Here is a 54,616-nt window from a genome sequence, read left to right as displayed (position 1 = left end):
GCGGAGGGCGCGCGCCGACGCCGGCTGGTCCGCTGGCGCGACCTCGATCCGCGCACCCAGACCGAGTTCGTCGGCGACGACAAGAGGCGCGTCCCCGTCACGCCGATCCGCTTCGTCGCGGGCTGCCGCAAGGGCCACCTCCAGGACATCGACTGGGGATACGCCGTTCATGCGGGAAGCACCGAGCGCTGCGCGCAGCCGCTGTGGCTTGAGGAGCGCGGCACGTCGGGCGATCCGCGCTCGACCCGCGTGGTCTGCGCGTGCGGAGCGTCGCTGTCGCTCCACGACGCCCAGGCGCCGGGCCGGTTCGGCAAGTGCCGCGGGCGGCGACCGTGGCTCCATACCGACGAGCCGGGCGGGTGCGAGGAGCCGCTCAAGTTCCTGACCCGCACCGCGACCAACGCCTATTTCCCGCAGGTGCTGACCGTGATCTCGCTCCCCGCGGGCGAGGACGAGCTGACTCGCCGGGTGATCGACCATCTCGACGGACTCTCCTGGGTGGAGAGCGAGTCCGATGTCGCGGCCGCGCGGCGCTCGAACCCCGCCGCCCGCGCGGCGCTGGACGGCTGGAGCGACCCCGAAATCTTCGCCCGCGTCCGCGCCGTCCGCGCGACCGGCGCTCAAGCGCTCGACAAGGCCCCTAAGGCCGCTGAGTTCGATCTGCTCGCCCCGGGGCTCGCCGAGATCGGTTCCGATGCGCCCGACGCGCGGCTCCACGCGCAGACCCTGGCGCGCGCCGATTGGGACGGCGACCGCCCCCGCCTCGCCCCGATCGCCGCGGCGGTCGCAGTCCACCGGCTGCGCGAAGTCTCCTGCCTCTACGGGTTCACCCGCTTCGAGGCCGCGCCCGCCGCGATCGACGGCGACCTCGAGGAGCTGACGATCGCGGTCGAGGGCGCGGCGCTCGCGACCGAGCTCGAATGGCTGCCGGCGATCGAGCAACTGGGCGAGGGCGTGTTCCTCAAGTTCGATCCCGAGGCCATCCACGCCTGGCACGCCCGGCCGGCGGTCTACGCAAGGATCGACGCGCTGGTGCGGGGGTGGGACCGCTGGCGCGCCGGCGCCTCCTACGCCGACCGGCTGCGCCCGCCGACCTTCACCTATTGCGCGATCCACTCGTTCAGCCATGCGCTGATGAACGAGATCGCGCTCGACTGCGGCTATCCGGCGAGCGCGCTCAAGGAGCGGCTGTACGCGATGGTCGACGAGGGCGGCGAACGCTTCGGCCTCCTGATCTACACTGCCTCGACCGGCGCGCAGGGGACGCTTGGCGGGCTGATCGCGGTGCTGCCGCGGCTCGGCTCGATCATCGAGCGTGCGCTCGACGCGCTCGAACTCTGCTCCGGCGACCCGGTGTGCGCCGAGCATGATCCCGATCAGCACGCCGACGAACGCGCGCTCTCGGGCGCGGCGTGCCACTCCTGCCTGCTGATCGCCGAGACGAGCTGCGAGGCGCGCAACCTCTATCTCGACCGCGCGCTGGTCGCCCCGACGGTGTCGACGCCGGGGGCGGCGCTGTTCGGCCCTTGACCGTTCGTCTCGAGCGAAGTCGAGGGACATGGCCGGGCTGGTGCCACGACTTCGCTCGGCACGAACGGAGAATGGTTGCATCCCCGCCCCGGCGGCCCGACATACCTCCCATGCACGACGGGTCGCACGTCACCGCCGTCCTGGGGCCGACCAACACCGGCAAGACCCATCTCGCGATCGAGCGGATGTGCGCGCATTCGAGCGGTGTGATCGGCTTCCCGCTGCGCCTGCTCGCGCGCGAGGTGTACGAGCGGGTGTGCACGCTCAAGGGCCGCGACCGGGTCGCGCTTGTCACCGGCGAGGAGCGCATCGTCCCCAAGGACGCGCGCTGGTTCCTGTGCACCGCCGAATCGATGCCGCTCGACCGCGACTTCGCCTTCGCCGCGCTCGACGAGGCGCAGCTCGGCGCGGATGCCGAGCGCGGGCACGTCTTCACCGATCGGCTGCTCCGCGCGCGCGGGCGCGAGGAGACGATGATCCTCGGCTCGGCTGCGCTCAAGCCGATGGTCCGCGCGCTGGTGAAGGGCGCGGAGATCGTCGAGCGGCCGCGCTTCTCGACGCTGCGTTATTCGGGCGCGAAGAAGATCAGCCGGCTGCCGCGCCGCTCCGCGATCGTCGCCTTCTCGGCGGAGGAGGTCTACGCCGTCGCCGAGATGCTGCGGCGGCTGCGCGGCGGCGCGGCGGTCGTGATGGGCTCGCTCAGCCCGGCCACGCGCAATGCGCAGGTCGCGATGTTCCAGGCGGGCGAGGTCGACTATCTGGTCGCGACCGACGCGATCGGGATGGGGCTGAACCTCGACGTCGGCCATGTCGCCTTTGCCGGCTTGCACAAGTTCGATGGACGCAGGCGGCGGCGGCTGACCGTCGCCGAGATGGCGCAGATCGCGGGTCGCGCCGGGCGACACCAGCGCGACGGCACCTTCGGCGGCGTGGTCGAGGAAGGGCCGGAGGCGTTCCTCCCCGAAGAGGTGCTGGCGATCGAGGAGCATCGCTTTCCCCGGCTCGACTGGCTCTACTGGCGCGAGGGCCAACCCGACCTGTCGAGCGTCGATGCGCTGATCGGATCGCTCTCAGCGAGGCCCGACCACGAGGTCCTGCGTCCCGCGCCCGAGGCGATCGACCTGGGGGTGCTCCGCCGCCTCGCCGAAGATCCGGAGGTCCGGCGGCGGGCGAAGGGGCAGGTCGCGCGGCTGTGGGCGGCGTGCGGCATCCCGGATTTCGCCAAGGTCGGCCTCGATCCGCACGCGCGCTTCGTCGCGCGCGTGTTCGCCTATCTGGGCGACGGCCACCTGCCGCATCGCTGGTTCGCGGACGAGGTCGCGCGGCTCGACCGTCCGGATGGTGATGTCGAGACCCTCGCCAACCGGCTCGCCCACATCCGCACCTGGGCCTATATCGCGCAGCGCCCCGACTGGCTCGCGGAGCCGCGGCGCTGGGCCGAGCGGACCAAGCAGGTCGAGGACCGGCTGTCCGACGCGCTCCACACCGCGCTGACCCAGCGCTTCGTCGACCGGCGGACCAGCGTGCTGATGAAGGGGATCGGGGCGGGCGCCGGCGCGCTTCCGGTCGTGATCGGTGCCGAGGGCGAGGTGACGATCGACACCCATGCGATCGGGCGGCTCGAGGGGTTCCGCTTCGTGGTCGCCCCCGACGCGACCTCCGCCGACAAGCGCCTGTTGCTCGCGACCGCGGAGAAGCGGCTCACCGCGGAGCGCGCGCGCCGGGGCGAGGCGCTGGCGGCGGCCGAGGACGCCGCGCTCACGTTCGATGGCGGCGCGATCGTCTGGGCCGGCCATCCGGTTGCGACGCTCGCCGCCGGGCCGCTGGTCGCGCGGCCGCGCGTGGCGCTCGACGCGGCGCTCGTTTGCCTCGATCGTCCGCTTCGCGACCGCGTGACCGCGCGGCTGGAGCGCTGGCTCGCCGATGCGCTGGTCAACGCCACCCCTGCGCTGGTCCGCATCGCCGAGCTCGCGACCGATCCCGCCGCCTCCTCCGCGCTGCGCAGCGTCGCCCGCGCGCTCGACGCGGAGGCCGGGGTGCTCGCGCGGCTGTCCGTCCGGATCGGAGTCGAGGCGCTCTCGGCGGAGGATCGGCACCGACTCCGCCGCGCAGGCGTGACGATCGGCGCGCTCGACCTGTTCGCGCCGGCGCTGCTGCGACCGCGCGCCTGGGATTGGCGGGCGGCGCTGCTGGCGGCGACCGGGCGCATGCTGGCGCGCCCGCGCGAGGGTGCGACCGTGCTCCGCCGCGGCGACACGGGAGCGGAGGTCGCAGCGGGGTTCCGCCCGCTCGCCGGCCAGGCGGTGCGCGTCGACCTGCTCGAGCGGCTCGCCCGCGCCGCGCACGACGCGCGCGGCGGGCGCCGCCCGTTCACCCCCGACGCCGCGCTCGCCACCTCGATCGGGCTGCTGCCCGAGACGATCGCGCGGCTGATGGCCGAACTTGGCTTTCGCCCGGCGCGCGTCGCCCAGGGCGAACCGCCCGCCTGGGCATGGCGCGGACGCCCGCCGGCGCGGCGGGAGCCTCCCCCGCCCGACAACGCCTTCGCCGCGCTCGGGGCGCTCGTCTCGCGTGGGTGAGACGATGCGGCTCGATCGCTTCTTGTGGTGGGCGCGGATCGTGAAGACGCGGGCGTTCGCGCAAGGGCTGGCCGCGGCGGGGCATCTACGGGTCGACGGCCGCGCCGTCGACCGTGCCGCCGCCCCGGTCCGGATCGGCAATATCCTGACGTTCACGACGCACCGGGGCGAGGTCCGCGTGATCCGCGTCGAGGCGCTGCCGACGCGCCGCGGTCCGCCTGCCGAGGCGCAGGCCTGCTACCAGGAGCTGACCGCGAACGACTCGCAGGAGGGCCGAGACGATTGACGCTCGGAATCGAGCGGCATAGCGAACGTCCCCGACACGCCCGACCGGAGTTTCCAAGGCAATGACCTACGTCGTCACCGACGCCTGCATCAAGTGCAAGTACATGGACTGCGTCGAGGTCTGCCCGGTCGATTGCTTCTACGAAGGCGAGACGATGCTCGTCATCAACCCCAGCGAATGCATCGACTGCGGCGTGTGCGAGCCCGAATGCCCGGCCGAGGCGATCCTGCCCGATACCGAGAGCGGGCTCGAGCAGTGGCTGGAGCTCAACGCGACCTTCGGCAGCCAGTGGCCCAACGTCACCCGCAAGGCGAACCAGACCCCCGCAGACGCCGACGAGCACAAGGGCGAAGAGGGCAAGTTCGACAAGTATTTCTCGCCCGAGCCCGGCGCGGGCGACTGATCCCGACGTGGTGACGCGGCGCGAGGTCCTCGCCGGAGCCGCAGCAGGCGCGGCGCTGGCGGCGGCGCCGGGCTGGGCGCGTGGCCTCGCGACGATCCCGAAGCCGGACCGCGAGGCGATGATCCCCGTCGCGGGCGGCCGCATCTACGTCCGTGTGAACGGCGACCTCGCGGGTCCGCGCCCGCCGCTGGTCGCGATCCACGGCGGGCCGGGCGGCACCCACAATTCGCTGGTCGAGTTGCTCGCGCTGACCGACCAGCGTGCCGTCATCCTCTACGACCAACTCGACTGCGGGAAATCGGAGCGGCCCGACGACCCGCGCAACTGGACGGTCGCGCGCTTCACCGACGAGCTGGAGGCGATCCGGGCTGCGCTGGACGTGCCGCGCTGGCAGGTCTGTGGCCATAGCTGGGGCGGAACGCTCGCGCTCGAATATGGAGCGCGCCGGCCGGCCGCGCTCGCCGGGCTGGTGCTGGCGAGCCCGCTGATCTCGACCCGGAGTTGGATCGCGGATGCCAACGCGCTCCGTGCCGAACTGCCGCGCGACGCGCAGGCGCAACTGAAGGTCTGCGATCGGCGGCCGCTTCGGCCCGAGGCGTGCGAGGCCGCCTCCGCCCCTTTCTACGCCGCGTTCAACGGACGCGAGCCGCCGACTGCCGCGACGCGCGCTTACGAGCGGGCCGCGGGCCGGTGGAATCCCACCCTCTACCGCACGATGTGGGGAGCGAGCGAGTTCGTCGCGACGGGCACGCTGCGCCGTTACGACGGCGAGCCGCTGCTCGCACGTCTCGACGGGCGGCGTACCATGCTGATGGTCGGCCAATATGACGAGGCGCGACCCGTCACCGCGGCGATGTTCGCGCGCCGGGTCCCCGGTTGCGAGTTCGCGGTCATCCCCGGCGCGGCCCACGCCACCGTCACCGACCGGCCCGAGGAGACCGTCGCGACCTTGCGCGCCTTCCTCGCCCGCCAGGACCCGCCCAGCCGCTGAGCGGCAGCAGCGCTGACTTATTGGGCTGGCGACATTGTGACGAAAATGCTATATGGGTCCGCGACGGTCGCGCTTCCTCCGCGATCGCTCGAAGCGATTCGAACCACCATCCTGCGCGCCGGCTTTGCGTCCGCCCGTCTTGCGGTCGCGCTCCCCGGCGCATCAAGAGAAAGGCCCCTTCATGGCTGCCAAGGCGCTGCATTTCGATGTCGGTGATTATGTCGTCTATCCGAAGCACGGGGTGGGCCGCGTCGTGGAACTGCAGAAACAGGAAATCGGCGGGATGCAGCTCGAACTCTACGTGCTGCGGTTCGAGAAGGAGAAGATGACGCTCCGGGTGCCGACCAACAAGGCCGAGTCGGTCGGGATGCGCAAGCTGTCGTCCGACAAGACGATGCGCGAGGCGATGGAGACGCTGAAGGGCAAGCCCAAGGTCAAGCGCACCATGTGGTCCAGGCGCGCGCAGGAATATGAGGCGAAGATCAACTCCGGCGATCTGGTGTCGATCGCCGAGGTGGTCCGCGACCTGTTCCGCGCCGAGGACCAGCCCGAGCAGAGCTATTCGGAGCGCCAGATCTTCGAAGGGGCGACCAGCCGCCTCGCACGCGAACTCGCCGCCATGGAGCAGCTCGACGAGCCCGCGGCTCAGCTGAAGATCCTCGACATTCTCCGCGCCGCCGCCGCGATCTACAACAAGGACAAGGTCCAGGCGTAACCCGGTCCTCTCCCGTTCGCGGGGGAGGCGGTGTTTACAGACGTAATCGTCTTGAGTATCGAGGCTCTTCCCATAGGAGAGTCTCGATGCGCCGCCCCTTGCTCACCCTCGTTCCGCTGGCGCTGGTCGCCGCCCCCGCCCTTGCCGCCGACACCGATCGCGGCCCCGGCATTTTGCCGCAATCGCGGGGCGGCGTCATGGTCTATGCGGCGGGTGGCTTCGACGAGGTCGGCCTCGGCACCGGCGCGACGGTCGCGGTCCGGGTCGGCCCCGCCTGGTCGGTCCAGGCGACCGGTCCGGTGGCCGCGTTCCAGAACCTGCGCATCACCCGCGAGGGGCGTTCGCTCGAGATCGCCCGCCGCTTCCGCGATCGTCGCGGCGATCCCTCGCTCGAGCGGCAACTCCGGATTGCCGTGACGATGCCGCGGATCGCCGCGGCGGCGGTCGGCGGCAGCGGTCAGATGATGGTCGACCGCATTGCCGGCGACCGGTTCGAGGCCGCGGTCGGCGGTTCGGGCAATCTCGTCCTCGCCGATGTCTCCGCGCGCACGGTCCGCGTGTCGGTCGGCGGCTCCGGCGGGGTCGCCGCACGCGGTCGGGTCGAGGCGCTGACCGTGTCGGTGGGCGGCAGCGGCCATGTCGACGCGCCATCGCTCCGCGCCGCGCGCGCCACCGTGTCGATCGGCGGCTCGGGCTCGGTCCGCGCGGATGTCGCCGGTCCGGCGCAGGTCTCGATCGCCGGCAGCGGCGAGGTCGATCTCGGCCCGGCGGCGCGCTGCGTCACCAGCCGCGTCGGCAGCGGCCGGGTGCGCTGCGGCGGGTGACTTGCCGACTCTCTCGAAGTGTGTTAGTGAAACAATACACAATGGGAGATGAGCGATGCGTGGTTACGGTCTGGCCTTGCTGATTCCGCTCGCCGCCTGCGGCAACGGCTTCGGCGGCGACGACGGCAAGGGCGTGCCTGGGACCGGCTCCGGCACCAGCCGCAGCTATCCGGTCGACGGCTTCACCGTGGTCGCCGTGCAGGGCCCCGACGACGTCGACGTCCGCGTCGGCTCCGCGTTTTCGGTGCGGGCCGAGGGAGCCGAGGCCGATCTCGCCAAGCTCCGGATCGAGCGCGACGGCGATACGCTCAAGATCGGGCGCGTCCACCGATTCGGCTTCAACTGGTCGTCCGGGAAGGGCGTGCGCGTCACGGTCACCATGCCGCGGATCACCGCCGCCGAGCTCGCCGGATCGGGGAATCTTGCCGTCGACCGCGCCGAAAGCCCGGGCTTCAAGGGCGAGCTCGCGGGCTCGGGCGACCTCTCGATCGCGGCGCTCGCGACCGGAGAGGCGACGTTCTCGATCGCCGGCTCGGGTACCGTGAAGGCGGCGGGTCGCGCCGACCGGCTGACGGTCGAGATCGCGGGTTCGGGCGATCTCGACGCGCCGGGGCTCTCCGCCGCGGGGGCGAAGGTGTCGATCGCGGGCTCTGGCGGAGTCCGCGCCAAGGTCGACGGTGACGCGAAGGTCGATATTCTGGGCTCCGGCGATGTCGACCTCGGCACCGGCGCGCGATGCAAGACCAGCAAGATGGGGTCCGGCTCGGTCCGCTGCGGCTGAGGCTTGCCACGGCGGCGGCGGTGGAGGACGGTGCCGCGATGCGCCGCCTGCTCCTGCTCCTCGCCGTCGCGCCGCTCCCCGCGAGCGCCGCCGACCGCACCGTCTCGGTCGCCAGCTTCACCCGCGTTCGGGTGGAGGGGCCGTTCGTCGTCGAGGTGCGGACCGGGGTGAGTCCCTCGGCGCGGGCGAGCGGGGACAAAGACGCGCTGGAGCGCGTCGACATCGGTCATAGCGGCGACACGCTGACGGTCCGGCCGGGCGGCGGAGGTTGGGGCGAGCGCTCGTCCGGGGCTACACCGAAGCCCGTGACGATCACGCTCGGCACGCCGCGCCTCGAAGCGGTCGCGATCGCGGCAGGCGCGCAGGTGCGGAGCGGCCCGGTGAAGGGCTCGCGGGTCGAACTGGCGGTGACTGGCGCAGGCAAGCTCTCGATCGAGCGCGTCGACACCGACCAACTCGCGGCCACCGTCGTCGGCGCCGGGACGCTGGACGTCGCCGGCAGGGCGAGCAACGCGCGCATCATGGTCAACGGCCCCGGCGCGATCGCGGCGCCGGAGCTGATCGTCGGCGACCTGATCACGCGGGTCGAAGGCGTGGGCGAGGTGACGGTCGCCGCGCGCTTCACCGCCAACGTCACGACGACGGGACTGGGGAAGGTGACCGTGCTCGGCGCGCCGAAATGCCAGGTCCGCGCGCCTGCGGGCGGCTCGGTCGTTTGCGGCGCGGCGGCGATGCGCTGACGCGACCGCGATTTATTTTCGTTCGCGGTTCGTGCTCTTGCCTTTCTTAGAGGCGGCTGAAGTCCGCGCGTCGCAGCCTTCAGACCGCGACATCGCGGCGCCGCTCGCATGTGACCGACCCTGGTTGGACCGCCGTCGCCGCTTGCGTGAACGTTCGGTTTGCCACAATCTCTTGGGGTAAGATCGGGAACGAACGCAAGTGGTGGTGGTCGGTCGAGCGAGACCTTACATAGGTCGAGCGGCCGATCCGACATGTCCGAGCGGCATGATCACTTTTTGTTCTCACCGTTCCGGTGCGGATGGGTGTAGGATTGCTCTTCCGCCGATTCGGTTGGCAAGGACATGAGGGCGGCGATGGACTTTCGGGACACAGGCGAGACGCGCATGGACACGGACACGATCGACACTCCGGCCACGACGACGTCCGGCGCGGGCGCGGCGGCGCCGCGGCGCGACACACGGGCGATCAGTACGCCCTATCCGGTCGAGGTCGATCACGGCCGCGACGCGCTCCTGACGGAGTTCGGCAAGGACACGCTGCGCGACCGCTACCTGCTGCCGGGCGAGACCTTCCAGGACCTGTTCGTCCGCGTCGCCAGCGCCTACGCCGACGACGCCGCGCACGCGCAGCGGCTGTACGATTACATCTCGCGCCTGTGGTTCATGCCGGCGACACCGGTCCTGTCGAACGGCGGCACCGGGCGGGGCCTGCCGATCAGCTGCTTCCTCAATTCGGTGCCTGACAGCCTCAACGGCATCGTCGACACCTGGAACGAGAACGTCTGGCTCGCCTCGCGCGGCGGCGGGATCGGCACCTATTGGGGCAACGTCCGCGGCATCGGCGAGCCGGTCGGGCTCAACGGCAAGACGAGCGGCATCATCCCGTTCGTTCGCGTGATGGACTCGCTGACGCTCGCGATCAGCCAGGGTTCGCTGCGTCGCGGCTCGGCCGCGGTCTACCTCGACGTCTCGCATCCCGAGATCGAGGAGTTCCTGGAGATCCGCAAGCCGAGCGGTGACTTCAACCGCAAGGCGCTCAACCTTCACCACGGCGTGCTGATCACCGATGCCTTCATGGAAGCGGTGCGCGACGGCGCCGAGTGGACGCTGACCAGCCCCAAGGACGGGTCGGCCCGCGGCAAGGTCGATGCGCGCGCCTTGTTCCAGAAGCTGGTCGAGACCCGGCTGGCGACCGGCGAGCCGTACATCGTCTTCGCCGACCATGTGAACAAGAACATGCCGCGTCACCACCGCGAGCTGGGGCTCAAGGTCTCGACCTCCAACCTGTGCAGCGAGATCACGCTGCCGACCGGCAAGGACCATCGCGGCGAAGATCGCACCGCGGTCTGCTGCCTGTCGTCGCTCAACCTCGAGACCTGGGACGAGTGGAAGGACGCCGACGGCTTCATCGAGGACGTGATGCGCTTCCTCGACAACGTGCTGCAGGATTTCATCGACCGCGCCGAGCCGGGGATGGAGCGCGCCGCTTATTCCGCCGCGCGCGAGCGGTCGGTGGGACTGGGGGTGATGGGGTTCCACTCCTTCCTTCAGGCGCGCGGGCTGCCGTTCGAAGGAGCGATGGCCAAGAGCTGGAACCTCAGGATGTTCAAGCACATCCGCGCGCAGGTCGACCAGGCATCGATGGCGCTTGCCGCCGAGCGCGGGCCGTGCCCCGACGCTGCCGACGTCGGCGTGATGGAGCGGTTCAGCTGCAAGATGGCGATCGCGCCGACCGCATCGATCTCGATCATCTGCGGCGGCACCAGCGCGTGCATCGAGCCGATCCCGGCGTGCATCTACACCCACAAGACGCTGTCGGGCAGCTTCTCGGTCCGCAACCCCTATCTCGAGAAGATCCTGATCGCGAAGTCGAAGAACTCGGATGCGGTGTGGAGTTCGATCCTGGAGCACGGCGGCAGCGTCCAGCACCTCGATTTCCTCTCCGTCGAGGAGAAGGATTGCTACAAGACCAGCTTCGAGATCGACCAGCGCTGGCTGCTGGAACTGGCGGGCGACCGTACGCCGTTCATCGATCAGGCGCAGTCGCTGAACCTGTTCATCCCGGCCGACGTCGAGAAGTGGGACCTCCTGATGCTCCACTTCCGCGCTTGGGAGCTGGGGATCAAGTCGCTCTACTACCTCCGCTCGAAGTCGGTCCAGCGCGCGGGCTTCGCCGGCGGGGTCGAGGTCGACAACACGATCGAGAAGCCGAAGTACGAGTTCGAGACGACGGACTATGACGAGTGCCTGGCGTGCCAGTGAGGTGCGGGCGGCTTGGGATTGCGTGAGCAATCCCAAGACTCGCCACGGCGGGCAGCGGTGCGGCGCAGCCGCTCCGTCTGACGGCGTGGCGGAGGCGGGGCGGCGAGGGTCTCAACGATGAAAACCGGGACGGTTAAGGTTGAGACATTCGGAGATCGCTGGCGCAAGGCGTGGCCGGTAATACTCTTCGTAATCGGGTACATGATTCCGCTGTTTTGGCTGTGGTCGAAAACAGGATTCCCAGACGATCTCGGAGTCCACATTTCGGCTCACGGAGAAGCCGGCGCTCTGGAAAGCTGGTGGTACTCGTCCTTGCTGCTCCGTCGGCATCACATTCTGGATGTGGTGACTTTCGCTTATATGTGGGCCGCTATCGCCGGCCTCATCGTCTGGCTCGGGCAAGCCGTCATCAAGGACCGGCGGACTAAGAAGATGGGCGAGGTAGCAAGCGTCGGAACGAACAAGGGCGACGTCGAATGATCGACATCGCCCTCGTTTCGCCTCATCTCCGCCGCGCCGTCAGACGGAGCGAGCTTCGCCCGCACCGCTGCCCGCCGCGGCGAGTCCGGGGATTGCTTGCGCAATCCCCGGCCGCCCGAACCTCACTCCGCCTCTTCGAACATGTCTACCGCGTTCGCCGCGGTCGCGCTCAGCCGCACCGTGTCGCCCTCGATCTCCGCGACCAGCCCGGCGGGGAGATAGTGGTGCTTGCCGCCCGTGCCGTCCTCGGTGCTCGGCGAGTCATTCTTGGTGAGCTTGATCCGCTCGCCATCGACATGGTCGACAGTGCCGACATGGACGCCGTCGGCGCCGATGACCTTCATGTGCTCCTTGATGTTGCTGTGGTCGTGCATCGTGGGTCTCCTGATTGGTGCGCGGGCGGAACGAATAGCCCGATGTTTGGATGCATGGGAGAGATGAAGTGAAGCGGTTCGCGATCCTCCTGCCGGCCCTGCTCGCCGCCTGCGCGACGCAGGTGTCGTCGGCGGTCCAGCATGGCGCCGGCACCCCCGGTTTCCTGCTCGGGCTGTGGCATGGGTTCATCTTCCCCGTCGCCTGGGTGCTCTCGCTTTTCATGCCCGAGGTCGCGGTCTACGCGGTGCCCAACGACGGCGGCTGGTACGATTTCGGCTATTTCCTCGGCATCGTCGTGTTCGGCGTCGGCGCGCGGCGTTCGCACACCGTGGTGCGGACGCGGGTCATCAGGCGATGAGCTGGCAGGTCCTCGTCATGTACGCCGTCGCCGCGGTGTTCTCGCTGCTCGGCCTCGGCTTGCTGTTCGCGCTGATCCGGCCGAGCGGCCCGGCCAAGGTCTATGTCTTCCGCATGGTCGGGATCATGGCGCTGTCGCTGGGCGTTGTCCTGGCGATGAGCGCCACCGCGATGTGGCGCTGGGCGACCGAAACCGCCGCAACCAGCTCGTTCGTTTTCTAACTCACCCGATCAGTCCGGAGTACCCCCATGTCCCTTCTCGAAGCCCGCAAGCAGTACAAGCCGTTCGAATATCCCTGGGCGTTCGAATATTGGAAGCGCCAGCAGCAGCTCCACTGGCTTCCCGAAGAGGTGCCGCTGGGCGAGGATTGCCGCGACTGGGCGCAGAAGCTCTCCGATCACGAGCGCAACCTGCTGACGCAAATCTTCCGCTTCTTCACCCAGGCCGATGTCGAGGTGCAGGATTGCTACCACGAGAAATACGGCCGCGTGTTCAAGCCGACCGAGATCAAGATGATGCTGACCGCGTTCAGCAACATGGAGACGGTCCACATCGCCGCCTACAGCCACCTGCTCGACACGATCGGCATGCCCGAAAGCGAGTACGGCGCCTTCCTCGATTATGCCGAGATGAAGGACAAGCATGATTACATGCAGAACTTCGGCGTCGACAACGACGAGGATATCGCCCGTACGCTGGCGATGTTCGGCGGCTTCACCGAAGGGGTGCAGCTGTTCGCCAGCTTCGCGATGCTGATGAACTTCCCGCGTTTCAACAAGATGAAGGGCATGGGGCAGATCGTCAGCTGGTCGGTCCGCGACGAGAGCCTCCACTGCGAGGGCATCATCCGCATGTTCCACGCCTTCTGCGCCGAGCGCCAGTGCCTGACCAAGGCGGTGAAGGACGACATCGCCGACGTCTGCCAGACGACGATCCGGCTCGAGGACAATTTCATCGATCTCGCCTTCGAGATGGGCCCGGTCGAGGGGATGAAGCCCAAGGACATCAAGAAGTACATCCGCTACATCGCCGACTGGCGGATGGGCCAGCTCGGCCTCAAGCCGATCTACATGATCGACGAGCACCCGATCCCCTGGCTCACCCCGCTGCTCAACGGCGTCGAGCACGCTAATTTCTTCGAAACCCGCGCGACGGAGTACTCGAAGGCCGCGACGCGGGGGCAGTGGGGCGATGTCTGGGACAGCTTCGACAAGCGCCAGAAGGCGAAGGCCGGGCCGGCGGCGAACGATGCGCCCGAGGCGGACGAGGGCGACATGTTCTCGCGGGCGGGCGTGGCGGCGGAGTAATGCGCCGTGCCCATCGTCTTCCGCCAGAACGGCTACCGCTTTCACTTCTTCTCGAACGAGGGCGATCCGCGCGAGCCGGTTCACGTCCACGTCGAGAAGGACGACGCGGATGCCAAGTTCTGGCTGTTTCCGACGGTGGAGATCGTCTACAATCGTCGCTTCAGCGCAAGGACTCTGCGCCAGCTCCAGGACGTTGTCGAGGCCCGGCGCGACGAGATCGTGGAGGCGTGGAATGACCATTTCGCCTAGGGCCACCGCAGTCCGCTTCGACGACGACCAGATGTGGGTCGAGCTGGAGGACGGCCGCACGCTGGGCGTCCCCCTGGTCTGGTTCCCACGCCTGCTCCGCGCCGCGCCGGACGCCCGAGCGGAGGTGAGCATCAGCCCGAGTGGCTTGCATTGGGACGCGCTGGACGAGGACATCTCGATCGCCGGGCTGCTGGCGGGCCGCGGCGACATGACCAGCGTGGGGCGGCGGGCGGCGTAAAGCGCGCCGCTCAATGAGCTAAGCGGGGCTTAGGTCCAGTGAACCGCGGAGCCGAGGGGCGACGCCGATAAAGTAAGGTGTGGTAGATGTCAGGTCATATTTCCGCGGGATCCACTGGGCATTCAATTGTAATCAGCCCGGACGACACGTCTATTAGCCTCGCGCAAGCAATCTACCATCATGTAACAACAAAAACAGAACGGATAGTTGAAACGTTCAAGGACTCATATGTAGTATCCAATGATGATATTATACAACTATCTCATATCCTTAAACAAGTAGCGCAAAGGCATCATGAAGGCGAGTGGTCATGTGTGATTGATCACTCACTATTCAAAAAGTCTAGAACCCGATTCAGTTCTCTTGAGAGATACGAGTTGGCTGATAAGGGTCAATCAGACCCTACCGGAGAAGTGGTTATCACGTACGACTTTCTTAGTAAGAACCCGTTTGCTTCTTCGACCGATACATCCATCGTTCCCGAACGGTATAAGGTTGTGGTTAGGGTGACACAGGAGTCATACTTGGCCATGCTTGATCAAGACGACTCGCGTCCGAAATTTGTCACTAGACTAATTACTTTTCCGGCCATAACTGCTAGTGTACAGTATGTAGACTATACTGTTGCGAGAGCTATTTTGAGTGCTGTCAGAGAGTGGGTGGCGTCGTTAGACACCTGCAAGCAGGCAAGGCTTTCCAAGTTTTTCATGAGAAATGAGTTTTCACTTGGATAGATTGTTCCGTCGATCCTTGCCGCATGCGTTTTACTAGGGGCGGGTGGATTAATTGGACATGCGCCTGCTGTTAATTGGCAGTATATATTTTCTAGCCTTGCTTTGGCTGCCCTTTCTTATGGATTAGGATCTCTTATTTCTGATGGCTTCATGTCAAATTTGTACATCTTGCAAACCCCTACGATTATTCTGATAACAAGGGGGGATGAAATACATCAAGCAGGGGTAAAGCAAAGATGTGCGCGGGCTAGGGCTCTTGTAAGTCTTATATTCATCACGTTCTTTCTGGCGATCGTTGTGAATGTCTTCTCAAGCTTCATCTACGGCTGGTTAACGACGTAGCTCTGTTCGATAGCAACGCACCTCACCACCCCACATCCCGCTCCCCCTCGAACCCCAACCTTGTCACCCCCGCCCGCTTGACCAGCGCCAGCACCTGGTCGAACCGCTCGTAGCGGGTCTCCGGGTCGGTCCGCAGCGTCAGCTCGGCCTGGCGGTCCGCCGCGATCGGGGCCAGTCGCGCGGCCAGCGCCGCGTCGCCGATCGCCATGCCGTCGAGCGCCACGCCGCCGCCCCGCGCCAGCACCAGCCGGTGCGACACCACCGGCAGCCTCGCGTCGGGCGCGGGCTTGGGGAGGTCGAGGGGGACCTCGTGGGTCATCGTCGGGAGGACCAGGATGAACATCACAAGCAGCACCAGCAGCACGTCGATCAGCGGCGTGATGTTGAGCGCGGCGATCGGCTCGCCGCGCTCGGCGGCGGCGTAGGCGGGACGCGGGTAGCCGCGGCGCATGAACCCTCTCCTGTTGATGTGATGGTATGACATCACGCACCTGCCAGCCTGTCAAGCTGCTGTCCTACACGGCCGGATTCGGTTAGATGGTTCGGCTCCTAAGCCAAGGGGCGTCGTCATGTCAGTCTGGTCCGAACCGCTTCACTCCCCGGCGACGTGCCTGAGCGGAGCGCCGGCGCAAGCGCCTCAACCCCCTCAACCTGTCTCTGCCCGGGAGCGCGTTCCCGCCGCGCTGGCGCCGCGTGTCTGTGGCGTCCGCGTCGCATTGAAGCAGCGCGAGCGTCGCGTCGGCGTCGCGCGCCCGTCGCCAACCGGGCGCGTCGCGGTCGCGAGCCCCGCGCGCGCGCCTCGAAAGACCCGTACACGCCTCAACCGCCTCAACCTGTCCTTGTCTGGCCGCGCGCACAGGGTGGTTCAGCCCCAGCGCAGAGTCGCGACCCCGTCCTTCCATCTCCGCGCCTCCGCACCTCCTCTGAACCTCTTCCGTCGCCACCCCGATACTGCGACTTTCGTGTGACCTTCGCGTCCCGCCGCCGAGCACGGCCTTGCCCTCGCTACCGTCCTCCCGCACACCGCCCGCCTGCGAACGCCTGCGAGGGCGCGCCCGAGGAGAGCCGATGACCCCGACCTATCCCGCGCCGGCCAAGCGCCGCCTCGTGCTGGCGATGCTGCTGCTGGTCTATATCTTCAACTTCCTCGACCGGCAGATCCTGGGCATCCTCGCCGGGCCGATCAAGGCGGACCTGCACCTCACCGACGCGCAGTTCGGCGCGATCGGCGGGCTCGCCTTCGCGCTCCTCTACTCGGTGCTGGGCGTGCCGCTGGCGGTGCTCGCCGACCGGACGAGCCGCAGCGGCGTCATCACCGGCGCGCTGATCGTGTGGAGCGGCTTCACCGCCGCCTGCGGGATGGCGACGAGCTACGGCCAGCTGTTCCTGTTCCGCCTGGGTGTCGGCGTTGGCGAGGCGGGGGGCGCGGCCCCGTCCTACGCGCTGATCTCGGACTATTTCCCGCCCGAGCGGCGGGCGCGGGCGCTGGCGGTCTATTCGATGGGGGTCCCGTTGGGGCTCGCCGGGGGCGTGCTGCTCGGCGGCTACATCGCCCAGCTCGTCGAGTGGCGGACGGCGTTCCTGACGGTCGGCATCGCCGGCATCGTCATCGCGCCGGCGTTCCGCTGGCTGGTCCGCGACCGGCCGCGCCCGGCCGTCGTCGCCGCCGACAGGGTGCGTTCGAAGGAGGTGTTCGCGATCCTGTTCCGCAAGCCCGCCTTCTGGCTGCTCTCGATCTCGGGCGGGTTCAGTTCGCTGTGCGGTTACGGCCTGGCGCTGTGGACGCCCTCGGTGCTGATCCGCTCCTATGGCTTCGACCTGATCACGACGGGGCAGTTCATGGGCTCGCTGCTGCTGATCGGCGGGGCGACGGGGGTGTTCGTCGGCGGCGCGCTGGCGGACCGGCTGGGGAAGCGCGACCGGGCCTGGTACGCCTGGCTGCCGGCGATCGCCTGGGCGATCACCGTGCCGACCTTCGCCGCCGGCCTGCTGGCGCCGAGCCCGTGGGCGGCGTGGCCGTTGCTGGTGATCCCCAACGCGCTCAACATCTTCTGGCTGGGCCCGGTGTCCGCCTCGATCCAGCACCTGGTGCCGGCGCGGATGCGGGCGACCGCGGGGGGCAGCTTCCTGTTCATCAACAATCTGCTGGGACTGGGCATCGGCCCGCTGCTGATGGGGTCGATCAGCGACTGGCTGAAGGGCGGCTACGGGACCGAATCGCTGCGCTACGCCGCGGTCGCCTGCCTCGGCTTCTACGCCCTGGCGGCGGTGCTGGTGCTGTTCGCCGTCCGCTCGGTCCGGGGCGATTGGGTGGAGGACGCGCATTGAGCGCGGCCGGGTCAGCCCGCGGCGGGCAGCTCGGCGCGGGCGGCGCTTTCGGCCTCGCGGGCATGGCGCTGGGTGGTGACCCGCTCGGCGCGATCGGCCATCTCGGTCCAGGCCTTGGCGGCGCGTTCGGAGCGCTCGCGGACGTTGCCGAGCGTCGCGGAATCGGCGTTGGCCTGCTCGGCGGCGGCACGGGTGCGGAAGAGGGTGACGTCGTCGGCCATGGGGCGGGCTCCTTCGCAGGGTAGGTCGGCCCGGCCGGGGTGGCCGGGCCGGGATCGTCAGTCGGCGTGGGCCAGATTGACCGCCGCCATCTTGCCGCGCTTGTCCTGCTCCAGCTCGTACGAGACGCGCTGGTTCTGGTTGAGCGTGTTCATGCCCGCGCGCTCGACCGCCGAGATGTGGACGAAGGCGTCGCCGCCGCCGTTGTCGGGGGCGATGAAGCCATAGCCCTTGTCGGCGTTGAAGAACTTGACGGTGCCAAGAGTAGCCATGCTGAATTCCTTCGTTTCGGGGGCGAGCCGGAAGTCGGCGCGCCCGGTGCCGTGGCAGCAGGGAAAGAAGGAAGAGGGCCGCAAAGCACCGTAGACCGTCGATTTGCGACTGTAGCCGGTGCGATATGGGCGCAAGGCGGACGAAACGCAAGGTATGGCGCGAGTCCGCCTCGCTAGGCGGCGGCCCGCAGCACGTCCCCCACCCCCGACGACGCGGCGCGATCTGCCAGAAAGGCGTCCCAGCGCGCCAGGTCGGCGACGCGGCGTTCCTCCAGCTCGACCGCGATCGGGGCGAGCCAGATCTCGAGCTCGGCCTCGGTCAGCTCGCGGGCGTACTCCTCGTCGCCGTACTCGCCCTCCTCGAAGCCGTCGAAGCCTTCGGGCGGGGGCGCGTCGGTGAGCCAGCCGTGGTCGTCGTCCTCCCAGACGGGGTCGGGATCCGAGACGGATTGAGTCTCTTGAGGATACTGCGCAGTTTTCTCGGGCGGCGGCGGCGGGGCGAGCGCGATCAGCCCGGCGGCTTCGGCGCGCGCCCATTGCTCGGCGGTCCACTCGCCGCGCCGCGCCGGATCGAGATCGGCGACCTCGACCTCGGCGGCGGTCGCCACGCCTGAGCGGAGGAAGCGATCGGCGGCGGCGAGCGCGGCGATCGGGCCGAGATCGGCGGGGGCCTGCGCGCCGTCCGCCCGACGCGCCAGGAACAGCCCGGCGCGCGCCGGCCCGGCCTCGGCCCCGACAAGATCGAGATAGCTTTCGAAATCGCCGGCGATCAGGCGGGCGGCAGCGGCGTCGGGTTCGCTCGCGTCGGCCGCCTGGCGATCGAGCCGGGTCAGCAGCTGCATCGCGAGCCGGTTGTCGTAGCGCAGCTTCGTGATCTCGGAGCCGTCGGGGCGCGTCACCGTCTCGGTCTGGCCGCGGATCGAGCGTTCGAGCAGTCTGTCGGCGAGCCCTTCGCGCGCAAGCAGCGCCGCCGCGCGCCAGCCGAGCGCGAACGCCGCGCCGCGAGGCGTGCGCTTGAAGGCGTAGGCGGACTGGACCGACAGGCCGAGCGTCCAGGTGGCGTAGGTGACCGATTCGCCTTCCGCGATGAGTTCGAGGAAGCGGCGCTGGTTGTCGGGCGTCCAGCTGCGATCGGGCAGGCGGCGGCCGAGGCTGTCCTTGGCCTCCGCCTCGTCGAGGAGGCCGGCGACCTGATCGAGCGCGGCCTGGGCCTTGGACTGGGGCGCGGGGTTGGTGTCGGTCATGCGAGGTCTCCCTGGGCGAAGGCGCGGGTCTCGGCTTTGGCGAGCGTGCGGCGGTCGGCGGCGATCTGCCGGAACAGCGCGGTGGTGGCGTCGCGGTTGGCGGCGACCTCGGGCGGCGTCGGCGGGGTCGCGCCGAGGCGGCGGGCGTCGAGATGGGCCTGCCAGGCGCGGACGGCGGGATGCTCGGGCGCGAGCGCGGGATCGTGGATGAAGGTGTCGGTCACCGGGTCCTCCTGTTGGCGAACAAAAGAGGACCGAGCAGATATGCCGGAATGGGGGGTGTAGGACAGCCCGGCGACCGAGATCGTAGCGAAGCTACGGGCGAGGTGGCGCTTGCGCCGAGCCGGGGCCGGCCGGCGGCGCGTCGAGCGCCGTCCGACGAGTGACAGGTGAACAGCGCCCCGCGCTGTTCAGGTCATGCCGGGGGCATGACCGACCTGTCACTGGCTTTGCCGCGGCGGGACTGGGAGAAGAAGGTTGGTTCGCGCGGAGACGCGGAGAGCGCGGAGAGGGTGCGGCCCCTTGACGTTTCAGCGTTTGCTGACACCTTTGCTGACATGGCGCTTACAGGTTTTCCTCGCATCTCGATTAACCCGGGGGTCTGCGGCGGGCGGCCGGTCGTCGCCGGAACGCGGATGCGGGTCAGCGACGTGCTGGAGATGCTCGCGGGTGGCGCGAGCGCGGCCGAGATCACCGCGGACTTCCCCTATGTCAGCGAGGACGACGTGCGCGCGGTGTTGGCGTACGCGGCGGCGTCGTTCGATCACCCGGTGGTGCTTGCCGCGGAATGAGGTTCCTGATCGACGCGCAACTGCCGCCCGCTTTGTGCGGGTGGCTGCGCGAGTGGGAACACGAAGCGGTTCACGTCGGCGAGATCGGGTTGGTCGCGGGGAGTGACGCCGAGATCGCCGCCCGTGCGGAGGCGGACGGCGCAGTGCTGGTGAGCAAGGACGAGGACTTCGTGGCCTTGCGGTTTCCGGATCGGTTCGCTTTGGTGTGGCTGCGTTGCGGGAACGCGAGCAACCCGGTTCTTCGGGCGTGGCTTGCGCCGCGATGGAAGGGGATCGAGCGTCTGCTGCTGGCGGGCGAGAGGCTGGTGGAGGCGAGGTGATGGTGCTGGCGGTCTTGAATCATCGACGGATCGAGGCGTGCTCGCCGGGGCCGCGGCTGGAGCTGTTCGCGCGCGGGGAGCGCAAGGGGTGGACGGCATGGGGCAACCAGGCCGAGGACTATGAGATCGGGTGGGAAACCTACGCGCACAACTCGCGAGCAACGGCGGGCGCGGGGGAGTGGGTGGAGGCGGCGGAGTGAGCGACGCGGACACTATTCAGTCGTCGAGCGACGATCAAGGGGAGAATCCCATCCAATCCGTTCTCGCGGACTTTGATTGTCAGCCCGTACTCTTTATTGGGTCCGGCGTTGCGAGGCGCTACTTGGGACTTCCCGATTGGGAGGGCTTACTAAGGTACCTGCTCTCGAAGAGCGATACATTCCCAGCCTACGAGTATCTTAGTCAGAAACTTGACAATGACAAGGTCAGGATCGGCTCAGCTGTCGCTGACTTGATCTTTGATTGGGCTTGGACCGCTGGAAAGAACGAGTTCACGCAAGAGGTATTCAAGGCATCGGACAAATCCATATTTATCAAGACACTAATCGCGGATTATCTGCGGACGTTTGACTCTAACTCGTTGTTAAACGAAGGGGGTGAGTTTGCTGGCGAGATTGAGGCGTTACGCAAAGTCCGCCCTCACGCCATTATAACGACCAATTACGATGAGATCGCGGAGACAATCTTCCCGAACTACAAGCCAATCATAGGCAGTGAAGTTATCAGATATGATATGAACGCTTTTGGAGAGATATTCCATATTCACGGATCGACTCTTCAGCCTCATACGATAGTTGTCACCGCTCGTGATTACGACAGCTGGTTTGACACCAGTAAGTATTTTGCCGCTCGCTTACTAACCTACTTTGCGGAGCATCCTGTTGTTATTTTCGGGTATAGTCTTGGCGACGAGAACGTTAAGAGAGTCATAGCCGATGTCGGCCGCTTGGTTGCTGACAGTTCCGGACTCATTGGAAATGTTGTTCAGGTAATCTGGGATCCAAATCACGCAGGATCTAGTGAATTAAGTGATTACGCGATTGTATCTGGTGACGCGCAATATCGGATTAAGGTACTGCGTACAAACTCCCTTCTCGATGTATTTGCGGCTATGCACGCCCGGCATGAGCTGAAAAATGTCAATCCGGAACTCCTTCGGGCTCTGGCAGCACGCGTCCTTAAATTGACGAGGCACGATATTCCCAACGGTTCTGTAGAGGTAAGCTATGGAACGCTGGAGGGAATCGCCGCTGACGAGAAGCAGTTGCCCAAATTGCTTGGATTGTCTACTAGTGAAAATATAAACCAAGACTATCCGTACATCTCAAAGATGATAGCGGCCGAGATTGGCGTCAAGGGCCCAAATCAAGTGAATCAGCTCTTCGATAGAATCAAGACAGACAAGGAAGTTGATCTAAAGTCATTTGATAATGCTTATCACTGTCGCGTAAAGACAGGTACAAAGGAGTCGTCCTTTACCAGAAAATACTCTCACGCTACTGTCAACTTACTTAAAGCCGTCAAGGCAGGTGAGGAGTATGAGCTAAATCCTTGACCCATCATTGACTTGTTCGCTTCCAATCGATTGACGCGGCCGCTGACGCTTCAGCATCGTAACATGCCCGCTCTATGAAGTTCACTCCGCCGCCACCGCCTCTCGTCCCTTCCCCAATAGCGGCGCCAGATACCGCCCGGTGAAGCTGCGCTTCTCCTTCACCACCTGCTCCGGGGTGCCGACCGCGACGATCTCGCCGCCCTTGACCCCGCCTTCGGGGCCGAGGTCGATCACCCAGTCGGCGGTCTTGATGACGTCGTGCTTCGCATGTGCTCGATCGAACAGTCCCCCGGACTGTTCGCCCTGCGGGCACCACCACTCGGTCATTGTCATTCGGCCGCCTGGGCGGGAGCGATCAAGAGCGGCTTGAGGTACTGCCCGGTGAACGATCGCGGCTCTTTGACGATCTGCTCGGGGGTGCCTTGGGCTACGATCTCGCCGCCCTTGATCCCTCCCTCTGGGCCAAGGTCGAGCACCCAATCTGCTGTCTTGATGACATCGAGGTTGTGCTCGATGACAATGACCGTGTTGCCCTGTTCGACCAGCGCGTGGAGGACCTCGAGCAGCTTGCGGACGTCCTCGAAATGCAACCCGGTGGTGGGCTCGTCCAGAATATACAAAGTGTTGCCGGTCGCCCGCCTGGCGAGTTCCTTCGCCAGCTTGACGCGCTGCGCCTCGCCGCCGCTGAGCGTCGTCGCCTGCTGGCCGACCTTGACGTAGCCGAGGCCGACCTCGACCAGCATCGCCATCTTGTCGCGGATGGGCGGCACGGCCTTGAAGAACTCGGCGGCGTCCTCGCACGTCATGTCGAGGACGTCGGCGATGCTCAGGCCCTTGAAGTGGACCTCCAGCGTCTCGCGGTTGTAGCGCTTGCCGTGGCAGACGTCGCACTGGACGTAGACGTCGGGGAGGAAGTGCATCTCGATCTTGAGCACGCCGTCGCCCTGGCACGCCTCGCACCGCCCGCCCTTGACATTGAAGCTGAACCGCCCGGGCTTGTAGCCGCGCGCCTGGCTCTCGGGGAGGCCCGCGAACCAGTCGCGGATCTGGGTGAAGGCGCCGGTGTAGGTCGCGGGGTTCGATCGCGGGGTGCGGCCGATCGGCGACTGATCGATGTCGATGACCTTGTCGAGATATTGGAGGCCGGTGATCTTCTCGTGCTTGCCCGCAAGCATCCGCGCGCCGTTCAATTCGCGCGCGGCGGCGGCGTAGAGCGTGTCGAGCGTGAGCGAGGACTTGCCCGATCCCGAGACGCCGGTGATGCAGGTGAAGGTGCCGAGCGGGATCGACGCGGTGACGCCCTTCAAATTGTTGGCGGTGGCGTTCTGGACGGTCACCTTCTTGCCGTTGCCCTTGCGGCGCTTCGTGGGCACGGGGACGGCGCGGGTGCCGTTCAAGTAATCGGCGGTGACGCTGCCTTCGCTGGCGAGCAGCTCGGCGACGGTGCCGCGGGCGACGACCTCGCCGCCGTGGACGCCCGCGCCCGGCCCCATGTCGATGACGTAATCGGCGGTGCGGATCGCGTCCTCGTCATGCTCGACCACCAGCACGGTGTTGCCGAGATCGCGCAGACGCCGCAGCGTCTTCAGCAGCATGTCGTTGTCGCGCTGGTGGAGGCCGATCGAGGGCTCGTCGAGGACGTAGAGCACGCCCGACAGGCCTGAGCCGATCTGCGAGGCGAGGCGGATGCGTTGGCTCTCGCCGCCCGACAGCGTGCCGCTGGTGCGATCGAGGTTGAGGTAATCGAGCCCGACGTTGTTGAGGAAGCCGAGCCGCTCGACGATCTCCTTGAGGATCGCGCGGGCGATCTCCTGCTGCTGCGCACCCAGGTGCTGCGGCAGGTCGGTGAAGAAGGCGAGCGCATCGACCACGGAGAGGTGGGTCGCGTGGCTGATGTCCTGCATCGCCACCTTGACCGCCAGCGCCTCGGGCTTGAGCCGCGCGCCGTGGCAGACCTCGCACGGCTGGGGGGACTGGTACTTGCCCAGCTCCTCGCGCATCCACGCGCTCTCGGTCTGGAGCAGGCGGCGGTTGAGGTTGCCGATCACGCCCTCGAACGGCTTCTTCACGTCGTACGATTTCTTGCCGTCGACGAAGGTGAGCGTGACGGGCTTGCCGCCGGTGCCGTGGAGGATGACGAGCTTCACCTCGGGCGGAAGGTCCTTCCACGCGGTATCGAGGCTGAAGCCGAACTCGCGGGCGAGGGAGCCGAGCACCTGCATGTAATAAGGCGAGGGCGGCTGCGACTTCGCCCAGGGGACGACCGCGCCCTTCTTGAGGCTGAGATCGTGGTTGGGGACGACCATGTCCTCGTCGAAGATCAGTTTCTCGCCGAGCCCGTCGCAGGCGGGGCAGGCGCCCTGCGGGGCGTTGAAGGAGAACAGCCGCGGCTCGACCTCGGCGATGGTGAAGCCGCTGACGGGGCAGGCGAACTTCTCGGAGAAGACGATGCGGTTGTCGGGGACGCCGGCGCCCTTCATCGCGCCGCCCGGCCCGATCTCTGCGGCTCGGACGTGGGGGGTGGTCTCGGTCGCCTCCGCCACGGTGGTGTCGACGAGGTCGACAAAGGCGAGCCCGTCCGCCAGCTTGAGCGCGGTCTCGAAGCTGTCGGCGAGGCGCGTCGCGATGGTGGGGCCGACGACGAGGCGGTCGACCACGACCTCGACGTCGTGCTTGTACTTCTTGTCGAGCGCGGGCGCGTCCTCGATCTCGTGGACCTCGCCGTTGATGCGGACGCGGGTGAAGCCGGCCTTCTGCCATTCGAGCAGCTCGCGGCGGAACTCGCCCTTGCGGCCGCGGACGACGGGGGCGAGCAGGAGGAGGCGGGTCCCCTCGGGCAGCGCCAGAACGCGGTCGACCATCTGGCTGACCGTCTGCGCCGCGATCGGCAGCCCGGTCGCGGGGGAGTAAGGGACGCCGACGCGCGCCCACAGCAGGCGCATGTAGTCGTAGATCTCGGTCACCGTCGCGACGGTCGAGCGCGGGTTGCGGCTGGTCGTCTTCTGCTCGATCGAGATCGCGGGGGAGAGGCCCTCGATATGATCGACGTCGGGCTTCTGCATCAGCTCGAGGAACTGGCGGGCGTAGGCGCTGAGCGATTCGACGTAGCGCCGCTGCCCCTCGGCATAGATGGTGTCGAAGGCGAGGCTCGACTTGCCCGAGCCGGAGAGGCCGGTGATCACCGTCAGCGTATCGCGCGGGATGTCCACGTCCACGCCCTTGAGATTGTGCTCGCGCGCGCCGCGGACGGAGATGTGGGTCAGCATAAGCGCGGTTCTACTTCTGTTCTGAACGGGAGGCTAGAGTTGCAGATAAGGGGCGAATGCGAGCGATGCGAGGGTCGAGCCCCGACCGCCGACGCGGACGGCAACGTTGGACTTTCCGATAGCGTAGAGCCGTCCTCGACGACGTCGCTGGCGCGGGCGCCGCCGCACCCCTATCGCGCTGCTTCGCCCCGAGGAGCCCCCATGACCCTTCGCCGCCACGCCTTCGTCTTCCTGCTTGCGAGCGGCAGCGCCCCGGCCCTCGCGCAGGAAACGGCCGCGCCGGCGATCCCCGAGGTCGTCGTCACGGGACAGGGACTCGCCGCCCGTCCCGGCGACAAGGCCGCGTCGGTGGTGACGATCGACGCGCGGCGGATCGCCGAGAACGCGAGCGACCGACTGGAGAGCGTGCTCGCCGACGTCGCCGGGCTCCAGCAGTTCCGCCGCTCGGACTCGCGCTCCGCCAACCCGACCAGCCAGGGGATCTCGCTCCGCGGGATCGGCGGCAACGCCTCGAGCCGGGCGCTGCTGATCCTCGACGGCGTGCCGCAGGCCGATCCGTTCGGCGGGTGGGTCGCCTTTCCCGCTTATGCGACCGACCGGATCGGCGCCATCCGGGTCACCCACGGCGGCGGCAGCGGCTATTTCGGCCCGGGCGCGCTCGCCGGCACCGTCGAGCTGGAGAGCGCCGCGCCGGCCACGCGCGACCCGCTGCTGGCGAGCGTCGCCTACGGCAGCCGCGCCTCGATCGATGCGCAGGGCTCGGCGACGCTGGCGCGCGGAGTCGGCTTCGCGACCCTGTCCGGGGCCTATGCCCGCGGTGACGGCTTCACGCCGACCGCGCCGGAGGATCGCGGCCCGGTCGATCGCCCCGCGCCCTACGAGCAGGCTTCGGGCGCGATGCGCGGCGTGATCGCGCTGGGCGGCGACACCGAGCTCCAGGCCAACGTCGCCGCCTTCACCGACCGGCGCGATCGCGGCACGGACTTCACCGCCAACCGCAGCGAAGGCGCGGATGCGAGCGTCCGGCTGGTGGGCCGCGGCGAATGGGGCTGGTCGGCGCTCGGCTACGTCCAGACCCGCGCCTTCGCCTCGCAGTTCGCGAGCATCGACGCCGCCCGTACCGCCGCGACCGAGACGCTCGACCAGTACAACACGCCCGCGACCGGGCTCGGCGCGCGCGTCGAGGTGTCGCCCCCGCTCGGGACGGGGCTGGACCTGCGACTCGGCGGCGACGTGCGGGCGGTCGGCGGAAAGACGCAGGAGCTCTACACCTTCGTGGGCGGCGCGCCGACCCGCCGCCGCGTCGCCGGCGGGACCACCCGTACCGCCGGGCTGTTCGCGGACGCGAGCGCGGAGCTCGGCCGCTGGACGCTGACGCTGGGCGGTCGCGTCGACTGGTGGCGGATCGCCGACGGCGAACTGCGCGAGACGACGATCGCGACCGGCGCGTTCCTCACCGATCTCGCCTATCCCGCGCGGAACGGCGCCGAAGCGACCGGCCGGGCGGGGCTGGCCTGGTCGCCGACGTCCGCGGTGACCCTGCGCGCGTCGGGTTATCGCGGCTGGCGGCTGCCGACCCTCAACGAGCTCTACCGTCCCTTTCGCGTCGGCGCGGACGCGACCGCCGCCAACGCCGCGCTCGCGCCCGAGCGGCTGACCGGAGTCGACGGCGGGGTCACGCTCATCCCCGTCGCGGGCGCGTCCCTGGCGGCGACCGTCTTCTGGAACCGGCTGGCCGACGCGATCTCGAACGTCACCGCCGGGCAGGGGCCGGGCGTGTTCCCCGGCGTCGGCTTCGTCGCCGGCATCTACCGCGTCCGCCGGAACCTCGACGCGATCCGCTCGACCGGGGTCGAGATCGACGCGCGCTACGCCACCGGGCCGGTCTTCGCCCAGGCTTCATGGAGCCACGTCGACCCGCGGGTCGAGGCCTCGGGCGCGGCCGTCGCGCTCGACGGGCTGCGGCCGGCGCAGACCCCACGCGACGCGGTGTCGGCGACGATCGGCTGGCGCCGGGGCGCGGCGACGGCGTCGACGACGGTGCGCTACACCGCCGGCCAGTTCGAGGACGACCAGAACACCCGCACCCTCGCCCCGGCGACCACGATCGACGCCGATCTCGCCCTGCCGATCGCGCGCGGGCTGGCGATCGAGGCGCGGGCCGAGAACCTGGCGGACGAGCGCGTCGAGGCGGGAGTCAGCGGCCAGGGCATCTATGAGCTCGCGACTCCGCGCACGCTGTGGATCGGGGTGCGGCTGCGGGGGTGAGGCGGGCGCCTGCGTGGTCAGCGGGCGCTGGGCGGAGGCGCACCATAGCGGCGAAGCGAAGCTAGGGCGGTTTGGGGACAATCCTGCTCTTGCGCGCCGCGATCAGCCCTCAAGCGGGCTTTGGAGATCGGGTGTGCCGCCGCGCTCCTTGGCCGCCTCGCGGCCGCCGGACAGCAACTCCCGCCATTTCGACGAGAGCCAGATCTGCGACGGATCACCTGTCACATATTCGGTGATCTGCTGGTTGACGAATGCGATCAGGCGGTCGCGGTAGGCAGGCATCTTCTCGCCGCGCTCCCGCCCCGGTCCCTTGACGATGCGCGGCCTGAGGTGACCGTCCTCTGCGACGACGATGATCCAATAAACGTCGGCACGCGCCTCGAAAGCTAGAAACACGAAGCCATCGGCGACCGCCAGTTCACCGCCCAGCACCGTCAGATGGTTCTTGGCGTTGCCCAACGGCGAATCGGCCGTGAGCAGCATCGGCGCGCCGCCGACGAGCGCCCGATAAGCCTCGAGAAGCGCACCATTCGGGTTCATCGCCGATGATGGTCCTCGTTCGGTCATCTTGGTGCCGATCCGCATCCCTTCGGGGAAAACCCGATTATACCAGACTTTGGAGTATAGAAACATCGCGCCATGGAAGGTGAGGAACAGCCTCGGCCGAGGCTTTTTGTCGCCGCTCTCCGTCGGCGCCACGAGCGAACCCTCGTGCCAAAGCTTGGCGTCAGGGCTGATCGCGGGGATGTCCAGCTTCTTGTCTTCCTGCCCGTGCAAGTCGGTCAGGATGTGCTCGAAGGCGAAGCCCTCTCGCAGGCGCCGCTGGAACTCCTCCCTGTCGATCGCCTGATCGGTCCGCGCAGCGAACAGGCGATCGACCAAGGGATCGGGAAGGTCGATCCGGGGCGCGAAGAAGTCGGCCGCCTCCTTGAGCGTGTCGAACGACGGCGGACTGTTGACGTATTTCAGAGCGACCAGCCGCTTGAAGATGTCGCGGCTCACCTGTCCGGCATCCGTCCGTTTGCGGATCGCCTTCTTCTTGGTGCTCAGCGTCCAGCGCGGCGGAGCGACGCCAGCCTCGCGGAAGCCGTCGAACTTGTCGGCGAACTCCTCCGCGCGGCCGAACTGCCCGGCGAGCAACAGCACGGTCTCCAGAACGTCGATGCTCTTGAAGAACGCAAGGTCGAGGTCCAGCAACGCCGCGACCATCTCCCGCTCCTTGCCATTGTTCCGCGCGGTGCGGATGGCCTTCGACAGCCGCCCCCCCGCGTCCGGGGCGTCGGCGCCGCCGCGGATCAGGCGGCGGATCGCGCCCTCCGGATCAAAGTTGGGACGTTCAGCGCGTTCGCGCTCCGGTTTGATCTTGGCCATAAAGCGTCGAGTCTCTGTCCTGCGGGCTTCGATCAGGCGGCGGTGGCGACGGGCTCGTGACGATCACGCGAGCGCGGCTCGTCTAAGCGATGAATCTGCATGGGGAGCAACGGCGGACGGCACGCGGCGACATCGAGGACGAACACCGCCTCGCCATCCTCGCCCGGATCGGCCGGCGCGAAGCCGAGCTTGGCATAGTGATCGGCGACCATATTGTTCTTGGGCGTCGCCCGATAGACGCCGATGATCCGCTCGATCCCGGCCACTTTCGCGGCCGCGACCAACTCGGCCAGCATCGCCTCCTCGACCTTGCGGCCCAGCACCCGGCAGCTCATCAGCCAGGTGTCGATCTCCCAGGTCGCGTGGCCGGCGGGCTTGGCGACGATCTCGGCGATCATCCCGAAGTCGCCGAACTTGTCGGCGAGCCGCACCTGTAGCGTGAACACCCCGGGATCGCGCTCGAACGCCTCGATCTCCTTCTCGGTGTAGCGCCGGGTCGTCAGGTTGAACTGGTTGGTCTTGTTCGCCAGCTGAGTGATTCGCGCGCGGTTCTGCGCGTCGAACGGCCCCGCGGTCAGCACCATGTCGAGCGCGCGGAGATAGTCGCCCAGGTCACGGAACTGGCTCTGCACCGCCGCGCGCTGCGCGTTCGAGGCATAGGTCTGCATCCGCTTGCGATCGTCGTCGGTGAAGGCGATCGCCTCGAAATAGCCCGCCGCGGCGAGATAGGTCGGGAACAGCGCCGGATCGATCGGCAGCTCGGGGATCGCGACCATCGGCAGCGCGGCGCGCAGCTGCGCGCGCTCGGCGGGATTGTCGTCGAGGAAGACGAGCGCGTCGAGCCCGATGTTGAGCTGCTTGGCGATCGCCTCGAGGTTGCTCGCCTTGTCGAGCCAGTTCGCCTGGAAGACACTGATATGCTCCTCGCGCAGCAGCATGTCGGCATGGTCGCGGAAGGGGCCGCGCGCGGTCTCGTCCTCGTTCTTCGAGCTGACCGCCAGGATCACCCCGCGCTCGCGCAGGTCGAACGCGAGCTGCTGGACCGAAAGGTGCGCCTCGCCGACCGCGCTGCCCTGGCCGATCTTGATCCCGCCCAGCCCGTCGTCGCCGATCACTCCGCCCCACAGCGTATTGTCGAGATCGAGCACCAGGCACTTGCGCGCCTTGCCGCGCATCGCCCCGATCAGCCGGCCGAGCAGGTCGGCGTAAACCGGGTTGGCGAGCGCGGTGAACGGCAGCTTGTAGGCGTTCCACGCGGTCGGATCGAACCAGGCCTCGGTCCCGACCCGCTCGGCGAGCGTCGCGGTGTCGAGCAGCTGGAGGGCCTTCTCGGCGACCAGCGCGATCAGCGCGTCGTTATACCCGTCGATCAGCCGCCGCACGCTGCCCTTCGCCAGCCGGTCGTAGCTGCCGAACAGGCCGACCGGCGGGACCGGCACGGTCTCGACGATCACCGCGGCGCCCGAGTTCGCCGCGAAGCCGTCCACCGCGTCGCGCACGCGCCCGATCGCCTGCGCGATCAGCTCGCCCTCATCCTGCCCGAGCTGCGGCCGATCGAGCTGGAGCCAGCGATGGTCGACGCGGAGCAGGACGCCGTCGTATCCGCCGCGGTTGGTCTGCGACGACGGATCGAGCGCCTGCTGGAGGATCTGATCGTAGGGCGCGTTGTCCACGCTCAGCACGACGCCGTGGCGCAGCGCCGCGGCGGGCAGGCAATCGATCAGGATGTCGGCGGTGCCGCTCGCCACCACGCCCAGCTTGAACCGCGCCAGCCCGTCCCGCGCCGCGTCGGCGGTCTTCGCCCGCTTGCCGATCGCCCGGCTGAGCGACGCCGACAGCCGGTTGTCGAGCGCGAAGCCGGCGAGCCTCTGTCCTTCGCCCTGGAGCGTCCCCTCGCCGGCGCCGAACGCGCGGCTGCGGCTGGAGAAATCGGCCGGAGCAGGGACGAGCCACGGAAGGTCGAGAAGCGGGAAGTGCACGGTATCTCTCTCAAGCTTGGCGTTTGCAGGACCGGCAGCCCCGCAGACCACCCCCCGCGACTGTCAGAAACAACTCTGCGAATCCAGCCTTTCAATCCGTTCCGCAGAGCCGCCGCGCCTCAATCGCTTCGCTTCGCGTAGACGTTGTAGATGTCGCTTTCGCTGAGGTTGTCGGAACTGTCGACGACCACGTCGAAGCCCTTCGCCTTCAGCACGTCGATGATGGCCAGGTGCTCGCCCGCGCCCAGGTCGTGCGCCTCGACGACCACTTGCCGGATCAGCGGCCAGTGGCGGTCTTCGATCCCCGCGAGCGCCAGACCCTCGGCCTTCTCGATGTCGACCTTGAGCAGACCGATCCGCTCGACTTTCAGCACGTCGATCTCGTCCGACAGGGTGACCGCGCGACAGGGGAATCTGATCGCGTCGCTCATCTTGTTGCCGACCAGCATCTCGGCCATCCGCTCGGCGGTTTCGGGGGATGCCTGCGGCCCGAGCTGATGGATCGCACCTTTTTTCAGGATTTCGAGATCCTGGGCTTCGTCGGCCATGGTGCCGCTCATAATGGAATAGTTCGGGTAATAAGTGAACTCCAACTCCGCCTCGGCATCGCTGACCGCAACGTCTCTGATGCGAGTCCGGTGCTGGTAATCGGAAAGGTTCTCCTTCAAACAGGCCAGGCAGTTCGGCGCCGGTTCGTAGGAGACCACGCTCACGTCGTCCGCTCGCTCGAGACAGAAGAGCGCGAACAAGCCGATATTGGCGCCCACGTCGAACACCACTTCGCCAGGCCTGATATCGATCCCGTTACGGAGATATGCCTGGTCCGCGAAGATCTCCTTGTAAAGGAACTGAGTCTCATACTTGTTGATCTCGGCGATCACCAAGCCGTTCGGCAGCGTCCTCTTGGCGTTCTCTGACATCACGTCCCCAAAGACCTTGGCGGAACGGTCTGGCGGGCGTGAGGCGCGCATGAAGACCGGCGGTGGTCGGAGGCGCGGCTAACACAGGCCCGGAATCGTGTCCAGCGTCGGACCGGCGCACCGACTCCGGCGCCTGCGCCTGCGCCGCCCCGCACGGTTGACCGCGGACCGGAGGATGCCGTAACGCGCCGCCATTCCTCAGCGACGAAGGCGGAGAGATCGTTTGGACCGGCAGGAAATCTACTCGCGTCTTTCCGAATTGCTCGCCGATGTCCTCGACATGGATGCCGTGACGCTGGAAGACAGCACCACGGCCGATGATCTTGACGGCTGGGACAGCATTGCACACATCAAGCTGATCATCGCGCTCGAGGGCGAACTCGGCATCCGCTTCACCGCTGAAGAGGCGGCGGCGCCCGAGGATGTGGGGAAGTTCGTCGACCTGATCCAGGCGAAGGTAAACGCACCCTGACGGATAGCCTGGCGAAGCGGAACCTCGCGACCAAGACTTGGAAGGGCGCCGATATCGCGCACTTAACCTCTGCGCGAACGAGAACGCCGCTCCGGTACGACATCACTCCTGCGGGTGGTCGTGACTTATCGACCCGATCTCGCGAAGCTGCCCTTACGCGACGACGCCGGTCGGGATAGGATCGAGATCGAGATCAGATTGCGCGGGATCGCGAGCGTAACCTAGCCGCGCCATCGTGGCGCCGTGAAGCTCCCAAAACAGGTCGCCGTGCTCCCGCTCGACCTCTTCGATCCCGGGACCATTGTCCGCGACTTGGACGTGAAGCGGAAGGGCTGCGCGCATCTCTTCGGCCACGTTCTTGAACGGAGCGATCTGAGGCATGCCGATGAAACTGCCGAGCTTCTTGAGCTCGTCGGGATCACCGATCCGAAGTTTCTCGTATCGCAGCAGGATCTTGTCGACCGGGGCATCAAGCCAGGCGTTGACATACTCGGACCAGCTGCCCTTTTTGCCGCGGATCATCTCCTCCAGCGTCGCTGGCTTTCCCGCCAGATCGTTCTGCCGGCGCTTGAACGACGACAGCACCGCGCGCCCGTCGCGGACGATCATGATCGCGGGCTCGCTGCCCTCGGGCAGCGCATGAGTCTTGACGATCACCCGGCCCTCCTCCTGCCGAGCTCGCTCCGCAATCTGTGCGAGCGTCAAACCCTCGGAGTAATAATCGGGGCCGATATGCTGTTCGACCGCGGCGTTGACCTTGATCTTTTTGGCGCGGGCGATGTTCTTGCCGAAGCATTGCCAAAGGACTTGCTGCGTAAGCGAGCTTCCCGACCGAGGGAACGAAGCCATCCACGTGAGCATGCCGGGGCGGGTATCGCAGGGGTAGAATCGAGTCAACCGCCATTCAGACCACCCCCTTTACGGATCTCCGACCTAACCGAGGGAGCAACGATGTTGATCAAGTCACCGCTCGCGCTTGTAGCTCTAGTCGCGGTCGCCGCACCCAGTTCGGCGCTCGAATCGGCACCTGGCGGCGCGATCGAACGGCCGTTGGCCAACGTCAGCCGTGCCTCGCTCGCCGCCGCAATCGCCGACGCGCAGCGGTATCTCGCTCAGCATCGCGGCGCGACTGTCACGCTGCGCCTTCCGATCGGCACGATCGACCTGTCGAGGGGTCAGGCGAGCGCGGAAGCGATAATTGATGTCAGCGACGTCAACGCCTGTCCCGGGACGCTGACGATCGCGGGCGCGGGCATGGACAAGACCACCGTCGTCAAGAGCGATGACGGGCGCGGCATCCTGGGGCGTCGCACCAGCTGCGTGACCTTCGCCGACTTCACGCTGATGCAGCGCCGGATCGAGATGTCGCAGGGTCGCGTTGTTGCGGTCGAGCCGAGCGCGCTCGTCGTCGATGTTCCGGCCGGGTTCCCGACGCCTGGGCAGTTGACGGCGATGTCGTCCGGCGCGAATGCCGAGGGCCTCAAGCGTTGGTGGCTCAAGCCCTATGCGATGACCGCGACGGGGCCGCAGATCCGCGGGGCGGACAGCCATATGCGCTGGACCGGGGCGACCCCCGTTTCCGGCCGCCCGAACCTCTGGCGGCTCACCATTTCCGCGCGCAGCACGATCTCGATCCGTCCCGGCGACTATCTGACGATCAAGTCGAAGTCCGGCGGGCAGACCTATCGCTTCGCCAACGGCAGCGACATCGCGTTCCGGCGCGTTCGCTGGATCAATGACGCGCGCGGCAAGTTCATCGGCGTCGACCGCGTGACGATCGACGGCTGCGTCGTCACCCGTCCCGCGCCAATCAACGGCGTTCCGTTCTTCGCGGCGACGAGCGGCGGAGGACCGCAGATCGGTTCGCCCGATCGAGAGACGTCGGGACACCTGGTCCAGAACAATCGATTCGACGGGCTTGGCGACGATCCGATCAATTTCGATCACGCGAGCGGGATCATCCGCAACAACCGGATCAGCGACGCCAATCGCGGCATCCTGCTGGTCGCCTCGCCCAACGTCACGATCGAGGGGAACGTGCTGACGCGCGCACCGATCGTCAGAAAGGCGATGGGCAAGTCCGAAATGCGGGCTCGCGGCGGGTCGTAATGGCGCCGCGATCGCTCACCCCAGCGTCTTCTTGAACGTCAGCATCGGCACGACGTGCTTGTTGCGGACGCGGTATTCGAACAGGCTCGGGTCGGGCGTTCGCCGGTCGGGGTCGAAGAAGGTCCGCTCGCGGTAGCCGGGGATGCCCGCCGCATTGTCGAGCGTCAGGTTCAGCGTCGTCCGCGGGTTCGGCCGCCATTCGACGAAGGCCGTCAGATAGGGGAAGCCGTTCCTGCTCGTGTCGAGCTCGTTCAGGCGGAAGAAGGTGCTGGGCGTGCTCCCCTCCAGCGTCACCCCCCAGGCGAAATGCGTCAGGTCCTGCCGGATCGTCGCGGTGCCGTAGAAGTCCGAATTGCCGGAAAAGGCGCGCTGCTCGTGCGTGTACGGGTCCTCGACCGATCCCTTCACGTACGATCCGTAGAGGATCGCTCGCACGCCCTTCAGCCCGAAGCGCGACAGCGGCGCCTCGACCCGGCTGCGCAGGATCCAGGTCGAGCCGGTCCCCAGATTGCCCGGCGCGTCGAGCCCGTCCTCGGTGGGGATTCGGTCTTGCACCAGGGAGACGCGATTGTAGCCGGCCTCGATGCGGAACAACCCGTCCTTCAGGATCGGGCGTTCGAGCGTGACCAGCGATTCCCACGCGCGCTGCGGCACCAGATTGGCGTTGCCGCCGTTGACGCGGTCGTTCGCCAGCTCGGCGTTGCCGACGAAATCCTCAAACTGGAGCTGCGCGACGGTGCGTTGCAGCGTCGCCTGCGCGCGCCACTTGCCGAGCTTCCAGTCGAGCACGAGACGGGGCTTGAGGAAGGTCAGCGTCCGCTCGGCCCTGGCGTCCCCGCGCACCGTCAGCCGCGAAGCCTCGTAGGTCAGCGAGCCGTCGGCGCGCAGGTCGGCGGTCAGCGCATGTCCGGCGTTGACGAACGCCTCGCCGCGCCACTCCTCGACCACCGCGTGCGCGATCGGCAGGTCGAGCGGGGTGGTCGAGCCGTCGGCGTTGAGCTGGCTCAGGTCGGTATCGCTGGCGAGCCGGTTGACGACGCCTTCCGCGCCCGTCTCCACCGACCAGCCGTTCCACCCGCTCCGGCTCCAGGTCAGCCGTGCGAGCGTCTCGGCATAGCTGCTCTTGAGCCGCTGCGCGTCGCCGCCGAGCACCACCTCGCCGCCGTCGCTGCGGTTGTACGACAGATCGCGGAAGTCGCGGTAGCGGCGCGTCGCCAGCGCCACGAGCTTGACGCCGCCGCCCGCCAGCGGCCGCGTCACGTCGCCGCCCAGCTCGACCTCGTGGGTCAGGTAGCGCTGGGTCAGCCGGTCGTCGCGCTCCGCCTCGCCCACCGGGGTGACGTGGTTCGACTGGGTCAGCGCGAAGCGGTCGATCGCGGTGCGGATATTGACGTGGGCGGTCCTGTTCGTGCCGCCGTTGTAATCCCACGATGCGCTGACGGTCCCGGCCGGCTCCTCGATCCGGTTGGTCTTGCGCCGGAACTCGACCGGATCGCCGGACGGGAGCGCGGTGACGCGGTCGTAGCCCTCCTCGGTCGACGCCTGGCTCTGCACGGTGAGCGATGCGTTGAAGGTCGACGGACCGCGCCGCACCAGGGTCGAAACGCTGCCTTGGGGGAACAATTTGCCGGTGAAGTCGCGGCGCAGGCCGGCCTCCAGATTGGTCGTCGCGCCGCCGGCGGCGGTCAGCACCAGGTTCATCACCTGCGACTTGCCCGCATAATCGGCGCCGTAGAGGTCGCCGGGGCCGACCTCGACCCGCAGCACGCGATTGGCCGGAATGCGCTGGAGGATCGTCTGCACCGTGTCGCTCTTGATCGACGGCCGCTGGCCGTTGATAACGACGTTGCCGGCGGTCTGCGCGAACCCGCGCACCGAGGGATCGACGTCCTCGATCGCGAAGCCGGGGACGCGCTCGGCGATCTGGAGCGCGCTCGACGGGGAGAATTGCGCGAAATAGGCCGCGTCGTAGGTCCGCCGCCCGGTCGCGCGGCCCGGCGCCGCGGCGGGCTGCGCGCCGTCGGTCGCGCCGGGCGGCGACGCGGGGGAGGGGGTGGCGGTCTGCGCCAGCGCCGGTCCGCCCGCGATCAGCGCGAACGCGCCCAGCCCCCGTTTCCAATCGCCCGTCACGCCGCTCTCCCGTACGACTACAACTGTTATCGTTTTGCTGCCCTAAGTCGCTAACACGCCTCTGACAACCCGCTTCTCCGATCCGCCATGTCGATTTCCCAAATCCCGACGCGCGGGCGGGGCGGGCGGTCGACACCGTCTCGGTCGCCAAAGCCTGCGGCCGGGCGGCCGTGGACGGGGACCGCCTCGGTCTCGTGCTCCGCGACGAGCAGCACGAAGACTCGATTCGCCGGTGCGCTCGCTACCGCCGCACCACCCCCGCGCGCTCGCCGGCGGCGAGTTGCGCGCGCAGGTTCGCGAGCGCGGCCGTGCCGACCCGCGGGCGTTCGGGCGCGGGCTTGCCGGCGCGCAGACGGGCGCGGTCGCGCTCGGGCGGGATCACCGCGCGGACGCGCACCGGGATCGTCCCCGCCGGCCGTGCGCCCAGCAGCGCCGCCGCCCCGCGCGACAGGTCGATCACCCGCCCCCGCGCGAACGGCCCGCGATCGTTCAGCCGCACCAGGATCGTCCGCCCGCTTTCCAGCGAGGTCACCTCGACATAGCTCGGCAGCGGCAGCGTCGGATGCGCGCCCGCGATCGCCTTCGCCCGGAACCGCTCCCCGTTCGCCGCGCGGTTCCCCGACTCCTTGCCGTACCAGCTGGCATAGCCGAGCACGTCATAGGCGGGGTCGGCGGCGGGCGTGTAGGTGACGCCGCGCACGGTGTACGGCCGCCCGATCTTGACGGGCGCGTCGCGCACGGGCGCGTCGGACGCGCAGCCGGACACCGCGAGCAGCGCGGCCGCGACGATCGGGCGGCGGAGGTCGACCGTCACCGCGCCGGGCTCCCGCACGGCGGCGCGGCCCGCCGGCTCACGTCGCCGCCGCCGGGCCGCCGCGGGCGGCCCCCTCCAGCGCGGTCAGCGCGCGCGCCAGCCGCGCCTCGAGCGTGTCGATCCGCTGCTCGTGCGCGCGTTCGCGCGCGTCGCGGCGGCGCACCGTCTCGATCGCGCGCGCGATCGGCGGGGCGATATCGGTGAGCGCCGCGCGCTCGGCCCGGCCGGGCAGGCTGCCGTCGGGACGGGCACCGAGCAGCAGCCAGCCGATCGGTGCGTGCCCCTCGCCGCCGATCAGCGCCACGCGGAGCGGGAACAGCGCGTCCCCGGCGTCGCAGTCGATCGCCACCCGCTCGGTCGGCGGGCGCCAGCCGTCGCGCCACGCCGCCACCGCATCGGCCGCGACCGCGTGCGCGCCGATCACCTCCCCGCCCGCGAGTACCGCCGTCGCCTCGGCGCGCACCGCCTCCGCCACCGCGCGCGCCGCCGCCGCGCCGATCGCGGGCAGCGCCTCGGTCTCGCGCAGGTCCTCCATCGTCGCCGGCAGCCCGGCGCGCAGGCGGATCAGCCGGCGCTGGAAGCGGTGCTCGGCCCAGTGCATCACGCGGTGGTGGAGCGGGCCGATCAGGATCGCGGCCAGCGCCGCGCCGATCACCCCCGACACCGCCCCCTGCCTCGCGCCGAGCGCCATCCCGGCGACCAGCTCGACGATCTTCTCCGACGCCGCGAACACTCCGACCAGCGCCAGCGACAGCGCGCCATAGGCCAGGCTTTTCGCCAGCGCCGCCTCGGCGTCGTACAGCCGGTAGCCGAGCAGCGAGATCAGCAGCCCCAGCGCGAACCCGCCCATCATCGCCAGCGCCGCGAGCTGATACGCCACGAACAGCCAGGGATTGCCGGACATCAGCGCGGTCGACGGATCGACGAAGAGGACCAGCGGCGCGCTCAGCGCGGTGATCGCGAAGCCGCCGACCGCCCATTTGATCTGCTGGCGCTCCGGGCCGATCGGCAGCGCGCGGAAGCGGAGCAGCACCGCCACGCCCGCCAGCAGCGCGATCACCCCCGTCGCCGCCGACACGCCCGCCGCGACATGGCCGGGTATGACCCCGGCGAAACGCACCCGCAGCGCGAGGACCGTCGCCTCCAGCGCCACCGCGGCGATCACGGTCACGCGGGCGGGGGCGCTGACGAACCGCCCGTCGGGGAAGCCCGCCATGCCGACGAAGGTCAGCAGCCAGCCGGCGGTCCCCAGGTTCGCCAGCGTGTTGCGCGACAGCCCGACCGCGTCGACCCACCACAACAGGTCCGGGGTGTAGTTGACCATCAGGAAGGCGGTCGCGAGCAGCATCGCCTCCGGATCCCGCGGGCGGCGAAGGAACAGCAGCAGCGACGCCGCGAACAGGAAGGGTGACGGCTGGGCGAGGATCATCAGCGCGGCGTAGAGCCAGAGCGGCGCCCGGCTCAGCGGGTCGGCGCGCCACCACACGCCGTCCTGCGCCGCCAGCCGCACCCGGCGCGCCGCGCGGTCGTCGCCTTTCACCGTCAGCGTCAGCGTCGGCGCGGCGACCTGCGCGAGCCGCGCGGCGATCACGAACTCGGTCGCCGCGGGGCCGACCGGCGCGCCGTCGATGGCGACGATCACGTCCCACGGCCGCACCCCGGCGGCGCGCGCCTCCGGGGTCGCGCCGGCGACGATCACCCCCGTATCGGTCGTCGCGGTGCGAAAACCCCAGCGGCTCGTCGCCGGCGCATTGTACAGCCCGTCGGCCACCTGCGCCCACAGCGTGCCCACCACCACCGCCAGCGTCACCGCCGACAGCACGACATAGAACGCCCCGGCGACATAGGCGCGCGCGCCGCCGAGCGACGGCAACCCGCGCGGCCGCGTGGGCCAGCCGCGCGATGCGGTCTGCTGGTTAGCTGTCCCCGCACCCTCCATCGCTTGTCCCCTCGGCCGCGGTCGGCGCGGACGAACGTGCCGCAAGGCGCGGCGGAAGGAAAGAGCCGTGGCGGATCGCGGCGACGGCGACCGGGTCATCGTCGAGCGCCTGCACGGTAGCCCGCGCCCGCCCGCGCCTTGGCCATCTGCCGGCTCTGGTCGGTCGGCGACGGCTTGTCGCTGTTCCCGGGGAGCGTCTTGCGGTGCTGTCTATGCCCGACGCCGCTGCTCGATGATCCGCGCCAGCCGGATGGCGGTGCCCGCGGCGGTGGTGCGGGCATGATCCGCCCCGACCGAGCGCGCCGTCGCCGCCGCCTCGGCGAAGAGCCGGCCGCCGACCGAGACGACCATCATCTCGTCGGCGCCGGCGGCGCGGCTTCGCTCGATCGTCTCGCGCAGGGCGCCCAGCGCATGATGGCGCGGCAGCGCATCCGACAGCGCGATGTCCACGGCGTCGGGGCGTTCGGCGCGGACCTGCCGGGCAAGCGCCTCGTCATTTTCGGGAAAGGTCATGCCGACGGTCCAGCCGGCGTCGTTGAACATGTCGCCGAGCAGGGTCGAGCCGAGCATGTGCGGCTCGCCCGGCGCGGTGGCGAGCAGGATGCTGTAGCGGCTCGTCCGGATGCCGTCGGGCGTCGGCCGCGAATGCACCGCGTGGCCGGCGAGCTGCAACATGCTGAGCGCGATCGTCAGGTCGATCTCGCTGCAATCGTCCGCGAGCCAGCGATCGCCCAGCGCGCGTGCGGTCGGCTCCAGAAGGTGCGTCGCCAGCGCGTCGCCGAGCCACCCCTGCGTCACCAGCTTGGCGATCAGCGCATTGAGCTGCCGATCGTCGGCGTCGAGCGCGAACCGGACCGCTTCGGGGATGTGGTCCGACAATGGGTCCGCACCGCTCGCCGGACTCGGCTTCGCGCGTCCGCCGGTCCGGTTGTAGAGCCGCATGTCCCAGCCCGAAAACAGCCGGGCGGGGACGATGTGTTGACTGAGGACCTCGATGTCGCCGTGCCGCGGATCGCGCCGGATCGACGACCAGACCTGATCCAGTGCGTCGGGCGGTCCTTCGAGCGTCTGCAGGTAGCGGCCGCCATCGTGGAGCAGCATTCCGGTGATGCCCACCCCGTGGTTCCGCGATCGCGCACGGGCGACCAGCGCCTCCAGATCGGCGGGCGAGGGGGCGTGCGCGGCCGCGCTGCGATAGGTCACGCTCGCGATCCAGTCGCGCGGAGCCGCGCGTGCGTGTTCCGCTCGTGTCAGCATCCCATCCTCCTCGCCCGACCGGGAGGCCCAAGGACGCGGCGGAGCCGAGATCGGCTGTCGTCAGGTCGCCTCGGTGGAAACACCCCGGAAGCGCGGCAGCGTCGATCATGGTGCGACGCTTGTCAATCAGCCTGCCGGACTCTGCGGGCCAATGTGTGGGAGCGGGCGACAGCGAGCCGATCCGCGGCACTCCCGATGGTTCAGGATGGTGGTGACCCCTACGAGAATCGAACTCGTGTTTTCGCCGTGAGAGGGCGACGTCCTAACCGCTAGACGAAGGGGCCGTCCGGGGGAGGCGCGCGTGTAGGCAGGGCGGCGCTGCGCGTCAAGCGACTTGCGCGAGGTCGTCGCGGTCCATCCGGTCGCGCATCTTGAGGAGCGCGCGGCGGATGCGGCTCTTGACGGTGCCGAGCGGAAGGCGCTCGCGCCCCGCCAGCGCGGCATAGGTCTCCCCCTGAAGGAAGGCCGTGCGCAGCAACCCCGCCTCGACCGGATCGAGCGCGTCCAGACAGGCGAGGACGCGCACCCGGTCCTCGCGCGCGATGAGGTCGAGATCGGCGGCGGGGGCGGGATCGGCGACCTCGTCGTCCCCGGTGGGGAGGAGGAGGGTGCGGGCGCGGCGACGATCGATCGCGATGTTGCGGGTGATCACCGACAACCAGGCGATCGCCGAGCCGCGCGACCGATCGAACCGTGCGGCGCGCTCCCAGATCGTGAGATAGGCGTCCTGGAGCGCGTCCTCGGCCTCCGGCCGGCGGGGCAGGATATGCAGGCAGATCGTCAGCAGCCGCGGCGACGACAGGCGGTAGACCTGATCGAACGCCCGGCGGTCTCCTGCGCCCGAGCGTTCGAGTTCGCTCTCCAGACGCAGGAAAGGCGCACCGGTCGGACCCGGCGCCGGCCGGACGGCGGCGGACACGGCTGCCGGGACGCTCAACGCTGCACCGCCTTCTCCCCGTCCACCACACAGCGTCGCGCGCGCGGGGCAGTGGGACGACAGCGTGCGAGGCGGCGGTTCGATCCGGCGCGGTTCCGTACGAACGACGCATTTCGAGCCGGATCCCGCAAATTAATTGCGTCGCGGACGCATCCGGCGGCCCTCCGCGTCCGTATCCGACAAGCCGATGCTCTGCCGATCTTGTTCGGCGGCGCGGTGTACGAACAGGGCATGCCGGGCGAAGCCGGCCAAGGGAGGTCATTGTGACGGCAGACACCGAAGACCTGATGCAGGCGCTCGATGCGCGCGTGGAGCGGCGTGACTCGCGCCGCGCCTTCTTCACCGCCGCGCTCGGCGCAGGGGCCGTGGGCATGGGGGCCTTCGCCTTCTCCTCCGCGGCCAATGCGCAGAGCCTGACCGATCCGGACGTGCTGAACTTCGCCCTCAACCTCGAGTATCTCGAGGCGAACTTCTACTCGTTCGCGGTCAACGGGACGCCGCTCGACGCCTCGCTCACCGGCGGCACCGGCGCGCCGGGCAAGGCCTATGGCGGCCAGAAGGTGAACTTCACCGATCCGGTCGTCGCCGCTTACGCCCAGGAGATCGCCGCCGACGAGATCGCGCACGTCGCGTTCCTGCGCTCCGCGCTGGGTGCGGCAGCGGTCGCGCAGCCGCGCATCGACGTCTCCTACGGGCCGAACGCCGCGTTCAGCAAAGCGGCACAGGCCGCCGGGCTGATCCCGGCCGGTCGCCAGTTCAATCCTTATTCGTCCGACGAGAACTTCCTCCTCGGCTCTTACATCTTCGAGGACGTGGGCGTGACCGCCTACAAGGGCGCGGCGCCGCTGCTGACCAACAAGGCCTATCTCGAGGCGGCCGCCGGCATCCTGGCGGTCGAGGCCTATCACGCGGCCATCATCCGCACGACGCTCTATCGAAAGGGCATCGCCACCCCGGCGCTGATCAACGCGACGGTGGCGATCTCCAACGCGCGCGACAGCCTGGACGGCGACACCGATCTCGACCAGGGGATCCGACCGCGATCGTTCAACGGCCTGACCGAATCGAACATCGTTCCCGTCGACGCGAACGGCATCGCCTTCAGCCGCTCGGCCGGCCAGGTGCTCAACATCGTCTACCTCAGCCCCAATGCGGTGACGATGGGCGGCTTCTTCCCGAACGGCGTCAACGGCGCCATCAAGACGAGCGCGCAGAGCGGCCCCGCGCCGACGCCCTCGGTTTCGCCCACCCCGGTCGCTTGACCCGCGAGCGCAGGAGCAACATCATGATCGACCAATCCGTCCAGCTCGCGGTCCTCGAAGCGAGCGCACGGCGTCGCGACGAGCGCCGCCGGTTCCTGAAATACGCCGGCATGACCGCCGCCTCGGCAGGTGCGATGTCGCTGCTCGCCGGCTGCGACGACGACAACGGCACGTCGACCCCGACCCCGTCACCGACCCCCACGCCGGCGCCGACCCCCACCCCGACCCCGACGCCGACCCCCACGCCGACCCCGAGCGCGTCGGTGACCGAGGCCGACGCGCTCAACTTCGCGCTGAACCTCGAATATCTCGAGGCGGAGTTCTACTCCTACGCGGTCCGCGGGCACGGTCTTCCGGTCAGCCAGGCCAGAGGCACGGGCACGCTGGGGGCGACCACCGGTGGTCGCCAGGTCACCTTCACCGATCGCGTCGTCGCCCAATATGCGGCGGAGATCGCGCGGGACGAGACCCAGCATGTCGCCTTCCTGCGTCAGGCGCTGGGCGCGGCGGCGGTCGCGCGGCCGGCGCTCAACATCAGCGGCGACGCCGACGGGGCGTTCACCGCCGCGGCGCGTGCGGCCGGGCTGGTCGCGGCGGATGGCACGTTCGATCCGTATGCGTCCGACGAGAACTTCCTGCTCGCGGCGTTCCTGTTCGAGGACGTCGGGCCGACCGCATACAAGGGCGCGCTCCAGTATCTCGCGACGCCCGCGGTGATCGAGGCGGCGGCGGGGATCCACGCCGTCGAAGCTTATCATGCCGGGCTGATCCGCACGGTGCTCTACGCCAAGGGGATCGAATCGGGATCGTCGACCCTCGCCGACGCGGCGGGCAAGATCTCCGACGCGCGCGACAGCCTCGACGGATCCGGCGATCTCGATCAGGGGATCATCGTCGACGGCAAGGCGAACCTCGTCCCGACCGACGCGAACGGCCTCGTCTTCGCGCGCACCCCCGGTCAGGTGCTCAACATCGTCTATCTCAATCCGGCGAGCGTCGTCGGCGGCGGCTTCTTCCCGAACGGGGTGAACGGGACCGTCAACGCCAGCGCCGCGGGCAGCTGACGTAAGCCTCAGTCGACGAGGGAAACGGGCGGGCCGGGGAGCGATCCCCGGCCCGTTCGCGTGTCAGGCCCGCGCCGTCACGCCGCCACCGCCGGGCGGCGCTGCTTCATCTCGGCGTTGAGCATCTCGGCGAGGAGGAACGCCAGCTCCAGGCTCTGCCCGGCGTTGAGGCGAGGATCGCAGTGGGTGTGGTAGCGGTCGGCGAGCGACTGTTCGGTCACGTCGACTGCGCCGCCGGTGCATTCGGTGACGTTGCGACCGGTCATCTCGGCGTGGATGCCGCCGGCATGGGTCCCTTCCGCGCGGTGGACCGCGAAGAAGCCGCGGACTTCGCCCAGGATACGGTCGAACGGGCGGGTCTTGTAGCCGGTCGCGGCCTTGATCGTGTTGCCGTGCATCGGATCGCACGACCACACCACCGGATGCCCCTCGCGCTTCACCGCGCGGACCAGCCGCGGCAGCGCCGCCTCGATCTTGTCGTAGCCGTAGCGGGTGATCAGCGTCATCCGCCCCGGCGTCCGCGCAGGGTTGAGCGTGTCGAGGAGGCGGAGGAGCAGGTCGGGTTCGAGGCTCGGCCCGCATTTCAGCCCGATCGGGTTGCCGATCCCGCGCAGATATTCGACATGCGCCGAGCCGTCGAACCGGGTGCGGTCGCCGATCCACAGCATGTGCGCCGACGTGTCGTACCAGTCGCCGGTCAGCGAATCCTGCCGCGTCATCGCCTGCTCGAACGGCAGCAGCAGCGCCTCGTGGCTGGTGTAGAATTGCGTCTGCGCGAGCTGGGGCACCGTCTCGGGATCGATCCCGCAGGCCGCCATGAACTCGAGCGCGTCGCCGATCCGGTCCGCGGTCTCGGCATATTTCTTCGACCAGGGCGAGCGGCCGAGGAAATCGTGCGTCCAGCGGTGGACCTGGTGGAGGTTCGCGTAACCGCCCTGGCTGAACGCGCGCAGCAGGTTGAGCGTCGCCGCCGCCTGATTGTACCCCTGGACCATCCGCTGCGGATCGGGGGTGCGGCTTTCCGCGGTGAAGGCGATGTCGTTGACGTTGTCGCCGCGGTAGCTGGGGAGTGTCACCTCGCCCACCGTCTCGTCGTCGGTCGAGCGCGGCTTGGCGAACTGCCCCGCCATCCGCCCGAGCTTCACCACCGGCAGCTTCGAGGCGTAGGTGAGGACCACCGACATCTGGAGGATGACGCGGAAGGTGTCGCGGATGTTGTCGGGGTGGAACTCGGCGAAGCTCTCGGCGCAGTCGCCGCCCTGGAGGAGGAACGCGCGACCCTCGGACACCTTCGCCAGATCGGCGGTTAGATTGCGCGCCTCGCCCGCGAAGACGAGCGGCGGATAGGCCCGCAGCGTGTCGGTCGCGGCCGCGAGCGCGGCGGCGTCGGGGTAGGTCGGGAGCTGGCGCGCCTCGTGCGCGGTCCAGCTGTCGGGAGCCCAGCGGGCGGCCATCGGCGGTTCCATCAGAAATTCAAGAGCAAGAATCGAACGGCGCGATACCTGCTCGGGGCAACAAAGAAAAGCGCGCTGCCTTGCCGAAACGGGACGGATCGGCACCGATCCGCTCTGGCGTTCGCATCGAAGCTCCGGCAGCAAGGCAGAATGACTGACGTTATGCTGCCGCCCAAGGAGCAGTTCCTCCGCGAGGAGACCATCCGCGGGGGAATGGACCTGCTGCTGTTCGTCAACTCGCGGCACCTGAAGCGCGCCGACGAGAAGCTGGCCACGATGGGGCTGGGCCGCGCGCACCACCGGGTGCTCTATTTCCTCGCGCGGCGGGCGGACATGAGCGTTTCGGAGTTGCTGGCGCTGCTCGACATCACCAAACAGTCCTTCGGTCGCGTCGCCAAGGACCTGATCCGCAAGGGGCTGACCGAGCAGCGCCCCGGCGACCGCGACCGTCGCCAGCGGCTGCTGCGGCTGACCGCCGCCGGCGAGGCGCTGGAGCGCGAATTGTTCGAGCAGCTGCACGACAATGTCGCGCGGGCCTATGCCGCGGCGGGGGCGGAGGCGGTGACGGGGTTCTGGATCGTCGCCCAGCAACTGATCGGCGAGGAGGGGCGGGCGCGCTTCCGCGAGGTTCAGCGCATCGTCTGACTACATCACCCCGGGATAGCCGCCGCCGTCGATCAGCAGGTTCTGCCCGGTGACATAGCCCGCTTGGCGCGAGCACAGGAAGGCGCAGGCCGCGCCGAACTCGGCGGGATCGCCGAACCGCTTCGCCGGGATGCGGTCCCGGCTGCGGCGCTCCGCCTCGGCCGCGTCAACTCCCTGCGCCTTCGCGGCGAAGGCGTGGACGCCCTCCAGCCGGCGGGTCGCGAACAGGCCCGGCAGCAGGAAGTTGATCGTGACGTTCGCAGGCGCGACCTGGCGCGCGACCCCGGCGAGGAAGCCCGTGAGCCCGAGCCGCGCCCCGCTCGACAGGTCGAGCCCCGCGGTCGGCGCCTTGACCGACGCCGAGGTGATGCAGACGATCCGTCCGAACTTTCGCTCGACCATCCCGTCGATGACCCGCTGCACCATCGCGATCGGCGCCACCATGTTGGCGCCCAGCCCGGCGTGGATCGCCGCCGCGTCGAGCTGGCGGAAATCGCGGAGCGGCGGGCCGCCGTTGTTGTTGACCAGGATGTCGGGCGCGCCCGCCGCGGCGACCAGCGCCGACTGCACCCCGGCATCGCCGACGTCGCCCGTCACCGTCTCCACGCGGACGCCGTGCGCGTCTCGGATCGCCTGCGCGGTGGCCTGGAGTGCCGCGTCCTCGCGCCCGTTCAGGACCAGCGAGCACCCCGCGGCGGCGAGCGCCTCCGCGCAGGCGCGGCCCAGCCCGTGGCTGGAGGCGCAGACGATCGCGGTCTTGCCGGTCAGGCCGAGGTCCATGGGTAGGCTCCTGTTCGTGTCGTCACCAGATTCCTCCGCGCAAATCGCTCTAGTCGGCAGGGGGGCGCCTCGAATACCTTCTCTGCCGGATCGTGCCGTCGGCCGGGTGAGCCGACGCTACGAGGAGAGTAGCATGGCGGACACGGCCTTAATCGTCAGCCTTCATCTCCGGCTGCGTCGCGCTCGAATCTACGATTCTTACCGTTGTCGACAGCCGCTCGATTGTCCGTCTCCAAGCCTGGTTTGAGAAAAGGACTAAAGAGATCGTCGATTATCTGCGATCTGAGATCGCCGAACTTCCTCTTTCGCTTGTTAAAGCAACAAAGCGTCCAACATCCGTTCAGCATATACTTATCGATCTTGTGGATCCGCTCGACCCCGAACAGCTCAGGTTTCCCCCTGATCGCCGGAGCAAGGTCTAGGTCGCTTCCGCCCGCCACTCCCCCGATTTCCCTCCCGTCTTCGCCAGCAGCCGCACGCCCGCGATCGTCATGCCTTTGTCGATCGCCTTGGCCATGTCGTAGATCGTCAGCAGCGCGACCGAGACGGCGGTGAGCGCTTCCATCTCCACCCCGGTCCGCCCCGCGGTGGCGACGGTGGCGGTGACGGTGACGCCGTCGTCCTCCACCGTCAGATCGATCGCGGCGCGGGTGAGGGGGAGGGGGTGGCAGAGCGGGATCAGCTCGCTGGTCCGCTTCGCCGCCATGATCCCGGCGACGCGCGCGACCGCGAGCACGTCGCCCTTGGCGACTGCGCCGTCGCGGATCGCGCGCGCCGCCTCGGGCGACATGGCGATGCGGCCGGTGGCGACCGCCTGGCGGGTCGTCTCCGCCTTGCCGCCGACGTCGACCATCCGCGCGGCGCCCGCCTCGTCGAGGTGGGTGAGGGTCATCCGATCAGCGCCCGCGTCGCCGCCGCCAAGTCGTCCTGCCGCATCAGCGATTCGCCGATGAGGAAGCAGCGGATGCCGTGCGCCGCCATCGCGTCGAGATCGGCGCGGGTCGTCAGCCCGCTCTCGGCGACGAAGGTGCAGTCTTCGGGTGCGTGGGCGACGAGTTCGTAGGTGCGCGCGAAATCGACCGAAAAGTCGCGGAGGTCGCGATTGTTGACCCCGATCAGCCGCGAGCGCAGCCTGCCCGCACGCGCCATCTCCTCGTGCGTATGGACTTCGACCAGCACGTCCATGCCGAGATCGAGCGCGGTCGCCTCGATCTCGGCGGCGGCCTCGTCGTCGAGCGCCGCCATGATGACGAGCACCGCGTCCGCGCCGATCGCGCGCGCTTCGATCACCTGCCAGGGATCGACGGTGAAATCCTTGCGCAGCACCGGCAGCGGACAAGCGGCGCGGGCGGCGATGAGGAACTCCTCGCTCCCCTGGAAATAGTCGCGGTCGGTCAGCACCGACAGGCACGCCGCACCGCCCTCGGCATAGGCGCGGGCATGGGCGGGGGGATCGAAGTCCGCGCGGATCAGCCCCTTCGACGGGCTCGCCTTCTTGATCTCGGCGACGAGGCCGTAGCGCCCTGCCGCCGCCTTCGCATCCAGCGCCCGCCGGAACCCGCGCGGCGGCGTCTGCCCCAGCGCCTGCGCATGCAGGTCGGCGAGCGACGTGGCCCGGCGGCGCGCAGCCACCTCCTCGCGTTTCGTAGCCAGGATGTCGTCGAGGATCGTCATGCCGCCGACCTCACGCGCGCGATCCAGCGATCGAGCAGGGCGTTCGCCGCGCCCGAATCGAGCGCCTCGGCGGCGCGCGCGACGCCGGAGCGCAGGGTTTCGCCGACCAGCGTCAGCGCCACCGCCGCATTGAGCAGCACCGCGTCCCGATAGGCCCCCGTCTCGCCGCCGAGCAGCCGGCGGAGCGCCAGCGCATTGTGCTCCGGCCCGCCGCCGCGGATCGCCGCGATCGGCGAGCGGGGGAGCCCGGCGTCCTCGGGCGCCACCCGCGCCGGCAGGTCCGCCCCGCCGATCGCCACCACCACCGTCGGTCCCGCGCCCGAGACCTCGTCGAGCCCCTCCTCGCCCGAAACGATCAGCGCCGCCTCCGCCCCGAGCTGGGCCAGCGCCTCGGCATAGACCGGGGCGTAATCGGGCCGCGCGATCCCGATCAGCTGGCGGGTGATCCGCGCCGGATTGGCAAGCGGGCCCATCAGGTTGAAGATCGTCCGCCGCCCGATCCGCTGCCGGATCGGGGTGATCCGCCGCATCGCCGGGTGGTGGTTGCCCGCGAACAGGAAGCAGATGCCGAGCTCGGCGAGCGTCGCCTCCGCGCTCGCCCCCGCCGCCGCCATGTCGAGGCCGAGCGCCTCCAGCGTGTCCGCCGCCCCTGCCTTGGACGAGGCGGCGCGGTTGCCGTGCTTGGCGACCGGCACGCCGCAGGCGGCGACCACCAGCGACACCGCGGTGGAGACGTTCAAGGTGTGGTGGCCGTCGCCGCCGGTCCCGCAGACGTCGATCGCCCCCGCCGGCGCGGCGATCGGGATCAGCCGCTCGCGCAGCCCTCGCGCAGCCTCGGCGATCTCGATCGCGGTCTCGCCGCGCTCCGACAGGCCGATCAGGAACGCCGCGATCGCCGCCTCGCTCGCGCGCCCGTCGAGGAGGTCGGCGAAGGCCTGGCGCGCGGTCTCGCGCGACAGCGGCGTCGCGGGATCGGGAAGGAGCGCGAGCGTCGTCATGCCGGCGGGCGGTCGCCGGTCAGGGCCAGGAAGTTGGCGAGCAGGTCATGGCCGTATTCGGTCGCGATGCTTTCGGGATGGAACTGGACGCCGTGGATCGGCAGCGTGCGGTGGCGCAGCCCCATGACGAAGCCGTCGGCGCGCGCATTGACGATCAGGTCGCCCGGCACGTCCGCCACCACCAGGCTGTGATAGCGGGTGGCGGTGAAGGGCGAGGGCAGGCCGGCGAACACCCCGGTCGCATCATGCTCCACCGCCGAGGTCTTGCCGTGCATCAGCCCGCCCTGGACCACGCGCCCGCCGAAATGCTGGCCGATCGCCTGATGGCCGAGACAGACGCCGAGCAGGGGGCGCCGTGTCTCGGCGCAGGCGGCCACCAAATCGAGCGTCACCCCCGCCTCGTCGGGCGTCTTGGGCCCGGGCGAGATCAGGAAGCCGGTCGCGTTCGAGGCGAGCGCGTCGGCGGCGGTCAGCGCGTCGTTGCGGACCACGCGCACCTCCGCCCCCAGCTCGCCCAGATAGTGGACGAGGTTCCAGGTGAAGCTGTCGTAATTGTCGACGACCAGGATCATCCCGCCGCACATAGCGGGGTCCGGCGCGCGGGCAACCACACGCGATTGCAACACGACGGCAATCTGCGGATCGGATATAAGCGGCCACGCGGGCGTTCAGCCCTCGCCCAGGAGGTCGCACCCATGTTCCGTCCGCTCGCGTTCGCGCTCGTCGTCCTCGCCGCCCCGGTCGCGGCGCAGCAGACCGATCCGCAGGCGGAAACGGGGCAGCCGCCCCAGCGCGTCCGCAGCGTGACGCTCGGCGAGGGGCAGGCCTGCCCGAAGTCGACCGCCGACGAGGTGGTCGTCTGCAACCGCATCAACCCCGACGAGCAATATCGCATCCCCAAGGAGATGCGCGACACCGCCGAGGTGCCGGCGCAGCGCCAAAGCTGGGTCAACAAGGCCGCGGCGATGGATCAGGTCAGCCGGGTCGCGGGCGGGTTGCCCGACACCTGCTCGCCGGTCGGCACCGGCGGCCAGAGCGGCTGCGCGCTCCAGTGGAACCGCGCCTATGCCGCCGAGAAGCGCGCCGCCGAACGCAACGACGCGCTGGTTCCCGGCGGCGGCGACTGACGCGAGGGACGAGGAGCGGGGAGGGAGGAGAACGGGAGGAGCGGGCACGATCTTCGCCTCCCTCCTTCCCCTCACCGCGTCCGTCCGCACGCCCCCAGGCTTTCCAGCACGAACACATAATCCGCCCGCGCCTGTTCGGCGTCCGCCGGTTCGAGCGTCTGCGTCGTCCGCTCCGGCAGCGCACGGGGCAGGAAGCAGGCGAGGCGATACCACAGCAGGGTATCCCGGCGCGGCGCGGCGGCGGAGTCGTCGACGATCTCCGACAGGGCGACCGCGAATAGGGGCTGCTCGCCCGGCCGGCGCAGCACCGAGAGCGAGACCGGACGGCCGTCGGCGGTCGCCAGGAAGATCTGCGTCTCGCCCTCGCCCGGCAGCGAGCCGGGCACGTGGAAGGCGCTCGCCACCCCGCGGATCACCGGCGGCGCATCGCGGGAGACGACCTCGCCCGCGATCCGCCGGACCTGCGCGTCGAGTGCGGGCGTCCAGGCGCGCTGCGCGCCAGGCCCGATCAGCTGGACCTGCCCCGCGTCCCCGGCGACCGGCCGGGCGAATGCGAACACGCGCAGCTTCTTGAGCTTGGGCGCCCGCCCGGCGGGGTCGAGCGGGGCGTCGTAGATGTAGCCTACGGTCGGCGCCATCGCGCCGGGCGAGCGCAGCACCGCGGCGATGTCCGCCGTCACGTAGAAGCGCTGAGTCCCCGGCGCGGCCGAGGCGGCCTCCGCGCCCTTGATCTTGCTCGCCGAGCGAATCGTCGCGTCCAGGATCATCGGGCTTGCCAGCACCAGGTCAGCGGCATCGGCATAAGAGATGGCCGGGGCGGCGGCGGTCTGCGCGGCGGCGTCGACCGTCGCGGGCGGGGAGCTGACAACGGTGGCCAGAAGGATGACGGAGAACGGCGTTCGCATGGCGACTTTTGTACCGGATTGGGGCTCGGGACATACCCCAAAAACCGCAGGCACGGCGATTGATCGTTTGTTGCGCCCGACAAAGCGTTTGCGTCGTTGAGGAGGGGAAGTTAGGACTCGCCCTCGGTTCGAGGATACATTAGCCCATGAGGCGGAATTGGGGCGAGGGTCCGCGCGAGCGGGCCGGCGCCCCGGCGTCGCCACAAGGGAAAAGGGAGCGTCTTGTTGAATGGCTTATGCTGATCGTGACGTAACCGGCAGCAGGATCGTGGCGATCGTGGTCGTCTCGGTGATCCTCGCCGCTGTCGGCTACGCTTTCGTGACCGGCCTCGCGTACCAGTACGTGAAAAAGGTTTCGGAAAAGTTGAACACGTTCGACGTGAACGAACCGCCGCCGCCGCCGCCGGACGAGCCGCCGCCGCCGCCGCCCGACGTGCCGCTGACGCCGCCGCCGGTCGTGACGCCGCCGCCGATCGTGCAGACGAACACGCCGCCGCCGGTGATCATCAACACGACGCCGGTGCCGCCGCCGCCGCAGATCATCTCGCCGCCGCCGCCTCCGGCACCGCCGCCGCCACCGCCCGCCCCGCCGCGGGTGTCGCAGGCGGCCGGGCTGAAGGGCGACGTCACGCGCTACTTCTCGGCGGACGATTATCCGCCGGCGGCGCAGCGCGCCGGGGCGCAGGGCCGCACCGTCGTCGCGATCTCGGTCGGGCCCGACGGTCGGGTGGCGAGCTGTTCCGTGTCGTCGTCGAGCGGCAACTCGGATCTCGACAACGCGACCTGCCGGATCGCCCGCAGCCGGGTCCGCTACACGCCGGCCAAGGACCAGAACGGTCAGCCGATCGCGTCGAACACCACCCTGCCCGTCCGCTGGGTCCTTCCGCAGGAATGACCCGGCGGGCTCCACCCGCACTTCTCAACGTCTGACCGATTCAGCCAAGGAAAGAACCGATCATGCTTCTCACCATTCTCGCCGCGGGCGCCGCGCCGGCCGGCAAGGGCAGCAACCCCTACGGCCTCGTGCCCGCGCTCCGCGAGGGCGGGCTGATCTCGCAGACCGTCTTCGCCATCCTGGTGCTGATGCTCTTCGTCTCGCTCTACATCCTGTTCACCAAGTTGTTCGAGCAGCAGAAGGTGATCAGCCAGGGCAAGCGCGTCCGCCAGGCGTTCTGGCAGTCGAACTCGCTGCGCGAGGGCTCGGCCAAGCTCGAGAAGAACTCGGCCTACAAGCAGATCGTCGACGACGGTCTCGCCGCGCAGGAGCAGCACACCAAGCTGACCGATCCGGTCGAGGCGCACGACTGGCTGCACGGCTCGCTCGCGCGCTCGGAAGCCGCGATCAACTCGCAGCTCAACGGCGGCCTCGCCTTCCTCGCGACGGTCGGTTCGGTCTCGCCGTTCATCGGGCTGTTCGGCACCGTCATCGGCATCTACCGCGCGCTGATCAAGATCGGCGCGGCGGGCCAGGCGTCGATCGACGCGGTCGCCGGCCCGGTCGGCGAGGCGCTGATCATGACCGCGCTCGGCCTGGTCGTGGCGGTGCCCGCGGTGCTCGCCTACAACTGGCTCCAGCGTCGCAACAAGGCGATCGCCGAGAACCTGTCGTCCTTCTCGAACGACGTCCTCGGCTACCTCGCCTCGTCGGGCAACGTCCGTCCGGCGCTCGCCGGCGCGCCGAAGCCGGCGACCGGCGTCACCGCCAAGCCGGGCGCTCCGACCGCCACGGCGGGCACGACCGGCGGCGTCCAGACCCGCGCCTGAGCAGGTCTCGCGGGGCCGCCACGGTGGCGGCCCCGCAGCTTCCCCGTCCGCCGCGCCGGCGACGGGGGCGAAGATAGGATTGTTCCCCCATGGCGATGAGTGTTGGCGATTCCGCCGATGATACCCCGATGTCGGACATCAACACGACGCCGCTGGTCGACGTCATGCTGGTGCTCCTCATCATCTTCCTGATCGCGGTCCCGGTCGTGATCCAGACGGTGAAGGTGAAGCTGCCCGACGTGCGGTTCGATCCGACGACGACCAAGCCCGAGAACGTCTCGCTCTCGATCACCAGCGTCGGCGGTCAGTGCAAGGTCTATTGGAACACCACGCCGGTCACCCACGACGAGCTGCTCGACCGGGCGGTGACCAAGCTCAAGGCCGAGGTGAAGCGGCTAGGCGCGAACATCACCGCGGACGACCTGCCCGAGGCGCATATCCGCGGCGACGTGAACACCCCGTACCGCTGCGTCGGCGGCGCGATCTTCACGATGCAGCAGGCCGGGTTCCAGAAGGTCGGCTTCATTTCCGAGCCGGCGCCTGGCGAAGGCATCAACCGGCTGTGACGAACGGCACGCAGGAGTAAGATTGCATGGCTATGAGTGGCGGCCGCGACGACGGCCAGCCGATGATGGACATGAACATGACGCCGTTGATCGACGTCCTGCTCGTGCTCCTCATCATGTTCATCATCACGATCCCGATCCAGACCCATGCGGTGAAGGTCGATCTGCCGGTCAACAACAATTCGAGCCCGCCGCCGATCGATCCGCAGAAGAACGTGATCGCGATCGATCCGGCCGGGGTCGTGTCGTGGAACGGCGTCGGCGTCGACGAGGTGACGCTGCGCCAGTATCTGACGCAGTCGGCTGCGATCGTGCCCGAGCCCGAGCTCCACTTCCAGCCGTCGCCGGATGCGCGCTACGAGGTGGTCGACCGGACGCTGGCGGTGATCAAGCGGTCGCCGATCACCAAGCTCGGCTTCATCGGCAACGAGCAGTACCGCAACGATTTCTGATCGGTTCGTCGTTCGCGCGAGCATGAGGGCGGCGCCGTAAGGCGCCGCCCTTTCGCGTGTCGGGCGTTCGCCGACAGGGACGACCGCCGCCAACCGTCCGTGAGAAGGGCCTCGCGCCGCGGCCGCGAAGACACCGGCGGGCGATGAAGACGACAGATCCGCTCGCGATCGGCGGGCGGGGAGGTCGCCCGAGGGATCGCTCAAGGCGAAGCGGCGCGGCGATCTGCCCTGACGCAACACGAGCGGGACCACACGCTCCACGCGCCGCAAGCCGCCAACCGCGTCGCGTTCCGCCTTCTTCGCGGCGCTCGCGTGAACCGCTTCTTCTTCTTGGACCCTCTCGCCCAGTACGCGCGCGCCTGTCCTAAAAGCGCCGACCTCGCGTCAGCGGCGCAGACTCTCCAGCCGGATCCGCTCCTCGTCGGGGATCAATCCCTCGAGCACCGCCCAGAACCCGCCGACCGCGCCTTGCCCCGCCTTCGAATAGGCCAGCGACATCCGCTCGCGCAGCGCCTCGAACAGCTCGCTCTCGAGCGACTT

Annotated in this window: 57 protein-coding genes and 1 tRNA gene (2 of these 58 cut by a window edge); 32 read left to right on the top strand and 26 right to left on the bottom strand. The window is 68.8% G+C overall.

Annotation, left to right across the window (positions count from 1 at the left end; all coding sequences use genetic code 11):
- The 11 genes from drmB to AC4GYY_RS07320 form a co-directional block, all read left to right on the top strand.
- Positions 1–1,530: the 3' portion of a DrmB family protein gene (gene drmB, locus AC4GYY_RS07370; RefSeq protein WP_491119621.1), read on the top strand. 333 nt of this gene lie to the left of the window's left edge; only the last 1,530 of its 1,863 coding nucleotides appear in the window; its start codon lies off the left edge, out of view; the stop codon is at positions 1,528–1,530.
- Positions 1,531–1,640: 110 nt separating this feature from the next.
- Positions 1,641–4,109: a helicase-related protein gene (locus AC4GYY_RS07365; protein WP_491119620.1), complete on the top strand. Its 2,469-nt coding sequence runs from the start codon at positions 1,641–1,643 to the stop codon at positions 4,107–4,109.
- Positions 4,110–4,113: 4 nt separating this feature from the next.
- Positions 4,114–4,395 (top strand): RNA-binding S4 domain-containing protein, encoded by a 282-nt coding sequence (locus AC4GYY_RS07360; protein ID WP_491119619.1) that lies wholly within the window; start codon positions 4,114–4,116, stop codon positions 4,393–4,395.
- A 61-nt stretch (positions 4,396–4,456) separates the two neighbouring features.
- A complete protein-coding gene (fdxA, locus tag AC4GYY_RS07355) occupies positions 4,457–4,798 on the top strand; it encodes a ferredoxin FdxA (RefSeq protein WP_491119618.1) in 342 nt (113 codons plus the stop codon).
- A 10-nt stretch (positions 4,799–4,808) separates the two neighbouring features.
- Positions 4,809–5,789 carry a proline iminopeptidase-family hydrolase gene (locus AC4GYY_RS07350; protein ID WP_491119617.1) on the top strand — a complete coding sequence of 327 codons (981 nt, stop codon included), beginning with the start codon at positions 4,809–4,811 and terminating at the stop codon, positions 5,787–5,789.
- A 181-nt stretch (positions 5,790–5,970) separates the two neighbouring features.
- The gene (locus AC4GYY_RS07345; RefSeq protein WP_491119616.1) at positions 5,971–6,504 is read left to right on the top strand and encodes a CarD family transcriptional regulator; all 534 of its coding nucleotides are present in this window, start codon (positions 5,971–5,973) and stop codon (positions 6,502–6,504) included.
- 86 nt (positions 6,505–6,590) lie between these two features.
- Positions 6,591–7,328, top strand: coding sequence for a GIN domain-containing protein (locus AC4GYY_RS07340; RefSeq protein WP_491119615.1), 738 nt, complete (start codon positions 6,591–6,593; stop codon positions 7,326–7,328).
- Positions 7,329–7,383: 55 nt separating this feature from the next.
- Complete coding sequence (locus AC4GYY_RS07335) at positions 7,384–8,109, top strand: head GIN domain-containing protein (RefSeq protein ID WP_491119614.1); 726 nt, start codon at positions 7,384–7,386, stop codon at positions 8,107–8,109.
- Positions 8,064–8,849 (top strand): GIN domain-containing protein, encoded by a 786-nt coding sequence (locus AC4GYY_RS07330; RefSeq protein ID WP_491119613.1) that lies wholly within the window; start codon positions 8,064–8,066, stop codon positions 8,847–8,849. The genes AC4GYY_RS07335 and AC4GYY_RS07330 overlap by 46 nt, the downstream gene beginning before the upstream one ends.
- 384 nt (positions 8,850–9,233) lie before the next feature.
- Entirely contained in the window at positions 9,234–11,111 is a 1,878-nt protein-coding gene (locus tag AC4GYY_RS07325; RefSeq protein ID WP_491119612.1) for a ribonucleoside-diphosphate reductase subunit alpha, read from the top strand.
- A 117-nt stretch (positions 11,112–11,228) separates the two neighbouring features.
- On the top strand, positions 11,229–11,591 hold the full coding sequence (locus tag AC4GYY_RS07320) for a hypothetical protein (RefSeq protein WP_491119611.1): 363 nt from the start codon (positions 11,229–11,231) through the stop codon (positions 11,589–11,591).
- Between the two features lie 122 nt (positions 11,592–11,713).
- Here AC4GYY_RS07320 and AC4GYY_RS07315 read toward each other — a convergent pair whose 3' ends face one another.
- Positions 11,714–11,965: a DUF2171 domain-containing protein gene (locus AC4GYY_RS07315; protein ID WP_491119610.1), complete on the bottom strand. Its 252-nt coding sequence runs from the start codon at positions 11,963–11,965 to the stop codon at positions 11,714–11,716.
- A 68-nt stretch (positions 11,966–12,033) separates the two neighbouring features.
- On the opposite strand from AC4GYY_RS07315, the gene AC4GYY_RS07310 reads away from it, so the two are divergent.
- From AC4GYY_RS07310 to AC4GYY_RS07290, 5 genes are read left to right on the top strand one after another with little or no spacing between them, the layout of a single operon-like run.
- A complete protein-coding gene (locus AC4GYY_RS07310) occupies positions 12,034–12,324 on the top strand; it encodes a hypothetical protein (RefSeq protein WP_491119609.1) in 291 nt (96 codons plus the stop codon).
- On the top strand, positions 12,321–12,545 hold the full coding sequence (locus AC4GYY_RS07305) for a hypothetical protein (RefSeq protein ID WP_491119608.1): 225 nt from the start codon (positions 12,321–12,323) through the stop codon (positions 12,543–12,545). The genes AC4GYY_RS07310 and AC4GYY_RS07305 overlap by 4 nt, the downstream gene beginning before the upstream one ends.
- Positions 12,546–12,572: 27 nt before the next feature.
- Positions 12,573–13,631: a ribonucleotide-diphosphate reductase subunit beta gene (locus AC4GYY_RS07300; RefSeq protein ID WP_491119607.1), complete on the top strand. Its 1,059-nt coding sequence runs from the start codon at positions 12,573–12,575 to the stop codon at positions 13,629–13,631.
- A gap of 6 nt (positions 13,632–13,637) precedes the next feature.
- Positions 13,638–13,880, top strand: a complete 243-nt coding sequence (locus AC4GYY_RS07295) for a DUF4160 domain-containing protein (RefSeq protein ID WP_491119606.1) — start codon at positions 13,638–13,640, stop codon at positions 13,878–13,880.
- Positions 13,864–14,118, top strand: coding sequence for a DUF2442 domain-containing protein (locus AC4GYY_RS07290; RefSeq protein WP_491119605.1), 255 nt, complete (start codon positions 13,864–13,866; stop codon positions 14,116–14,118). Before AC4GYY_RS07295 ends, AC4GYY_RS07290 begins: the two co-directional genes overlap by 17 nt.
- Before the next feature lie 1,098 nt (positions 14,119–15,216).
- Here AC4GYY_RS07290 and AC4GYY_RS07285 read toward each other — a convergent pair.
- Entirely contained in the window at positions 15,217–15,645 is a 429-nt protein-coding gene (locus tag AC4GYY_RS07285; protein WP_491119604.1) for an ExbD/TolR family protein, read from the bottom strand.
- A gap of 617 nt (positions 15,646–16,262) precedes the next feature.
- Here AC4GYY_RS07285 and AC4GYY_RS07280 point away from each other — a divergent pair.
- A complete protein-coding gene (locus AC4GYY_RS07280) occupies positions 16,263–17,522 on the top strand; it encodes a spinster family MFS transporter (RefSeq protein ID WP_491119603.1) in 1,260 nt (419 codons plus the stop codon).
- 11 nt (positions 17,523–17,533) lie between these two features.
- Here AC4GYY_RS07280 and AC4GYY_RS07275 read toward each other — a convergent pair whose 3' ends face one another.
- From AC4GYY_RS07275 to AC4GYY_RS07260, 4 genes are all read right to left on the bottom strand, one after another.
- Positions 17,534–17,743, bottom strand: a complete 210-nt coding sequence (locus tag AC4GYY_RS07275; protein ID WP_491119602.1) for a hypothetical protein — start codon at positions 17,741–17,743, stop codon at positions 17,534–17,536.
- 57 nt (positions 17,744–17,800) lie between these two features.
- On the bottom strand, positions 17,801–18,013 hold the full coding sequence (locus AC4GYY_RS07270) for a cold-shock protein (RefSeq protein ID WP_491119601.1): 213 nt from the start codon (positions 18,011–18,013) through the stop codon (positions 17,801–17,803).
- Positions 18,014–18,186: 173 nt separating this feature from the next.
- On the bottom strand, positions 18,187–19,257 hold the full coding sequence (locus AC4GYY_RS07265) for a hypothetical protein (RefSeq protein WP_491119600.1): 1,071 nt from the start codon (positions 19,255–19,257) through the stop codon (positions 18,187–18,189).
- Positions 19,254–19,481 carry a hypothetical protein gene (locus AC4GYY_RS07260; protein WP_491119599.1) on the bottom strand — a complete coding sequence of 76 codons (228 nt, stop codon included), beginning with the start codon at positions 19,479–19,481 and terminating at the stop codon, positions 19,254–19,256. Before AC4GYY_RS07260 ends, AC4GYY_RS07265 begins: the two co-directional genes overlap by 4 nt.
- A 204-nt stretch (positions 19,482–19,685) precedes the next feature.
- Here AC4GYY_RS07260 and AC4GYY_RS07255 point away from each other — a divergent pair, with 204 nt between their 5' ends.
- Genes AC4GYY_RS07255 through AC4GYY_RS07240 form a run of 4 tightly spaced genes read left to right on the top strand, consistent with a single transcriptional unit; the run spans position 19,686 to position 21,923 of the window.
- Positions 19,686–20,048 (top strand): DUF433 domain-containing protein, encoded by a 363-nt coding sequence (locus AC4GYY_RS07255; RefSeq protein WP_491119598.1) that lies wholly within the window; start codon positions 19,686–19,688, stop codon positions 20,046–20,048.
- Positions 20,045–20,368, top strand: a complete 324-nt coding sequence (locus tag AC4GYY_RS07250) for a DUF5615 family PIN-like protein (protein ID WP_491119597.1) — start codon at positions 20,045–20,047, stop codon at positions 20,366–20,368. Before AC4GYY_RS07255 ends, AC4GYY_RS07250 begins: the two co-directional genes overlap by 4 nt.
- Positions 20,368–20,568 carry a hypothetical protein gene (locus AC4GYY_RS07245; RefSeq protein WP_491119596.1) on the top strand — a complete coding sequence of 67 codons (201 nt, stop codon included), beginning with the start codon at positions 20,368–20,370 and terminating at the stop codon, positions 20,566–20,568. The genes AC4GYY_RS07250 and AC4GYY_RS07245 overlap by 1 nt, the downstream gene beginning before the upstream one ends.
- Positions 20,565–21,923 carry an SIR2 family protein gene (locus AC4GYY_RS07240; RefSeq protein WP_491119595.1) on the top strand — a complete coding sequence of 453 codons (1,359 nt, stop codon included), beginning with the start codon at positions 20,565–20,567 and terminating at the stop codon, positions 21,921–21,923. The genes AC4GYY_RS07245 and AC4GYY_RS07240 overlap by 4 nt, the downstream gene beginning before the upstream one ends.
- Before the next feature lie 81 nt (positions 21,924–22,004).
- Here the strand turns inward: AC4GYY_RS07240 and AC4GYY_RS07235 are convergent, their stop codons facing one another.
- The gene (locus AC4GYY_RS07235; RefSeq protein ID WP_491119594.1) at positions 22,005–22,256 is read right to left on the bottom strand and encodes a hypothetical protein; all 252 of its coding nucleotides are present in this window, start codon (positions 22,254–22,256) and stop codon (positions 22,005–22,007) included.
- Positions 22,253–25,189, bottom strand: a complete 2,937-nt coding sequence (gene uvrA / locus AC4GYY_RS07230) for an excinuclease ABC subunit UvrA (RefSeq protein ID WP_491119593.1) — start codon at positions 25,187–25,189, stop codon at positions 22,253–22,255. Before uvrA ends, AC4GYY_RS07235 begins: the two co-directional genes overlap by 4 nt.
- Positions 25,190–25,390: 201 nt before the next feature.
- Here uvrA and AC4GYY_RS07225 point away from each other — a divergent pair, with 201 nt between their 5' ends.
- Complete coding sequence (locus tag AC4GYY_RS07225; RefSeq protein ID WP_491119592.1) at positions 25,391–27,457, top strand: TonB-dependent receptor; 2,067 nt, start codon at positions 25,391–25,393, stop codon at positions 27,455–27,457.
- A 102-nt stretch (positions 27,458–27,559) separates the two neighbouring features.
- Here the strand turns inward: AC4GYY_RS07225 and AC4GYY_RS07220 are convergent, their stop codons facing one another.
- The 3 genes from AC4GYY_RS07220 to AC4GYY_RS07210 form a co-directional block, all read right to left on the bottom strand.
- The gene (locus AC4GYY_RS07220; protein WP_491119591.1) at positions 27,560–28,828 is read right to left on the bottom strand and encodes a hypothetical protein; all 1,269 of its coding nucleotides are present in this window, start codon (positions 28,826–28,828) and stop codon (positions 27,560–27,562) included.
- 32 nt (positions 28,829–28,860) lie between these two features.
- Entirely contained in the window at positions 28,861–30,807 is a 1,947-nt protein-coding gene (locus AC4GYY_RS07215; protein ID WP_491119590.1) for an HAD-IIIC family phosphatase, read from the bottom strand.
- 119 nt (positions 30,808–30,926) lie between these two features.
- Positions 30,927–31,727, bottom strand: a complete 801-nt coding sequence (locus tag AC4GYY_RS07210; RefSeq protein ID WP_491119589.1) for an FkbM family methyltransferase — start codon at positions 31,725–31,727, stop codon at positions 30,927–30,929.
- A 223-nt stretch (positions 31,728–31,950) separates the two neighbouring features.
- On the opposite strand from AC4GYY_RS07210, the gene AC4GYY_RS07205 reads away from it, so the two are divergent.
- Positions 31,951–32,199 carry an acyl carrier protein gene (locus AC4GYY_RS07205; protein ID WP_491119588.1) on the top strand — a complete coding sequence of 83 codons (249 nt, stop codon included), beginning with the start codon at positions 31,951–31,953 and terminating at the stop codon, positions 32,197–32,199.
- A 153-nt stretch (positions 32,200–32,352) separates the two neighbouring features.
- Here the strand turns inward: AC4GYY_RS07205 and AC4GYY_RS07200 are convergent, their stop codons facing one another.
- Positions 32,353–33,060, bottom strand: a complete 708-nt coding sequence (locus AC4GYY_RS07200) for a sulfotransferase domain-containing protein (protein ID WP_491119587.1) — start codon at positions 33,058–33,060, stop codon at positions 32,353–32,355.
- Positions 33,061–33,150: 90 nt separating this feature from the next.
- On the opposite strand from AC4GYY_RS07200, the gene AC4GYY_RS07195 reads away from it, so the two are divergent.
- Complete coding sequence (locus AC4GYY_RS07195) at positions 33,151–34,308, top strand: right-handed parallel beta-helix repeat-containing protein (RefSeq protein WP_491119586.1); 1,158 nt, start codon at positions 33,151–33,153, stop codon at positions 34,306–34,308.
- A gap of 15 nt (positions 34,309–34,323) precedes the next feature.
- Here AC4GYY_RS07195 and AC4GYY_RS07190 read toward each other — a convergent pair whose 3' ends face one another.
- The 6 genes from AC4GYY_RS07190 to AC4GYY_RS07165 form a co-directional block, all read right to left on the bottom strand.
- Entirely contained in the window at positions 34,324–36,438 is a 2,115-nt protein-coding gene (locus AC4GYY_RS07190) for a TonB-dependent receptor (RefSeq protein WP_491119585.1), read from the bottom strand.
- 241 nt (positions 36,439–36,679) lie between these two features.
- Positions 36,680–37,252 (bottom strand): septal ring lytic transglycosylase RlpA family protein, encoded by a 573-nt coding sequence (locus AC4GYY_RS07185; RefSeq protein WP_491119584.1) that lies wholly within the window; start codon positions 37,250–37,252, stop codon positions 36,680–36,682.
- Positions 37,253–37,289: 37 nt separating this feature from the next.
- A complete protein-coding gene (locus AC4GYY_RS07180) occupies positions 37,290–39,191 on the bottom strand; it encodes a hypothetical protein (RefSeq protein WP_491119583.1) in 1,902 nt (633 codons plus the stop codon).
- Between the two features lie 210 nt (positions 39,192–39,401).
- The gene (locus tag AC4GYY_RS07175) at positions 39,402–40,448 is read right to left on the bottom strand and encodes a BLUF domain-containing protein (RefSeq protein ID WP_491119582.1); all 1,047 of its coding nucleotides are present in this window, start codon (positions 40,446–40,448) and stop codon (positions 39,402–39,404) included.
- Positions 40,449–40,657: 209 nt separating this feature from the next.
- A tRNA-Glu gene (locus AC4GYY_RS07170) sits at positions 40,658–40,732 on the bottom strand.
- A 41-nt stretch (positions 40,733–40,773) separates the two neighbouring features.
- Positions 40,774–41,367, bottom strand: coding sequence for a sigma-70 family RNA polymerase sigma factor (locus tag AC4GYY_RS07165; protein ID WP_491119581.1), 594 nt, complete (start codon positions 41,365–41,367; stop codon positions 40,774–40,776).
- Between the two features lie 305 nt (positions 41,368–41,672).
- On the opposite strand from AC4GYY_RS07165, the gene AC4GYY_RS07160 reads away from it, so the two are divergent.
- Positions 41,673–42,647, top strand: a complete 975-nt coding sequence (locus AC4GYY_RS07160) for a ferritin-like domain-containing protein (protein ID WP_491120227.1) — start codon at positions 41,673–41,675, stop codon at positions 42,645–42,647.
- Positions 42,648–42,670: 23 nt separating this feature from the next.
- Positions 42,671–43,711, top strand: a complete 1,041-nt coding sequence (locus tag AC4GYY_RS07155) for a ferritin-like domain-containing protein (protein WP_491119580.1) — start codon at positions 42,671–42,673, stop codon at positions 43,709–43,711.
- Positions 43,712–43,788: 77 nt separating this feature from the next.
- On the opposite strand, the gene AC4GYY_RS07150 is transcribed toward AC4GYY_RS07155, so the two are convergent.
- A complete protein-coding gene (locus AC4GYY_RS07150; RefSeq protein ID WP_491119579.1) occupies positions 43,789–45,165 on the bottom strand; it encodes a class II 3-deoxy-7-phosphoheptulonate synthase in 1,377 nt (458 codons plus the stop codon).
- Positions 45,166–45,315: 150 nt separating this feature from the next.
- On the opposite strand from AC4GYY_RS07150, the gene AC4GYY_RS07145 reads away from it, so the two are divergent.
- Positions 45,316–45,810, top strand: a complete 495-nt coding sequence (locus AC4GYY_RS07145; protein WP_491119578.1) for a MarR family transcriptional regulator — start codon at positions 45,316–45,318, stop codon at positions 45,808–45,810.
- On the opposite strand, the gene AC4GYY_RS07140 is transcribed toward AC4GYY_RS07145, so the two are convergent.
- The 5 genes from AC4GYY_RS07140 to AC4GYY_RS07120 form a co-directional block, all read right to left on the bottom strand.
- Positions 45,811–46,590 carry an SDR family oxidoreductase gene (locus AC4GYY_RS07140; protein ID WP_491119577.1) on the bottom strand — a complete coding sequence of 260 codons (780 nt, stop codon included), beginning with the start codon at positions 46,588–46,590 and terminating at the stop codon, positions 45,811–45,813.
- 418 nt (positions 46,591–47,008) lie between these two features.
- Entirely contained in the window at positions 47,009–47,482 is a 474-nt protein-coding gene (moaC, locus tag AC4GYY_RS07135; protein WP_491119576.1) for a cyclic pyranopterin monophosphate synthase MoaC, read from the bottom strand.
- On the bottom strand, positions 47,479–48,264 hold the full coding sequence (gene trpC, locus AC4GYY_RS07130; RefSeq protein ID WP_491119575.1) for an indole-3-glycerol phosphate synthase TrpC: 786 nt from the start codon (positions 48,262–48,264) through the stop codon (positions 47,479–47,481). The genes moaC and trpC overlap by 4 nt, the downstream gene beginning before the upstream one ends.
- Positions 48,261–49,262, bottom strand: coding sequence for an anthranilate phosphoribosyltransferase (gene trpD, locus AC4GYY_RS07125; RefSeq protein WP_491119574.1), 1,002 nt, complete (start codon positions 49,260–49,262; stop codon positions 48,261–48,263). The genes trpC and trpD overlap by 4 nt, the downstream gene beginning before the upstream one ends.
- The gene (locus AC4GYY_RS07120; RefSeq protein ID WP_491119573.1) at positions 49,259–49,834 is read right to left on the bottom strand and encodes an anthranilate synthase component II; all 576 of its coding nucleotides are present in this window, start codon (positions 49,832–49,834) and stop codon (positions 49,259–49,261) included. The genes trpD and AC4GYY_RS07120 overlap by 4 nt, the downstream gene beginning before the upstream one ends.
- A 123-nt stretch (positions 49,835–49,957) precedes the next feature.
- Here AC4GYY_RS07120 and AC4GYY_RS07115 point away from each other — a divergent pair, with 123 nt between their 5' ends.
- On the top strand, positions 49,958–50,389 hold the full coding sequence (locus AC4GYY_RS07115; protein WP_491119572.1) for a hypothetical protein: 432 nt from the start codon (positions 49,958–49,960) through the stop codon (positions 50,387–50,389).
- Between the two features lie 71 nt (positions 50,390–50,460).
- On the opposite strand, the gene AC4GYY_RS07110 is transcribed toward AC4GYY_RS07115, so the two are convergent.
- The gene (locus AC4GYY_RS07110; RefSeq protein WP_491119571.1) at positions 50,461–51,294 is read right to left on the bottom strand and encodes a hypothetical protein; all 834 of its coding nucleotides are present in this window, start codon (positions 51,292–51,294) and stop codon (positions 50,461–50,463) included.
- A gap of 229 nt (positions 51,295–51,523) precedes the next feature.
- Between AC4GYY_RS07110 and AC4GYY_RS07105 the strand changes: the two genes are divergently transcribed.
- The 4 genes from AC4GYY_RS07105 to AC4GYY_RS07090 all read left to right on the top strand — a co-directional run bounded on the left by AC4GYY_RS07105 (position 51,524) and on the right by AC4GYY_RS07090 (position 54,076).
- A complete protein-coding gene (locus AC4GYY_RS07105) occupies positions 51,524–52,189 on the top strand; it encodes an energy transducer TonB (RefSeq protein ID WP_491119570.1) in 666 nt (221 codons plus the stop codon).
- Positions 52,190–52,251: 62 nt separating this feature from the next.
- Positions 52,252–53,058: a MotA/TolQ/ExbB proton channel family protein gene (locus AC4GYY_RS07100; protein ID WP_491119569.1), complete on the top strand. Its 807-nt coding sequence runs from the start codon at positions 52,252–52,254 to the stop codon at positions 53,056–53,058.
- A gap of 89 nt (positions 53,059–53,147) precedes the next feature.
- The gene (locus tag AC4GYY_RS07095; protein ID WP_491119568.1) at positions 53,148–53,624 is read left to right on the top strand and encodes an ExbD/TolR family protein; all 477 of its coding nucleotides are present in this window, start codon (positions 53,148–53,150) and stop codon (positions 53,622–53,624) included.
- Between the two features lie 26 nt (positions 53,625–53,650).
- On the top strand, positions 53,651–54,076 hold the full coding sequence (locus tag AC4GYY_RS07090; RefSeq protein ID WP_491119567.1) for an ExbD/TolR family protein: 426 nt from the start codon (positions 53,651–53,653) through the stop codon (positions 54,074–54,076).
- Between the two features lie 384 nt (positions 54,077–54,460).
- Here the strand turns inward: AC4GYY_RS07090 and AC4GYY_RS07085 are convergent, their stop codons facing one another.
- Positions 54,461–54,616: the 3' portion of a MarR family winged helix-turn-helix transcriptional regulator gene (locus AC4GYY_RS07085; protein ID WP_491119566.1), read on the bottom strand. The gene runs 333 nt beyond the window's last position; the window shows 156 of its 489 coding nt (coding positions 334–489); its start codon lies off the right edge, out of view — the gene reads right to left on this strand; the stop codon is at positions 54,461–54,463.

This window comes from Sphingomonas sp. SP6, from assembly GCF_058313435.1.
This window is presented reverse-complemented; position numbering and strand designations above follow the sequence as displayed.

Coding starts and splice junctions, on each gene's coding strand:
- AC4GYY_RS07145 (WP_491119578.1), top strand. CDS start 45,316: ATGACTGACGTTATGCTGCCGCCCAAGGAGCAGTTCCTCCGCGAGGAG.
- AC4GYY_RS07160 (WP_491120227.1), top strand. CDS start 41,673: ATGCAGGCGCTCGATGCGCGCGTGGAGCGGCGTGACTCGCGCCGCGCC.
- uvrA (WP_491119593.1), bottom strand. CDS start 25,189: ATGCTGACCCACATCTCCGTCCGCGGCGCGCGCGAGCACAATCTCAAG.
- AC4GYY_RS07255 (WP_491119598.1), top strand. CDS start 19,686: ATGACCGACCTGTCACTGGCTTTGCCGCGGCGGGACTGGGAGAAGAAG.
- AC4GYY_RS07365 (WP_491119620.1), top strand. CDS start 1,641: ATGCACGACGGGTCGCACGTCACCGCCGTCCTGGGGCCGACCAACACC.
- AC4GYY_RS07280 (WP_491119603.1), top strand. CDS start 16,263: ATGACCCCGACCTATCCCGCGCCGGCCAAGCGCCGCCTCGTGCTGGCG.
- AC4GYY_RS07095 (WP_491119568.1), top strand. CDS start 53,148: ATGGCGATGAGTGTTGGCGATTCCGCCGATGATACCCCGATGTCGGAC.
- AC4GYY_RS07345 (WP_491119616.1), top strand. CDS start 5,971: ATGGCTGCCAAGGCGCTGCATTTCGATGTCGGTGATTATGTCGTCTAT.
- AC4GYY_RS07120 (WP_491119573.1), bottom strand. CDS start 49,834: ATGATCCTGGTCGTCGACAATTACGACAGCTTCACCTGGAACCTCGTC.
- AC4GYY_RS07220 (WP_491119591.1), bottom strand. CDS start 28,828: ATGGCCAAGATCAAACCGGAGCGCGAACGCGCTGAACGTCCCAACTTT.
- AC4GYY_RS07175 (WP_491119582.1), bottom strand. CDS start 40,448: ATGCTGACACGAGCGGAACACGCACGCGCGGCTCCGCGCGACTGGATC.
- AC4GYY_RS07140 (WP_491119577.1), bottom strand. CDS start 46,590: ATGGACCTCGGCCTGACCGGCAAGACCGCGATCGTCTGCGCCTCCAGC.
- AC4GYY_RS07195 (WP_491119586.1), top strand. CDS start 33,151: ATGTTGATCAAGTCACCGCTCGCGCTTGTAGCTCTAGTCGCGGTCGCC.
- AC4GYY_RS07300 (WP_491119607.1), top strand. CDS start 12,573: ATGTCCCTTCTCGAAGCCCGCAAGCAGTACAAGCCGTTCGAATATCCC.
- AC4GYY_RS07110 (WP_491119571.1), bottom strand. CDS start 51,294: ATGCGAACGCCGTTCTCCGTCATCCTTCTGGCCACCGTTGTCAGCTCC.
- AC4GYY_RS07320 (WP_491119611.1), top strand. CDS start 11,229: ATGAAAACCGGGACGGTTAAGGTTGAGACATTCGGAGATCGCTGGCGC.
- AC4GYY_RS07340 (WP_491119615.1), top strand. CDS start 6,591: ATGCGCCGCCCCTTGCTCACCCTCGTTCCGCTGGCGCTGGTCGCCGCC.
- AC4GYY_RS07270 (WP_491119601.1), bottom strand. CDS start 18,013: ATGGCTACTCTTGGCACCGTCAAGTTCTTCAACGCCGACAAGGGCTAT.
- moaC (WP_491119576.1), bottom strand. CDS start 47,482: ATGACCCTCACCCACCTCGACGAGGCGGGCGCCGCGCGGATGGTCGAC.
- AC4GYY_RS07330 (WP_491119613.1), top strand. CDS start 8,064: ATGCAAGACCAGCAAGATGGGGTCCGGCTCGGTCCGCTGCGGCTGAGG.
- AC4GYY_RS07360 (WP_491119619.1), top strand. CDS start 4,114: ATGCGGCTCGATCGCTTCTTGTGGTGGGCGCGGATCGTGAAGACGCGG.
- AC4GYY_RS07325 (WP_491119612.1), top strand. CDS start 9,234: ATGGACACGGACACGATCGACACTCCGGCCACGACGACGTCCGGCGCG.
- AC4GYY_RS07335 (WP_491119614.1), top strand. CDS start 7,384: ATGCGTGGTTACGGTCTGGCCTTGCTGATTCCGCTCGCCGCCTGCGGC.
- AC4GYY_RS07290 (WP_491119605.1), top strand. CDS start 13,864: ATGACCATTTCGCCTAGGGCCACCGCAGTCCGCTTCGACGACGACCAG.
- AC4GYY_RS07225 (WP_491119592.1), top strand. CDS start 25,391: ATGACCCTTCGCCGCCACGCCTTCGTCTTCCTGCTTGCGAGCGGCAGC.
- AC4GYY_RS07115 (WP_491119572.1), top strand. CDS start 49,958: ATGTTCCGTCCGCTCGCGTTCGCGCTCGTCGTCCTCGCCGCCCCGGTC.
- AC4GYY_RS07210 (WP_491119589.1), bottom strand. CDS start 31,727: ATGTCAGAGAACGCCAAGAGGACGCTGCCGAACGGCTTGGTGATCGCC.
- AC4GYY_RS07305 (WP_491119608.1), top strand. CDS start 12,321: ATGAGCTGGCAGGTCCTCGTCATGTACGCCGTCGCCGCGGTGTTCTCG.
- AC4GYY_RS07250 (WP_491119597.1), top strand. CDS start 20,045: ATGAGGTTCCTGATCGACGCGCAACTGCCGCCCGCTTTGTGCGGGTGG.
- AC4GYY_RS07285 (WP_491119604.1), bottom strand. CDS start 15,645: ATGCGCCGCGGCTACCCGCGTCCCGCCTACGCCGCCGCCGAGCGCGGC.
- AC4GYY_RS07245 (WP_491119596.1), top strand. CDS start 20,368: ATGGTGCTGGCGGTCTTGAATCATCGACGGATCGAGGCGTGCTCGCCG.
- AC4GYY_RS07090 (WP_491119567.1), top strand. CDS start 53,651: ATGGCTATGAGTGGCGGCCGCGACGACGGCCAGCCGATGATGGACATG.
- AC4GYY_RS07155 (WP_491119580.1), top strand. CDS start 42,671: ATGATCGACCAATCCGTCCAGCTCGCGGTCCTCGAAGCGAGCGCACGG.
- fdxA (WP_491119618.1), top strand. CDS start 4,457: ATGACCTACGTCGTCACCGACGCCTGCATCAAGTGCAAGTACATGGAC.
- AC4GYY_RS07150 (WP_491119579.1), bottom strand. CDS start 45,165: ATGGCCGCCCGCTGGGCTCCCGACAGCTGGACCGCGCACGAGGCGCGC.
- AC4GYY_RS07315 (WP_491119610.1), bottom strand. CDS start 11,965: ATGCACGACCACAGCAACATCAAGGAGCACATGAAGGTCATCGGCGCC.
- AC4GYY_RS07235 (WP_491119594.1), bottom strand. CDS start 22,256: ATGACAATGACCGAGTGGTGGTGCCCGCAGGGCGAACAGTCCGGGGGA.
- AC4GYY_RS07100 (WP_491119569.1), top strand. CDS start 52,252: ATGCTTCTCACCATTCTCGCCGCGGGCGCCGCGCCGGCCGGCAAGGGC.
- AC4GYY_RS07180 (WP_491119583.1), bottom strand. CDS start 39,191: ATGGAGGGTGCGGGGACAGCTAACCAGCAGACCGCATCGCGCGGCTGG.
- trpD (WP_491119574.1), bottom strand. CDS start 49,262: ATGACGACGCTCGCGCTCCTTCCCGATCCCGCGACGCCGCTGTCGCGC.
- AC4GYY_RS07200 (WP_491119587.1), bottom strand. CDS start 33,060: ATGCTCACGTGGATGGCTTCGTTCCCTCGGTCGGGAAGCTCGCTTACG.
- AC4GYY_RS07265 (WP_491119600.1), bottom strand. CDS start 19,257: ATGACCGACACCAACCCCGCGCCCCAGTCCAAGGCCCAGGCCGCGCTC.
- AC4GYY_RS07275 (WP_491119602.1), bottom strand. CDS start 17,743: ATGGCCGACGACGTCACCCTCTTCCGCACCCGTGCCGCCGCCGAGCAG.
- trpC (WP_491119575.1), bottom strand. CDS start 48,264: ATGACGATCCTCGACGACATCCTGGCTACGAAACGCGAGGAGGTGGCT.
- AC4GYY_RS07105 (WP_491119570.1), top strand. CDS start 51,524: ATGGCTTATGCTGATCGTGACGTAACCGGCAGCAGGATCGTGGCGATC.